Annotated in this window: 53 protein-coding genes and 1 other RNA gene (1 of these 54 cut by a window edge); 27 read left to right on the plus strand and 27 right to left on the minus strand. The window is 66.0% G+C overall.

All coding sequences use genetic code 11. From position 1 onward, the window contains the following. Positions 1 to 48 precede the first annotated feature (48 nt). Positions 49 to 792, minus strand: a complete 744-nt coding sequence (locus NA5_RS25265; RefSeq protein WP_062990296.1) for a DUF4191 domain-containing protein — start codon at positions 790 to 792, stop codon at positions 49 to 51. Positions 793 to 834: 42 nt separating this feature from the next. Beyond that, positions 835 to 1284 (minus strand): TY-Chap domain-containing protein, encoded by a 450-nt coding sequence (locus NA5_RS25270; RefSeq protein ID WP_062990299.1) that lies wholly within the window; start codon positions 1282 to 1284, stop codon positions 835 to 837. 195 nt (positions 1285 to 1479) lie between these two features. On the opposite strand from NA5_RS25270, the gene tsaA reads away from it, so the two are divergent. From tsaA to NA5_RS25290, 4 genes are read left to right on the plus strand one after another with little or no spacing between them, the layout of a single operon-like run. Next, positions 1480 to 1896 (plus strand): tRNA (N6-threonylcarbamoyladenosine(37)-N6)-methyltransferase TrmO, encoded by a 417-nt coding sequence (gene tsaA, locus NA5_RS25275; protein WP_157110620.1) that lies wholly within the window; start codon positions 1480 to 1482, stop codon positions 1894 to 1896. A gap of 57 nt (positions 1897 to 1953) precedes the next feature. After that, positions 1954 to 3609, plus strand: coding sequence for a CocE/NonD family hydrolase (locus NA5_RS25280; protein WP_245672386.1), 1656 nt, complete (start codon positions 1954 to 1956; stop codon positions 3607 to 3609). Beyond that, positions 3606 to 5015 (plus strand): M20/M25/M40 family metallo-hydrolase, encoded by a 1410-nt coding sequence (locus NA5_RS25285; protein WP_062990301.1) that lies wholly within the window; start codon positions 3606 to 3608, stop codon positions 5013 to 5015. The genes NA5_RS25280 and NA5_RS25285 overlap by 4 nt, the downstream gene beginning before the upstream one ends. Beyond that, entirely contained in the window at positions 5012 to 5887 is an 876-nt protein-coding gene (locus NA5_RS25290) for an alpha/beta hydrolase (protein WP_062990302.1), read from the plus strand. Before NA5_RS25285 ends, NA5_RS25290 begins: the two co-directional genes overlap by 4 nt. A gap of 4 nt (positions 5888 to 5891) precedes the next feature. On the opposite strand, the gene NA5_RS25295 is transcribed toward NA5_RS25290, so the two are convergent. After that, positions 5892 to 7334 carry a neutral zinc metallopeptidase gene (locus tag NA5_RS25295; protein WP_062990304.1) on the minus strand — a complete coding sequence of 481 codons (1443 nt, stop codon included), beginning with the start codon at positions 7332 to 7334 and terminating at the stop codon, positions 5892 to 5894. A gap of 138 nt (positions 7335 to 7472) precedes the next feature. Next, positions 7473 to 8417: an endonuclease/exonuclease/phosphatase family protein gene (locus tag NA5_RS25300; protein ID WP_062990306.1), complete on the minus strand. Its 945-nt coding sequence runs from the start codon at positions 8415 to 8417 to the stop codon at positions 7473 to 7475. A gap of 107 nt (positions 8418 to 8524) precedes the next feature. Here NA5_RS25300 and NA5_RS25305 point away from each other — a divergent pair, with 107 nt between their 5' ends. After that, positions 8525 to 8866 (plus strand): HPr family phosphocarrier protein, encoded by a 342-nt coding sequence (locus tag NA5_RS25305; RefSeq protein WP_062990308.1) that lies wholly within the window; start codon positions 8525 to 8527, stop codon positions 8864 to 8866. On the opposite strand, the gene NA5_RS25310 is transcribed toward NA5_RS25305, so the two are convergent. Together NA5_RS25310 and NA5_RS25315 are read right to left on the minus strand one after the other, a co-directional pair. Continuing rightward, complete coding sequence (locus NA5_RS25310) at positions 8820 to 9461, minus strand: cysteine hydrolase family protein (protein WP_062990310.1); 642 nt, start codon at positions 9459 to 9461, stop codon at positions 8820 to 8822. The genes NA5_RS25305 and NA5_RS25310 overlap by 47 nt on opposite strands. Beyond that, a complete protein-coding gene (locus tag NA5_RS25315; RefSeq protein ID WP_062990312.1) occupies positions 9461 to 9799 on the minus strand; it encodes a YciI family protein in 339 nt (112 codons plus the stop codon). The genes NA5_RS25310 and NA5_RS25315 overlap by 1 nt, the downstream gene beginning before the upstream one ends. Positions 9800 to 9920: 121 nt before the next feature. Here NA5_RS25315 and NA5_RS25320 point away from each other — a divergent pair, with 121 nt between their 5' ends. Beyond that, positions 9921 to 10253, plus strand: a complete 333-nt coding sequence (locus tag NA5_RS25320; protein WP_062990314.1) for a winged helix-turn-helix transcriptional regulator — start codon at positions 9921 to 9923, stop codon at positions 10251 to 10253. Positions 10254 to 10324: 71 nt separating this feature from the next. On the opposite strand, the gene NA5_RS25325 is transcribed toward NA5_RS25320, so the two are convergent. From NA5_RS25325 to NA5_RS25335, 3 genes are all read right to left on the minus strand, one after another. Next, a complete protein-coding gene (locus NA5_RS25325) occupies positions 10325 to 13336 on the minus strand; it encodes a bifunctional [glutamine synthetase] adenylyltransferase/[glutamine synthetase]-adenylyl-L-tyrosine phosphorylase (protein ID WP_062990316.1) in 3012 nt (1003 codons plus the stop codon). Positions 13337 to 13424: 88 nt separating this feature from the next. Then, positions 13425 to 14765, minus strand: a complete 1341-nt coding sequence (gene glnA / locus NA5_RS25330; protein WP_062990318.1) for a type I glutamate--ammonia ligase — start codon at positions 14763 to 14765, stop codon at positions 13425 to 13427. 182 nt (positions 14766 to 14947) lie between these two features. After that, entirely contained in the window at positions 14948 to 16486 is a 1539-nt protein-coding gene (locus NA5_RS25335) for an alpha/beta hydrolase (RefSeq protein ID WP_062990320.1), read from the minus strand. A 169-nt stretch (positions 16487 to 16655) separates the two neighbouring features. On the opposite strand from NA5_RS25335, the gene panB reads away from it, so the two are divergent. Both panB and NA5_RS25345 read left to right on the plus strand, forming a co-directional pair. Further along, the gene (gene panB / locus NA5_RS25340) at positions 16656 to 17513 is read left to right on the plus strand and encodes a 3-methyl-2-oxobutanoate hydroxymethyltransferase (protein ID WP_062990476.1); all 858 of its coding nucleotides are present in this window, start codon (positions 16656 to 16658) and stop codon (positions 17511 to 17513) included. Positions 17514 to 17520: 7 nt separating this feature from the next. After that, positions 17521 to 18375: a hypothetical protein gene (locus tag NA5_RS25345; RefSeq protein ID WP_157110621.1), complete on the plus strand. Its 855-nt coding sequence runs from the start codon at positions 17521 to 17523 to the stop codon at positions 18373 to 18375. Here the strand turns inward: NA5_RS25345 and NA5_RS42405 are convergent. Beyond that, complete coding sequence (locus NA5_RS42405) at positions 18362 to 18685, minus strand: hypothetical protein (RefSeq protein ID WP_245672387.1); 324 nt, start codon at positions 18683 to 18685, stop codon at positions 18362 to 18364. The two genes, NA5_RS25345 and NA5_RS42405, sit on opposite strands and share 14 nt — an antisense overlap. On the opposite strand from NA5_RS42405, the gene NA5_RS42410 reads away from it, so the two are divergent. From NA5_RS42410 to NA5_RS25360, 3 genes are read left to right on the plus strand one after another with little or no spacing between them, the layout of a single operon-like run. Next, positions 18684 to 18914: a hypothetical protein gene (locus NA5_RS42410; protein WP_245672388.1), complete on the plus strand. Its 231-nt coding sequence runs from the start codon at positions 18684 to 18686 to the stop codon at positions 18912 to 18914. The genes NA5_RS42405 and NA5_RS42410 overlap by 2 nt on opposite strands. Then, positions 18914 to 19876, plus strand: a complete 963-nt coding sequence (gene pip / locus NA5_RS25355) for a prolyl aminopeptidase (protein ID WP_062990325.1) — start codon at positions 18914 to 18916, stop codon at positions 19874 to 19876. Before NA5_RS42410 ends, pip begins: the two co-directional genes overlap by 1 nt. A gap of 2 nt (positions 19877 to 19878) precedes the next feature. Continuing rightward, a complete protein-coding gene (locus tag NA5_RS25360) occupies positions 19879 to 20838 on the plus strand; it encodes a CHAD domain-containing protein (RefSeq protein WP_062990327.1) in 960 nt (319 codons plus the stop codon). Here NA5_RS25360 and NA5_RS25365 read toward each other — a convergent pair. Together NA5_RS25365 and NA5_RS25370 are read right to left on the minus strand one after the other, a co-directional pair. Then, the gene (locus NA5_RS25365) at positions 20823 to 21689 is read right to left on the minus strand and encodes an alpha/beta fold hydrolase (RefSeq protein ID WP_062990329.1); all 867 of its coding nucleotides are present in this window, start codon (positions 21687 to 21689) and stop codon (positions 20823 to 20825) included. The two genes, NA5_RS25360 and NA5_RS25365, sit on opposite strands and share 16 nt — an antisense overlap. Before the next feature lie 194 nt (positions 21690 to 21883). Beyond that, complete coding sequence (locus NA5_RS25370) at positions 21884 to 22771, minus strand: alpha/beta hydrolase (RefSeq protein ID WP_062990331.1); 888 nt, start codon at positions 22769 to 22771, stop codon at positions 21884 to 21886. A 107-nt stretch (positions 22772 to 22878) separates the two neighbouring features. Between NA5_RS25370 and rnpB the strand changes: the two genes are divergently transcribed. Continuing rightward, positions 22879 to 23294: RNase P RNA component class A (rnpB, locus tag NA5_RS25375), an RNA gene on the plus strand. Positions 23295 to 23386: 92 nt separating this feature from the next. Continuing rightward, entirely contained in the window at positions 23387 to 24292 is a 906-nt protein-coding gene (locus NA5_RS25380; RefSeq protein ID WP_062990333.1) for a slipin family protein, read from the plus strand. 189 nt (positions 24293 to 24481) lie between these two features. On the opposite strand, the gene NA5_RS25385 is transcribed toward NA5_RS25380, so the two are convergent. Then, complete coding sequence (locus NA5_RS25385) at positions 24482 to 24865, minus strand: hypothetical protein (protein ID WP_062990335.1); 384 nt, start codon at positions 24863 to 24865, stop codon at positions 24482 to 24484. 429 nt (positions 24866 to 25294) lie between these two features. Here NA5_RS25385 and NA5_RS25390 point away from each other — a divergent pair, with 429 nt between their 5' ends. After that, positions 25295 to 25627, plus strand: coding sequence for a hypothetical protein (locus tag NA5_RS25390; protein ID WP_062990337.1), 333 nt, complete (start codon positions 25295 to 25297; stop codon positions 25625 to 25627). 13 nt (positions 25628 to 25640) lie between these two features. Continuing rightward, entirely contained in the window at positions 25641 to 27401 is a 1761-nt protein-coding gene (locus tag NA5_RS39530; protein ID WP_084484404.1) for an RNB domain-containing ribonuclease, read from the plus strand. Between the two features lie 526 nt (positions 27402 to 27927). Here the strand turns inward: NA5_RS39530 and NA5_RS25400 are convergent. Then, positions 27928 to 28167, minus strand: coding sequence for a hypothetical protein (locus NA5_RS25400; protein ID WP_062990338.1), 240 nt, complete (start codon positions 28165 to 28167; stop codon positions 27928 to 27930). 177 nt (positions 28168 to 28344) lie between these two features. Between NA5_RS25400 and NA5_RS25405 the strand changes: the two genes are divergently transcribed. The 6 genes from NA5_RS25405 (at position 28345) to NA5_RS25430 (ending at position 32400) form a co-directional block, all read left to right on the plus strand. Continuing rightward, positions 28345 to 28725 carry a hypothetical protein gene (locus NA5_RS25405; RefSeq protein ID WP_245672389.1) on the plus strand — a complete coding sequence of 127 codons (381 nt, stop codon included), beginning with the start codon at positions 28345 to 28347 and terminating at the stop codon, positions 28723 to 28725. Continuing rightward, positions 28694 to 29224, plus strand: coding sequence for a DUF6879 family protein (locus NA5_RS25410; protein WP_062990340.1), 531 nt, complete (start codon positions 28694 to 28696; stop codon positions 29222 to 29224). The genes NA5_RS25405 and NA5_RS25410 overlap by 32 nt, the downstream gene beginning before the upstream one ends. Next, entirely contained in the window at positions 29221 to 30120 is a 900-nt protein-coding gene (locus tag NA5_RS25415; RefSeq protein WP_063813572.1) for a helix-turn-helix domain-containing protein, read from the plus strand. The genes NA5_RS25410 and NA5_RS25415 overlap by 4 nt, the downstream gene beginning before the upstream one ends. A gap of 118 nt (positions 30121 to 30238) precedes the next feature. After that, complete coding sequence (locus NA5_RS25420; protein ID WP_281201754.1) at positions 30239 to 30742, plus strand: TrmH family RNA methyltransferase; 504 nt, start codon at positions 30239 to 30241, stop codon at positions 30740 to 30742. Between the two features lie 44 nt (positions 30743 to 30786). Beyond that, positions 30787 to 31770, plus strand: a complete 984-nt coding sequence (locus NA5_RS25425) for a YncE family protein (protein WP_062990344.1) — start codon at positions 30787 to 30789, stop codon at positions 31768 to 31770. 51 nt (positions 31771 to 31821) lie between these two features. Next, entirely contained in the window at positions 31822 to 32400 is a 579-nt protein-coding gene (locus NA5_RS25430; protein WP_062990346.1) for an NUDIX domain-containing protein, read from the plus strand. Positions 32401 to 32404: 4 nt separating this feature from the next. Here NA5_RS25430 and NA5_RS25435 read toward each other — a convergent pair whose 3' ends face one another. Further along, a complete protein-coding gene (locus tag NA5_RS25435) occupies positions 32405 to 32824 on the minus strand; it encodes a pyridoxamine 5'-phosphate oxidase family protein (protein WP_062990348.1) in 420 nt (139 codons plus the stop codon). Positions 32825 to 33058: 234 nt separating this feature from the next. Between NA5_RS25435 and NA5_RS25440 the strand changes: the two genes are divergently transcribed. Both NA5_RS25440 and NA5_RS25445 read left to right on the plus strand, forming a co-directional pair. Beyond that, positions 33059 to 33466, plus strand: a complete 408-nt coding sequence (locus tag NA5_RS25440; RefSeq protein ID WP_062990350.1) for a hypothetical protein — start codon at positions 33059 to 33061, stop codon at positions 33464 to 33466. A gap of 75 nt (positions 33467 to 33541) precedes the next feature. Further along, positions 33542 to 34054, plus strand: a complete 513-nt coding sequence (locus NA5_RS25445) for a GNAT family N-acetyltransferase (RefSeq protein WP_062990352.1) — start codon at positions 33542 to 33544, stop codon at positions 34052 to 34054. A 36-nt stretch (positions 34055 to 34090) separates the two neighbouring features. Here the strand turns inward: NA5_RS25445 and NA5_RS25450 are convergent, their stop codons facing one another. Next, positions 34091 to 34492: a hypothetical protein gene (locus NA5_RS25450; protein WP_062990354.1), complete on the minus strand. Its 402-nt coding sequence runs from the start codon at positions 34490 to 34492 to the stop codon at positions 34091 to 34093. 113 nt (positions 34493 to 34605) lie between these two features. Between NA5_RS25450 and NA5_RS25455 the strand changes: the two genes are divergently transcribed. Next, on the plus strand, positions 34606 to 35463 hold the full coding sequence (locus tag NA5_RS25455) for a helix-turn-helix domain-containing protein (protein ID WP_062990356.1): 858 nt from the start codon (positions 34606 to 34608) through the stop codon (positions 35461 to 35463). On the opposite strand, the gene NA5_RS25460 is transcribed toward NA5_RS25455, so the two are convergent. The 8 genes from NA5_RS25460 to cobC all read right to left on the minus strand — a co-directional run bounded on the left by NA5_RS25460 (position 35412) and on the right by cobC (position 51929). Next, positions 35412 to 36101 (minus strand): S1 family peptidase, encoded by a 690-nt coding sequence (locus NA5_RS25460; RefSeq protein ID WP_245672391.1) that lies wholly within the window; start codon positions 36099 to 36101, stop codon positions 35412 to 35414. The genes NA5_RS25455 and NA5_RS25460 overlap by 52 nt on opposite strands. A 160-nt stretch (positions 36102 to 36261) precedes the next feature. Then, positions 36262 to 43518 (minus strand): non-ribosomal peptide synthetase, encoded by a 7257-nt coding sequence (locus tag NA5_RS25465; protein ID WP_062990360.1) that lies wholly within the window; start codon positions 43516 to 43518, stop codon positions 36262 to 36264. 174 nt (positions 43519 to 43692) lie between these two features. Beyond that, positions 43693 to 46167, minus strand: coding sequence for an FAD-dependent monooxygenase (locus NA5_RS25470; RefSeq protein ID WP_062990362.1), 2475 nt, complete (start codon positions 46165 to 46167; stop codon positions 43693 to 43695). A 315-nt stretch (positions 46168 to 46482) separates the two neighbouring features. Further along, complete coding sequence (locus NA5_RS25475) at positions 46483 to 47772, minus strand: bifunctional RNase H/acid phosphatase (RefSeq protein WP_062990364.1); 1290 nt, start codon at positions 47770 to 47772, stop codon at positions 46483 to 46485. Positions 47773 to 47854: 82 nt separating this feature from the next. Beyond that, on the minus strand, positions 47855 to 48592 hold the full coding sequence (locus NA5_RS25480) for a zinc ribbon domain-containing protein (protein ID WP_062990480.1): 738 nt from the start codon (positions 48590 to 48592) through the stop codon (positions 47855 to 47857). 176 nt (positions 48593 to 48768) lie between these two features. After that, on the minus strand, positions 48769 to 49413 hold the full coding sequence (locus NA5_RS25485) for a hypothetical protein (protein WP_062990366.1): 645 nt from the start codon (positions 49411 to 49413) through the stop codon (positions 48769 to 48771). Between the two features lie 104 nt (positions 49414 to 49517). Beyond that, positions 49518 to 50636, minus strand: coding sequence for a Nif3-like dinuclear metal center hexameric protein (locus tag NA5_RS25490; protein WP_062990368.1), 1119 nt, complete (start codon positions 50634 to 50636; stop codon positions 49518 to 49520). A gap of 228 nt (positions 50637 to 50864) precedes the next feature. Continuing rightward, complete coding sequence (gene cobC / locus NA5_RS25495) at positions 50865 to 51929, minus strand: Rv2231c family histidinol phosphate aminotransferase CobC (RefSeq protein WP_062990370.1); 1065 nt, start codon at positions 51927 to 51929, stop codon at positions 50865 to 50867. A 17-nt stretch (positions 51930 to 51946) separates the two neighbouring features. Here cobC and NA5_RS25500 point away from each other — a divergent pair, with 17 nt between their 5' ends. Further along, positions 51947 to 52507 (plus strand): low molecular weight protein-tyrosine-phosphatase, encoded by a 561-nt coding sequence (locus NA5_RS25500; RefSeq protein WP_084484406.1) that lies wholly within the window; start codon positions 51947 to 51949, stop codon positions 52505 to 52507. Next, complete coding sequence (locus NA5_RS25505; RefSeq protein ID WP_062990483.1) at positions 52507 to 53367, plus strand: SURF1 family cytochrome oxidase biogenesis protein; 861 nt, start codon at positions 52507 to 52509, stop codon at positions 53365 to 53367. The genes NA5_RS25500 and NA5_RS25505 overlap by 1 nt, the downstream gene beginning before the upstream one ends. A 184-nt stretch (positions 53368 to 53551) precedes the next feature. On the opposite strand, the gene NA5_RS25510 is transcribed toward NA5_RS25505, so the two are convergent. After that, positions 53552 to 54469, minus strand: coding sequence for a cobalamin biosynthesis protein (locus NA5_RS25510; protein ID WP_062990484.1), 918 nt, complete (start codon positions 54467 to 54469; stop codon positions 53552 to 53554). Positions 54470 to 54613: 144 nt separating this feature from the next. Between NA5_RS25510 and sigJ the strand changes: the two genes are divergently transcribed. Continuing rightward, positions 54614 to 55564, plus strand: a complete 951-nt coding sequence (sigJ, locus tag NA5_RS25515; protein WP_062990372.1) for an RNA polymerase sigma factor SigJ — start codon at positions 54614 to 54616, stop codon at positions 55562 to 55564. A gap of 41 nt (positions 55565 to 55605) precedes the next feature. Here the strand turns inward: sigJ and NA5_RS25520 are convergent, their stop codons facing one another. Beyond that, a complete protein-coding gene (locus tag NA5_RS25520; protein ID WP_062990374.1) occupies positions 55606 to 57114 on the minus strand; it encodes a serine hydrolase domain-containing protein in 1509 nt (502 codons plus the stop codon). A gap of 42 nt (positions 57115 to 57156) precedes the next feature. Further along, a protein-coding gene (gene ald / locus NA5_RS25525; RefSeq protein WP_062990486.1) for an alanine dehydrogenase crosses the window boundary here: on the minus strand, positions 57157 to 57535 show its final stretch. Its footprint extends 737 nt past the window's final position; the window shows 379 of its 1116 coding nt (coding positions 738–1116); its start codon lies off the right edge, out of view — the gene reads right to left on this strand; the stop codon is at positions 57157 to 57159.

Genomic DNA, 57535 nt, shown 5'->3' on the forward strand with positions numbered 1-57535 from the left:
AGAAATGCGAAGGCCCGCATCCCATGGGATGCGGGCCTCGAAACAGGTTCAGCGCCGACGGATGGTGCGCTGCACTCCGCGCATCTTGGCGCCCGCGGGCATCGGACCCTTGGGCAGTGCGGGACCGCTGCGCGAACTCAGCGCGGACAGACGACCCTCGATCAGGTCCATGCGCTTCGTATCGATATTGCGGGGCAGCTTGGTGAGGTGCTTCTGCAGCCCCTTCAGTGGGATCTGGCCCTCGTCGTTGCCGATGATGATGTCGTAGATCGGGGTGTCGCCGATAAGCCGCGCGGTGCGCTTCTTCTCCTGGGCCAGTAGCGATTTCAACCGCTGCGGGGAACCCTCACCGATCAGGATGACGCCCGGCAGACCGATCACCCGATGCACCGCGTCCAACTGAGTGGTCGCGGCGACGCCATTGCTGACCCGCCATTTGCCCTGCAGGTTGTCCAGCACCCAGGCCGCCGCACCCGCCTGGCCCTCGGCCTTGGCATAGACATTGCGCTGCACCCGACGTCCGAAGATGATGAACGCGACGAGCACGCCGAGCAGCAGACCGAGCGGCAGCAGGTACCACTGCAGGCCGAAGATCAGGCCGACCACCAGGAATACGACCGTGATGCCGACGATGGCGCCGATCATCAGCGGCAGCAGCAGCTTGTCTTCCTTGCGCTGCATCTGGAACGCCTGCCAGAGCTGTTGGCGGCGTTCTTTCGACTGCTGCTTGCGAGCCGCCTTCGCCGCGGCCTTCGCTTCCTTGGACGGCGTGCCGCCCTTGCCTACTGCCATATTCACAGAATAGTGGCACGTCGGGCGGGTCTCCGCACCGCGTCAGTTCACGCCGCGACGCGCGATTTCGCCCAATGCGGTGAGATCCAGTTCACCCGAGCTCTCGGTCCACCCCATAGCGCGCAGCTGCGCGGGCGTGCCGACGCCGAGCGCGTCGCGCAGGCCGACCGCCACCGAGCGGGCGACTCCGAGCAAGGTATCCGAAGACAGCGGCCAGAACAGGGTCCGGGTCCAATTGTCGATCTCACGCCGTGCGACGGGTTCGCGCCAGCCGAGACCGCGCAGCGTGCGTTCTCCGGTCGGCGAGATGGGCTGCGCGAGATAGGAATTGCCCGCCAGCTCGACGGACAGTTTGATGTCGTATTGCACGAATTGGACGTATCGATTGCCGGGCGCGGCGATGATCAGCGTTGCCCGGGAAGGTAGTTCGGCAAGGCATTGTGCCAGTGACCGCACGAATGGCTCCCAATCCGTGGTCACCGGCTCACTCATATTCCCCCCGGGGACTCGCACTGGGCCGATCATACGCCGCGCTGCCTCAGACACCAGCCGAAACTTATTGCCGGAGCATGATCTTCGCCCGGTCGATAGCGAAAGCGAATAGCCTGTCGTTTCTCACGCACGGCAGGTCGAGGACACCCACGCGAATGCCTTCGGGCTCAGGCAGCCGTAAGCGAGGATTGCCCCATGACCTCCGAGACCTATGACCTGCGCCCGATCGGCCGGGTGCGCTCACCGCTGACCGATGCCGCGGATGCGCCGAAACAAGGCGACGAAGGCGCGCCGCCAGCCGAGATCGTGCTCGATTCCGCGGTCGCGGCGGGCACGGCGGGCTTGCGGCCCGGCGATGAGGTGTTGGTGTTCACCTGGTTGCACCAGGCGGATCGGGAGGTGCTTGCGGTGCATCCGCGCGGGGATCACACCCGCCCGGTCACCGGGGTGTTCGCGACGCGCGCCCCGCATCGGCCGAATCCGATCGGGCTGCATCGGGTCACGATCGTCGATATCGCTGGGACGACTCTCACCGTGCACGGTTTGGAAGCGATCGACGGCACACCGGTGCTGGATCTGAAGCCGGTCCTCGGTCCGACCGCGGAGCGCTGAGCGGCACCCCCGTTCCGGGGGCTGGACTATCGACCAGCAGGGGTCGATAGTTCTCGGGTGACTGTGGGTTCGGTGCTGTTGCGCGGGTTGGCCGGGGTTGTATTGATGCTCGGCGTACTGGCGCCGGTGACGGCCGCGGACCCGGTCGGTGTGCCGTATCAGTGGTCGCAGACCTTCATCACCGCGCCGGACGGCACCCGGCTGCACGCCGATATCTTGCGCCCCGAGGGTATTTCCGCGGACACCCGCACGCCGGTGATCATGACCGTCAGCCCGTATCGCTCGCATTCCGCGTATCTGAGCGTGCCGCGGCTCGAGGGCGGTCCGTCCACTGACGATCTGCACGTCGCGATGTTCCTGAACGCGGGCTATACCTACGTCATCGTGGATCTGCGCGGCTTCGGCGGCTCGTCCGGATGTCCGGATTTCGGTGGACCGGGCGAGCGTTCGGATGTGGCGACCGCCGTGGCGTGGGCGGCGGGGCAGCCGTGGTCGACCGGTCGAGTGGGTATGATCGGCACCTCCTACGAGGCCTGGACCGGGATGATGGCGCTGGCCGACGAACCCCATGGCCTGGCCGCCGTCGCGGCGTTCGGACCGGATGTCGACCCGTACGCGTACATGTACATGCAGGGCGTCGCCTGGAAGTTCTCCGGAAAGCCGGTCACCGAGAGCGGCATTCGCCCGGCCGAAATGACGGGTTTCGAGCATCTGCTCATCGCCTCCACGCCGGGCCGCCCCGACGACTCCCCCGAGTACCAGTCCAATGCGGTCCAGATTTCGGCCGGATGCTATGAGCAATACGCGGCGAACACCACCAACCATGACGCCACCACCCCGTTCTGGCGCGAGCGTGATCTCGTGGAGGAGTTGCGCGGCAATACCATTCCGCTGTTCGTCGGTCAGGGCTTTCTCGATTACAACACCCGGGCATATCGCATCTTCGACGTCTGGAATGCGCTCGGGCCCGGCGATCATCGCGCCTGGTTCGGCCAGTGGGGCCACAGCGATTGCGATAGCAAATGCGGTGCACCGGACTTCGATACCCAACTGCTCGCCTTCTTCGATAAGCATGTCGCCGACCGCGATATCGAGGTGCCAGGCCCGCGCGTGACGGTCGGCCAATTCGACGGCGGCTGGCGCTCCGAAACCGCATGGCCGCCCACCGACTCACGCCGGGTTCCGATCGATCTGCGCACCGGCACCTATACCGATCGCGGCCTGCTGCCCGGACCCGACCGCGAGATCTGGTCCATTTCCGAACCGCTGAGCACCACCCAGCACATCTCCGGAATTCCGACGGCAACGCTGCGCCTGTCGGGTCCGCCGACCGCGACAGTCGCGGTCGAATTGTTCGATATCGCCCCGGACGGCCGCGGCACCATCATCACCCGCGGCATCGCTCCGGTCGCCGACACCGCCGATATCAGGCTGTTGGCGCAGGACTGGCCGATCATTGCCGGGCACCGCCTCGGCGTCCGGATCACCGATGTCGTCGACGACGTCTGGTCCCATGCCGCCGCAAATGCCCAGGTCACCGTGCTCGCGGCCCGCTTGGACCTGCCACTGCTCAGCATCCCGCGCACCCCCGACCTCACCGGCGGCACCAGCGAGGCCTGGGCGAAGTGGCGGGTCCAGAAGGTGCGCACACTCGGGCCCGAGGTGTTGAACAATGCAGTGATGCCCATGAATTTGCCCAATGAGACCCGATGACAGGTAACGCCGCACAGACCGACACCACCCCGGTTGTCGTCGACTCGGCCGTCGCCGAACGACTCGCGCACGCCTTGCGCTGCGCGACGGTTTCCTATGAGCCATCCGATACCGCGGAGCCCACAGAACCCGGCGACGCCGAATTCCTCCGGCTGGGCGCGCACCTGGAACAGTCGTTCCCACTGGTCCACGCGGAACTGGAATTGGAGCGGTTCGGGCACAGCAGGCTGTATCGCTGGCCGGGCGTCGAACCGGATCGGGTGTCGGCGATTCTGCTCGCCCATCAGGATGTGGTTCCGGTCGATGATCTGCAGCGGTGGACGCATCCGCCGTTCGCGGGCGTGGTGGACGACGAATTCATTTGGGGCCGTGGCGCAATCGACGACAAGAGTCGCTTGATCGCGATTATGGAAGCGGTCGAATCCGCCATCGCCGCGGGAATTCGCCCGCGCCACACCATCTATCTGGCCTTCGGGCACGACGAGGAGGTGTTCGGCAATGACGGTGCGGTGCGAATGGCGCAGCGGCTGCGTGACTCCGGTGTGCACGCCGATCTCCTGCTCGATGAGGGCGGTGTCATTCTCGATGACGTCGCCGACGGCATAGACCGGCCGGTCGCCTCGATCATGGTTGGCGAGAAAGGCTATGCGACCGTTCGCCTTTCGGTCTCGGCGGTGGGCGGGCATTCGTCCATGCCCGGAAAACAGACCGCGGTCGGACGGATCGCCCGCGCGGTGGGCCGAATCCAGGACCATCCGATGCCTTTGCGGTTGACGCCGGTGGTGTCGGACATGGTCACCAGGCTGCGCCACGTCATGCCCGAATATCGCCGCCGCCTGCTCAGGTTCGCCGGGCTGGCCACGCCGGTGATCACCCGGGTGCTCGCGGCGCGTCCGCAAACCGAGTCACTGGTGCGCACCACGACCGCGCCGACCGTCATTCGCGGCGGCATCAAACCGAATGTGCTGCCACAGCAGGCCGAGGCCCTGGTAAATTTCCGCATCCTGCCCGGTGATTCGGTCGCGTCGGTGCTCGCACACTGCCGCAAGGTCGTGCGCGACGCGGACGTGCGGATCGAACTCGTCGGCATGACCTCCGAACCCTCCCCCGGCAAGCCGCCCGGCCCGGCATTCGACATGATCGCGCGCCTGGCCGAGTCCGTCGTCCCTGGCATCGCGGTCACCACCGGCATCGTCCCCGGCGCCACCGATTCCCGGCACTACGACGACCTCGCCGCGACCCGCTGCAACTTCGCCCCGATCCTGCTGACCAAGGCCGATGTGGAATCGATCCACGGAACCGACGAGCGCATCTCGCTGGTGAACTACGCTCGGCTCATCGAGTTCAATCGGCGGCTGATCGATCAGCTGGCGGCGCCGCCACGTACCCAAGGAGCCGATGCATGACAACCGATCCGACGACCGGCGAACCCCTGGAGCCGACACCGGGCACCGAGGGCGAATTCGACGGCATCGGTAGCCGAATCGCTTGGCGCGCATGGCTTCCCGATACCACTGCGCGCGCGGTGATCGTGCTCGTGCACGGCGTCGCCGAACATTCCGGCCGCTACACCCATGTCGGAAAGCGCCTGGCGGACAACGGTTTCGCGGTCTACGCGCTGGACCATCTGGGCCATGGCAAGTCGGCGGGCAATAACGCGAATATCGGTTCGATGGCGGCCTCGGCCGACAATGTCGCGGAGATGCTGAAGATCGCCAGCCGCGAACATCCGGATGTGCCGCGGTTCCTGCTCGCGCATTCGATGGGCAGCCTGATCACGCTGTATCTGGCGGTCCGGGCACCGATCGATGTCGACGGCATCGTATTGTCGGCGCCGCCGCTGGATATCGCCGTCGGCAATCCGCTACAACGACTGCTCGGCCCGCTGCTGTCCCGGGTCGCGCCGAATATCGGTGTGCTGAAACTGGATTCGTCGATGATCAGCCGCGATCCCGAGGTGGTCCGCGCCTACGACAACGACCCGCTGGTCTTCCGCGGCAAGCTCCCGGCCCGCACCGGTATGGAGATGCTGAACGCCACCGAGTTCGTCAAGAGCCGTCTGGACAAGCTCACCGTGCCGCTGCTGGTACTGCACGGCACCGCCGATGCCATCGCCGCGCCGTCGAGCACCGATCTGATCGAGCGGGGCGCGGGCTCCAAGGACCTCACGGTGATCCGCTACGAGGGCCTCTACCACGAGGTCTTCAATGAACCCGAACAGGACAAGGTGCTCTCCGATGTTCTGGAGTGGTTGCAGGCCCACGTAGCGGACGGGTGAGCCGCTAGCGGTAGTTCGTCAGGCAGGTCTGCTCGCCGTCGAGGACGCCGGTGCGGAACGCCTCCAACCGTTGGAAGCCGCTCGGTACCACCTTGCCGTCCACATCGCCGGCGACCAGACCGTCGGCGAGCAGTCCGGAGACCGCCTCGTCGAGGTCGTTCGCCGACAGCCGTGGATCGCTGCCCGGCTCGCTCAGCTTGGTCGTCACCACGCCGGTGAGGCATGCGGTGCGCAATCCAGCGGTCTCGGCTCCGCTGATCGAGAGCTTACGTTCCTGTTGCACCGCAAGGACATAGCGCGAAATGAACACGGCGAAGGCGTTGTAGTCACCGTCCACCACCGCCGAGAGCGGTTCGTCGTCGCCCTTCATGGCCCCGCCGCGTTCGGCGAGTTCGGGCACATCGGTGCCGATCTTGTTCGAACTCGGGCAGTACGAGACGGGTTCGGTGGCAGTCACTTTCGAGCAGTTCGCGATGATCCCGTTGTAGTCGTACTGCGGAGCCTGCCGCAGCGGGAAGATCTTCGCCAGCGCCTGGCTCAGGCTGGTCAGCGATGCCATGTCGACCGGAAGCTGGGCGTCCTGTTCGCCGTCCTCATATGTCGTCGGCAGCGTGCCCCGACGCTGCTCGATCTCCTTCTTGTTGATCTTCTTGCAGCCCTGCGCGCCGTCGGTATAACCGATCTGCACCGCGGTCACCCGCTCGAAGGCGGAACCGTGCACATTCTTCGTGTTGTCCGGATCGGTATCGCGCACGGCGATGGTGGCACCGAGGACCGCATTGAGTCCGTCGGTCATATTCAGCGTGAAATGTGCCGAATTCCCTTCCGCCACATGGCGTAGGAAGGCACCGGCCAGGCAGTCGGCCTGCTGCTCCTTCACCAGCGCACCGCTGAAGAATCCGGCGATCTTGGCCTGGCCCTGGATGGAGTGACCGTATTCGTGTGCGAGCACCATCACGATCGCCATATCGCTGTACTTCTCCTGCAGCAGCGGTAACAGCACACCACGATCCCAACCGATGGTGTGGTCCAGGCTGCAGTAGGCGGCATTGACCAGGTGATAGGTGCTGGACTTGCAGAACTTGACCGCCTGCTCCTTGGCGGCCTTGGCATCCCAGGAGATATAGCGGCTCACCGGCTTGAAGGTGCCGGGAAAATTCTTGCCGTACTCGGTCTTCCAGAAATCTTCCAGATCGGCGATGGTGTTGAGAGCGAGTTTGTCGACCGCGCCGCCGTCGCCGTTCTCCGCGGTGAGCGCCGCGTCCGGGACGCCCTTGCGCGGGCCGCTCGGACCGTTGTTGGTGACCGCGCCGGTGAGCTCCCACGGATTGTCCGCGGTCACCGCGCTCGCACCCTGCTGGGCGGTCCTGCTATCGCAGCCGACCAGCGCCGCGCCGACCAACAGCGATACCGCGACCCCCCCGAACCGCAGCCGTCTCGTCCTCATCAGGTCTTTCCTCCCCGAACTCACCGTGGGTCCGTCCTCGGCGAACCCGACCCGATGGGTGCACTCCTGCCCATCGAGCGATCACATGGTAATCGCAGAAAACCCTGCGCGCGTATACATCTGAGCGCTATCGCCGCGTCAGGCGTTCAACCGCACCTGCGCCAGTATCGCGCGATGATCCGATCCGGGAATGCTGAGCGCGCGGACGTCGGCCGCCGTGCCATCGGCGACCAGAATGTGGTCGATGCCGATCACCGGCCCCCACCGGCGGTCCGCCGGATAGGTGAGCAGCGGCCCGGCACCCGCCTGATCCGCCGCCGCGACGAACCGGCCGCGCAGCAGATCACGGAATGCCGAATGATCGCGGGTGGCATTGAAATCCGCGCCGACAATCACGGGACCCTGCTGTGCGTCGAGTATTTCGCGAATCTTGTCGAGCTCCGAACTCCACGCCGGGAAGTCGACCGAGGGTGGCACCGGATGGAATGCGAACACCGTGACCGGCCCGCGCTGTGGATGCTCCATCGTGGCGGACAGATTGTTCATCCAGAAGCCATCGTATTTCACGGTGTCCCGCAATGGATATCGGCTGTAGATTCCGGTGCCGTTGCCGCCCCCACGGGATTGTAGGAACTGATGCGGCAGTAACTCATCGATTCCGGCCGCCGCGAGTCGCTGCGCGACTTCCGGTGTCAGCTCGTCGACGGTGAGCACCTCGACCCGGTTCTCCCGCACTGCTCGAACCACCGCCGCCGCATCCGCTTTGCCGAATAACAGGTTCGACTGCATGACCGATACTTCCGGCCCACTCGCAGCCCGTCCCTGCGGCACGAACATCGGCATCTGCGTCCACAACACCGCCGCGACGATCACCCCCGCGGCCGCCGCACTCTTCCATCCCCGCGCGATCAGGAACAACACCAGCCCCAACACCGCCCCGAGCATCAAATACGACGCACCCGCCGCCAACAGCACCAACGCCTGCCGCCGCCACGTCCCGAAATGCAGCACCACCCCGAGAAGTCCCGCCATCAAGGCGCACCACCCCAGCCCGAGCACCACCCGGTCCACCCATTTACGCATGCACCGACCCTAACCGGCTGCGATGGAGACCAGGTGCGGCGATTGTGGAGATCCCGTGGGGATGCCACAGCCCCCTACACTGGCCAACAGAGAGTGAGGTGGTCGCGATGTATGTCGAGGAATTCACGGCGCCGGGGGCGCTCACTGCCGAGGCGGCCGAAGATCTTGCCGCCACCGCAGGCCGGTTCACCTCGCGGATCACCGTGACCTGCAACGGCCACACCGCGCTGACACCGGTGCTGCCGTGGTGCTGGAACGAGCTGCGGGTGCGCGCGGGAAGCACGGTATCGGTCACCGTCGAGCGGGGGTACCGCCCGCCCGAGGATGAGGACCGCATTGCGCTGCGCGAATTCGTGCGCCGGTTTCAGGTACTGACCGCGGTCGGCCCGGCGCGGCTTCCGCTCAGTGGCGGTGCATCCGCTCGACGAGCACGGCGGCGTCCGTGGTGAGCGAACCGCCCGCGAAAGCCAATGTGGCCAAGGAACGTTCGGCCGCGTCCGGATGGCCCGCACCACAGGCATCGGTCACCAGAATCGGCAGATAGCCAAGGTCCAGGCTGTGCCGGACGGTGGGTTCGATGCCGACCTCGAGCGCGATGCCCGCAATGGCGAAGGTGTCGATGCCCAAGTCGCGCAAGGCGAAATCGAGCGGCGTCGCCGCGAAGGCGGACATGGTGATCTTATCGATGACCACCTCATTCGGACCGGGCGACAGCTCGGGGACGAGCTGATATTGCGGCGAACCCTGCGGGAAGCTGGAATGCACCTCGTTCGGACTGTCGACCCGCTGCCACTCCATGGCCGTGCGCAGTTGCGAAACACCGGCCGCCGCGGGCGGCAGCGACATGTGCCTGGTGTAGAAAACGCGAAAACCGTTCTCCCGCGCGGCATCCCGCAGCTGCACGCAGGCCTGGACGATCTTGTCGCCGTCGGGCAACTGCCGCACGATGCCGACCTGCATGTCGTAGATCAGCAGCGCCATCCTGGTTGGATCGCAGGCATCGGCGAGGGTCTGCGGAATGCTCAGACCGTAGGCGTATTGCATCAGGCCGACACCGCCTTCGTCCGATCGTAGGGCTCGGCGACATCGACGGACGGATCCATCAGCGCCTCCAGCGGCAGCGGCGCCTGCACCGGAACGTAGGTCCATTCCAGGTGACCGGCCTTGGTCAGCGGGAAGTCCTCGACATAACGCTTGGCCTCCTCGACGCTGTCGACCTCGAATACGATGACTACGCCCGGCTCGTCGGCGCGCGCATAGTTCTCGCGCACGATGCCCGCCTTCCACAGCCGCCACACATTGGCGACCTCTTCGGGGAGATAAGGGGTGATGGTCTCCATCGTCACGCCGGGCTTGAAGCTGTCGAAAACGATGACTTTCATGGGTAATCGAACTCCATGTCTGCAGAATGTGGTGCGGCCGCGCCGCGGTGCGAGTTCCATGTAAGCCCGATGATTACAGTGTTACAAGAACGCACTTTTTGGTGAGTACCGGAGGCGAGCGATGCCGGATAAGCGCTATTACTGCGCGGTGGAGGTGACCGTCGATCTCATCGACGGCAAATGGAAGCCGGTCATCCTGGCCCACCTCAAGGAGGGCGTGCGCCGCTACGGCGAATTGCGCCGCCTGATGCCGAGCACCAGCGAGAAAATGCTCGTCCAGCAGCTGCGCGACCTGGAGTCCGACGGCCTCATCCGTCGCACCACCTTCGATACCGTGCCACCCCAGGTCGAATACGACCTGACCGAGGAAGGCTGGAGCCTGGTCCCGGTATTGACAGCCCTCTACGAATGGGGCCGAAAGCGCGCCGACCGCGCCGGTATCCCCCTGCCCTGAACGAACTCGCCGACGGTAGTCGACAGATCGGCCGCCATGCCCGCCGATCTGTCGACTACTGTCGGCACGGCTCAGCCACCGAAGACTCGCTCCACCACCGCTTTCGCCCGCCGGGTGATGCGCATGTAGTTGTCGAGGAACTCGCTGCCGTCATCGTTGGGCCATCCCGCAACCCGCGCGACGGCCGATAGTAGACGGCCGGGGCCGGGCAGCTGATCGGCTGGCTTGCCACGCACGAGCACCAGTGCGTTGCGCGCCCTGGTCGCCGTGATCCAGGCCTCGCGTAGCAGCGAAACATCTTCGACGGCAAGCAATTTGGTCTGCTCGATGACATCGAGGCATTCCAGCGTCGAGGTGTTGTGTAGTGCGCGCACATCGTCGGCGTAACGCAGCTGCATCAGCTGTACGGTCCATTCGATATCGGCGAGGCCACCGCGCCCGAGTTTGGTGTGGGTCGCCGGATTCGCACCGCGCGGCAGGCGTTCGGCATCGACCCTGGCCTTGATCCGGCGGATCTCCCGCACCGCCTCCGCCGATACCCCGCCCTCGGGATAGCGCACCTTATCGATGGTGCGCAGGAACCGGACACCGAGGTCCTGGTCCCCGGCCACCTGATGCGCACGCAGCAGGGCCTGCACCTCCCACGGCTGCGCCCACTGCTCGTAGTAGGCGGCATAGGCGGCCAGCGTGCGCACCAGTGCGCCGTTGCGACCCTCCGGTCGCAGTCCGGCATCGACCTGCAGCGGCGGATCGGTACTCGGCGCGCCGAGCAACCGCTGCACCTTCTCCGCGACGCCGATCGCCCATTTCACGGCCTTGGTCTCGTCCTCGCCGGGACGCGGATCGCAGACGAACAACACATCGGCATCGGAGCCGTAGCCGAGTTCCAGGCCGCCCAGTCGTCCCATGCCGATCACCGCGAAATCGGCCGGTGCGGGTGCCCCGAGTTCGACCTCACTGGCCCGAATCACCGCGCGCAGTGCGGCTTCCAGCACCGCGACCCACACCGAGGACAATGCCCGGCACACCTGCGGCACATCCAACATGCCGAGCAGATCGGCCGAGGCCACCCGCGCCAATTCGTGTCGGCGCAGCGAACGAGCTGCGGCCACAGCACGTTTCGGGTCGTCGTAGCGCGCCGCAGCGGTAAGGATTCCGCGTGCGACTTCTTCCGGCTGCGGACTGAGCAACAGCGGCCCACCCGGACCGTCGGCATACATCCGGATCGTGTCCGGTGCGTTGATCAGCAGATCCGGCAGATATTCCGAGGAGCCGAGCACGATCATCAACCGTTGCGCGATGGCGCCCTCATCGCGCAATTCGCGCAGGAACCAGATCTGATCGTCCAGTCCCTCCGAGACCCGCCGGTACGCGAGCAGCCCGGCGTCGGGATTCGGTGTGTCCCCGAGCCATTCGAGCAGGGTTGGCAAGAGCAGCGCCTGAATCCGACCCTTGCGTGATACCCCGCCGGTGAGCGCTTTCAGATGTCCCAGCGCGTTTTCCGGCGCCGCGTAGCCGAGCGCCGCCAACTGCCGGATCGCCGCGTCCGGACTGAGCCGCAGCGCGTCGGGATCCATCTTGACCACCGATTCGAGCAGCGGCCGATAGAAGAGTTTGGCGTGTAATCGTCGCACCCGCACTGAATTTCGGCGAATCTCGGTGCTCAGTACGCCAACCGCGTCCTGCCGTCCGTCCGGGCGGATATGGGCCGCGCGCGCCAGCCAGCGCATGCCCTCCTCGTCATCGGCGGCGGGCAGGGTGTGGGTGCGCTTGAGTCGCTGCAACTGCAGCCGATGCTCGAGCAGGCGCAGGAATTCGTAAGAGGCGGTGAGGTTCGCGGCATCGTCGCGGCCGATGTACCCGCCGGCGGCCAATGCCGTCAGCGCCTCGACGGTGCCCTGCACGTGCAGGGTCTCGTCCACCCGGCCGTGCACCAATTGCAGCAGCTGGACGGCGAATTCGACATCGCGCAGGCTGCCGTGGCCGAGTTTGAGTTCGCGCTCGCGCAGATCGGCGGGCACCAGATCCTCCACCCGGCGCCGCATCGCCTGCACATCGGCGACGAAGTCGGGGCGCTCGGAGGCGGTCCACACCATCGGCATCAGCGCATCGCGATACTGCTCCCCCAGCGCCAGATCACCGGTCATCGGCCGGGCCTTGAGCAGCGCCTGGAACTCCCAGGTCCTGGCCCAGCGCTTGTAGTACGCGATATGCGAGTCCAGGGTGCGCACCAGCGCACCCGCCTTACCCTCGGGCCGCAGTGCCGCGTCGACCTCGAAGAAGGCCGCGCTGCCCACGCTCATCATCTCGGCGGCCAACCGGGTCGCGGTGGCATCGGCCGGTTCGGCCACGAAGACGACATCGACATCGCTGACGTAGTTGAGTTCGCAAGCACCGCTCTTGCCCATGGCGACCACGGCCAGCCGCACCGGCACCGGCGCGTCCTTGCAGACCCGGGTCACCGCCACCGCCAGCGCCGCGGTCAATGCGGCATCGGCGAGATCGGTGAGATGGCGACCGACCACCTGATACGGCAGCACCGGCTCGTTCTCCACAGTGGCCGCCAGATCCAGTGCGGCCAGCAGCATGAGCTGATCGCGATATCGCTTGCGCAGCAGCGGAATTGCCTCCGCACCGGAGAGCTCGGCCCGGTACAGCACCGCATCCGCATGCGGACTCTCGGCCGGTACGGCCCGCACCGCGTCCAACAGGTCGGCGATCAACTCCTCGCGCGCGGGTAGCTTGTCCCGCAGCAGAATTCGCCATGCGGCCGGGTCGGCGACCAGATGATCGGCGAACGCACTCGACGATCCGATAAGCGCGAAAAGCCTACCGCGCAAGGCGGTATCGGTCCGCAGCGTCGAATCGAGCTCGGACCAGTCGTCGCCGAGGGCGGTCCGCAATCGTGTCAGGGTCAACAGCGCGAGATCGGCATCCGGCGCGCGGGACAGCGCCCACAGCACCGGAATGCTGTCGATATTGTCCCAAGCCAACTCTCGTAAGGAGGCGGCGGCGGTCGGCTCGAGTAAGCCGAGCCGACCGACACCGGGGACAGCTGAACGAGCAGACGGCGGCCGGACCATACGTCCAACTTAGTTGGCCGATCATCGCTTTCCACCCGGCCGGGGTGGAAAGAGTCGCAAACGTAGCCGACCCGCCTGGTTTAACCGGCTAGAGGCCGAGGTACTCCTTCAGCTCGTACGGGGTCACCTGGCTGCGGTAATCCGCCCATTCCCGGCGCTTATTGCGCAGGAAGAAGTCGAAAACGTGCTCACCGAGCGTCTCGGCGACCAATTCCGAGCGTTCCATCGCCTGCAGCGCCTCGTCGAGCGTGCCGGGCAACTCGCGGAAGCCCATGGCGCGCCGCTCGGCGGCGGTCAGCGACCAGACGTCGTCCTCGGCCTCCGGCGGCAGCGTGTAGCCCTTCTCGATGCCACGCAGACCGGCCGCGAGCAGCACGGCGAAGGTCAGGTACGGGTTGCAGGCCGAATCTGGGCTGCGGATCTCGACGCGGCGCGAGGAGGACTTGTTCGGCGTGTACATCGGCACTCGCACCAACGCGGAACGGTTGGACCGACCCCATGAGGCCGCCGTCGGCGCCTCGCCGCCATGGATGAGTCGCTTGTAGGAGTTCACCCACTGGTTGGTGATCGCGCTGATCTCCGGTGCGTGCTCGAGGATGCCCGCGATGAAGGCCCGTGCGGTCACCGACAGATTCTGCGGATCGTCGGCATCGTGGAAGGCGTTGGCCTCGCCCTCGAACAGGCTCATATGGGTGTGCATGGCCGAGCCCGGGTACTGGGCGAACGGCTTGGGCATGAAGGTCGCGCGCACGCCCTCGTCGATGGCCACTTCCTTGATCAGGTAGCGGAAGGTCATCACGTTGTCGGCCATGGACAGCGCGTCGGCGTAGCGCAGGTCGATCTCCTGCTGCCCCGGGGCGCCCTCGTGGTGGCTGAACTCCACCGAGATGCCCATGGACTCGAGCGCGTCGATGGCGTGGCGACGGAAGTTGGGGGCCGAATCGTGCACGGCCTGATCGAAGAAGCCGCCGGAATCGGCCGGGGTCGGCATGGAGCCGTCCTGCGGGCCGTTCTCCAGCAGAAAGAATTCGATCTCCGGGTGCACATAGCAGCTGAACCCGACGTCACCGGCCTTGTTGAGCTGACGCCGCAGCACATGCCGTGGGTCGGCCCAGGACGGCGAACCGTCCGGCATGGTGATATCGCAGAACATGCGCGCGGAGTGCTGGTGGCCCTTGCTCGTCGACCACGGCAGCACCTGGAAGGTCGAGGGATCCGGCCGCGCCACCATATCGGCCTCGGACACCCGGGCGAAGCCCTCGATGGCCGAGCCGTCGAAGCCGATGCCCTCTTCGAAGGCGCCCTCTAGCTCCGCCGGAGCGATGGCAACGGACTTCAGATAGCCCAACACATCGGTGAACCAGAGACGCACGAAGCGGATATCCCGTTCTTCGAGCGTCCGCAGCACGAATTCCTTCTGGCGATCCATGTCGCCGAGCGTAAGCACCCGGCGTTAAATCCGTGTTACATACACGCTTAGGATTGCAATCCCATCATTCGGAATCAATCGCACGGTGTGCAAGATCGCCTTGTGAGCGGGTGAACCACCAGCACAGTGCATCCCGCGCACGACGGATCCGAGCTTCGGCGCGGCGTCGGCGCGAGCGGGGGTCAGCAGGTCAGACCGGCCGCGGGGACCTTCAGATCGGTGAGGTAGGAGATCACCGCGTCGTCGAGGCATTGGTCACCGGCGACCAATGCCGCGGTGTGTCGGGTGCCCTTGTAGGTGATCAGCGCGGCGCCCAGCTGGTCGGCCAGATCGACACCGGCCTGGTACGGCGTCGCGGGATCCTCGGTGGTCGACACCACCACCGTCTTCGGCAGACCCGGCGCCGAAACCTTGTGTGGCGTGCTGGTGTTCGGCACCGGCCAGACGGCGCACAATTCCAGCGGTGCGGTCCCGGTGCCGCGGCCGTCGTCCAGGAACGGCGCCGCCTTGCGGTATTCGGTGTCCTGGCGGCCCGCCACGGCGCGATCGTTGATCGGCGGATCGTCGACGCAGCGGATGGCGTTGAAGGCCTCCTGCGTGTTGTCGTAGCTGCCGTCGTCACGGCGACCGTCGTATAGATCGGCGAGCTTCAACAGCGTGTCGCCACGCCCGTCGCGCAATTCGGACAGGCCGATGGTGAGCACCTTCCAGAAATCATCGGAGTAGAGCGCCTGCTGCACGCCGGTGATGGCGTCGCCGTAGCTGAGTCCGCGCGGATCGGTGGTCGCGGCCGGTTTGGTCTCCAGCGGATTCACCAGCGCGCGGAACCTCGCGACCGCCTGAGCCGGATCGGTGCCGAGCGGGCAGTCCGCCTGCTTGGCGCATTCCGCGGCGTAGGCCTCGAAGGCCTGCTGGAAACCGGCCGCCTGCCGCAGCGATTCCTGGATCGGATCCTGCGAGGAGTCCACCGCGCCGTCGAGCACCAGCGCGCGCACATTGTCCGGGAACTTCTCGGCGTAGGCGGAGCCGAGCTTGGTGCCGTAGGAGTAGCCGAGATAACTGAGCTTCGGATCGCCGAGGACCGCGCGGATCACGTCCATGTCCTGTACCACCTCGCGGGTGCCGACATGGGCCAGGAAGTCGGTGCCGGTGCGCTCGACGCAGTGGCCGACGAACTGACGGTTCTCGTCTTCGGCCTTGGCGATGCCGTCCGGGGTGTTGTCGGTCGGCGGTTCGGCGCGTTCGGCGTCGTTCTGCTGCGGGGTCAGGCAGGCGACGGTCGGGATCGAGGAGCCGACACCGCGTGGATCGAAACCGACCCGGTCGAAACGCTCGGCCAGCGGCGTCTTGCCCGCGATGCCCGCCATCGACAAACCCGATACACCCGGCCCACCCGGATTGAGCAGCAGTGAGCCGATCCGCTTGCCGCTGGCCGGAATTCGGGCCAGCGCGATCTGCGCGGTCGCGCCGTCGGGCTTGGCGTAGTCGACGGGCACGGTGATGCGAGTGCATTCGGTATTCGGGGCGAGGCGGTCGTCCGGTGACCCGAAATCGTCGCAGGAGCCCCAGTTCGCGGTCTGGCTGTAGAACTTCTCGAGCCCTGCGGGCGTGGTGGGCATCGCACTGCCCGCCTCGTCCCCGGACGCGCTGCATCCGGCCGCCACCAACGCCAACGCCACCGCGACCAGCACCCCACGCGCCCCGCTCCGCACCACAGACATGGGGAAGATCCTGGCATGCCTGCCCCAATCGTCGCGCTGGGGCATGCGATGTGACCAATTGCACCGCTTATGGCCTTAAACGGGCCGCGCGGGCGGTGCACACTGGATTCGTCACACAAACCCGGGGACCCGCACGGGCCTCGAGGCGACAACCACGAAAGGGACGATGATGTCCGTATCCGAATCGGAAACCCCTGCCTACGGCGCTGCCCCGGCGGCTGCCAAGCCGACCAAGCGCAAGACGCGGGTACCTCATCTGCAGCAGATGAAGACCGATGGCGAGAAGTGGTCGATGTTGACCGCCTACGACTATTCCTCCGCTCGCATCTTCGAAGAGGCCGGAATTCCGGTCCTGCTGGTGGGTGATTCCGCCGCCAACGTCGTCTACGGCTACGACACCACCGTGCCGATCACCGTCGACGAGCTCATCCCGCTGGTGCGCGGTGTGGTCCGTGGTGCACCGCATGCGCTGGTGGTGGCCGATCTGCCGTTCGGCACCTACGAATCCTCGCCGCAGCAGGGGCTGGCCACCGCGACCCGGTTCATGAAGGAGGGCGGTGCGCACGCGGTCAAGCTGGAGGGCGGTGAGCGGGTCGCCGAGCAGATCGCGCTGATCACATCGGCCGGTATCCCGGTGATGGCGCATATCGGTTTCACTCCGCAGAGCGTCAATACCCTCGGCGGTTTCCGGGTGCAGGGACGTGGCGACGGCGCCGAGCAGCTCATCGCCGACGCCATCGCGGTGCAGGAGGCCGGTGCGTTCTCCGTGGTGATGGAGATGGTGCCCGCCGAACTGGCCGGACAGGTGACCCGCAAGCTGACCATTCCGACCGTCGGCATCGGCGCGGGCGCCGAATGCGATGCGCAGGTGCTGGTTTGGCAGGATATGGCGGGCTACACCAGCGGCAAGACCGCCAAGTTCGTCAAGCGGTTCGGCCGGATCGGCGATGAATTGCGTTGCGCCGCAGCAGCTTACGCCGATGAGGTACGGCGCGGAACCTTCCCGGGCCCCGAGCACAGCTTCTGAGTTCGCGATGACGAGCCGAGCAGTGCACGCGCCAGCGGCGCTGCTCGGCCAACCTGTGCAACCGATGCTCGAATGGGCCACCGGCGTTCTCACCGATCACGGCGTGAAAATCGTTGGGACACCGGAGGAAACGCGACGGCGGGCGTGGTCGTTGATCGTGCGCATACCGACCGAGGCGGGTCCGATGTGGTTGAAGGCCAACGCCCGTGCCGGTGCGCACGAGGGTCCGCTGTTGCAGGCATTGGCCCGGTTGCGGCCCGGTAGTGTGCTCGAACCGCTTGCGGTGCAACCGGATCGGGGCTGGATACTCAGTCCCGACGGCGGTGCCACCGCGCGGGATTCCACGGCCGCGTGGACCGAATTGGTCCGCCGCTACGCCGAGCTCCAGTTCGCGATGGGCGATCACATCGATGAACTGCGCGACACCGGCACACCATATCTGCCACCACCCCAACTGATCACGGTGTATCGGCATTTCGAGCCGCGCGTGCCCGGCCTCGGCGCGGCGATCACCGAAGCCGCCGCGGCACTCACCGAATTCGGCAGGCTGAGCATCGAGCACAATGATCTGCAGCCGGGCAATGTGTTCACCGATTCGGACAGGCTGTTCGACTGGGGTGATGCCGTGATCACCCACCCGCTGCTGTCCTGGCGGGTGCTGCGTGGTCCGCACCGTGCCGAATACCTGGACCGGTGGCGGCAGGCCAGCGCCGTTACCGACGCCGAAATCGTCCTCGCCGACCGGCTGGCACCGCTGGTCGCCCTGCATCCTTGGCGCACCATCGACGCGTCGCCACCGCGGTTCGCGCGCTTCCTGCACGGCTTGCTCGACGATCTGCGCGCGGGCTTCAGCCGGGTTTGATCAGTGTCGTCCGGCAAACTGGTGCGGGCCAGGCGCGGCAAATAATGGCAGACTCGAAGCCGACAATGCCGACACGAGCAGAGGTACCGATGCCGCAACCCCGTTGGATTTCACGCAGCACGCTTGTGGTGGCGGGTATTTTCGCCGCTGTCGCGCTCACCGCCTGCGGAAGCGACTCCAGCCCGGCGCCCACCGGCAGCTCGAGCTCGACCACCGGGTCGGCGACGGCCACCAGCGCGGGCAAGACCACCAGCGCACCGACGACGACCCTGGAGATCTCCGACGCGTCGGCCACCCAGCTGTGCGACATGATCCGCCCCGAGCTGTCCAATTGGCGGGTGCAGGGTCCGACGTTGGGCCGCATCGGACTCAACGCACTGGTGCACGAATGGGCGCTGCGCAATGGCGGCATCAACGGCCATGTGCTCGCCGATAAGGCGATGATCGACCGGATCACCACCAAGAGCTGCGCCGATGTGCACCAGCAGGCGATCGAGGCGCTGGGACTTCCCGATCTGGCTTCGGGAATCGCCTTCTGATGCGAACTCTTTACCCCGCGATCGAGCCGTACGACACCGGCATGCTCGACGTCGGCGCAGGCCAAGCCGTGTACTGGGAGGTCAGCGGAAATCCGGACGGTAAGCCCGTGGTGTTCCTGCACGGCGGACCCGGTGGCGGCACCGAACCGTTCCACCGACAGTTCTTCGATCCGGCCGCCTACCGGATCGTGCTGTTGGATCAGCGCGGTTGCGGACGGTCCACCCCGCATATCGCGGACGGGGCGAGTCTGGCGACCAATACCACCGCTCACCTGATCGCCGATATCGAGGCGCTGCGCATCCATCTCGGCATCGATCGCTGGCAGGTATTCGGCGGCTCCTGGGGTTCCACGCTGGCGCTCGCCTATGCGCAACAGCATCCGGAGCGGGTCACCGAACTGGTGCTGCGCGGGATCTTCCTGTTGCGGCGCAAGGAAATCGACTGGTACTACAACGGTGCCGCGGGCTGCATCTACCCCGACGAGTGGGAGAAATTCCTGGCCCCGGTGCCCCATGACGAGCGCGACAGCGATCTGGTGCAGGCGTATCACCGGCTGCTGCACTCCCCCGACGAGCAGGTCGCCGAGGCCGCCGCCATCGCCTGGTCCACCTGGGAGGGCGCGACGAGTTCGCTACTGCCGCACCCTGATCGGGTGGAGGAGAGCGCCCAGCCGCGGTTCGCCCTGGCATTCGCCAGGATCGAGAACCACTACTTCATCAACGGCGGATTCCTCGACGAGGGACAGCTGCTGCGCGATCTCGACAAGATCGCGCATATCCCGGCCGTCATCGTGCAGGGACGCCACGATGTCGTCTGCCCGGCGACCAGCGCATGGGAACTGCATCGCGCCTGGCCCGGTTCGGTACTGCACATCGTCGACGACGCCGGTCATGCGGCGGCCGAACCCGGAATCGCCCACCATCTCGTCGAGGCGACCGATGGATTCGCGAAGGTGAGCTGATCATGGTCACGGCCGGAACCGCCGTCGTCGCGGCACTGCGCGACGACGTCGACCGGCTGCTGGCCGCCGAACCGGATGTCCGCGCCGACGCCTGGGATTCGGTGCACCAGATGCGGGTCGCGACACGCAGATTGCGCAGTGTGCTGCGCTCCTACCGTACGCTCTTCGAGGCCACGCCGATCGCCGAGATGCAGCGCGAACTGAAGTGGCTGGCCGATCTGCTCGGCGTGGCGCGCGATGCCGAAGTGCGGGCGGAGCGGTTCACGGCATTGCTGGCCACGCACGCGCCGCAGGATGAATTCGCCCGGCTCGCAATGGAATCCGCCGTGCCGAAGGCAGCGGGCAGCGCCTATGTGCCCGGCACCACCGAGTACGTGCGCACCGAACTGGTCGATGCGGAACGCGACCGATACCGGACCGCGCATGCGGAGGTTCTCGACGCGCTCAACCACCACCGCTATCACGCACTGCGCCACCGTCTTTCGGCCTGGCGCACCAATCCGCCCATCGATGCCGACAAATCGAAACAGCCCGCCGCCGAAGTCTTCGAACGCATCCTGCGCAAAGATCACAAGCGCCTACGGCGACTGGTCTACGCCGAACCCGCCGTCTCCCCCGCCGAGCGCGTCGAACTGCTGCACGATATCCGCAAGGGCGCCAAACGCCTGCGTTACTCGTGCGAGGGCGCGATCGATGTACTCGGCGATGCCGCAAAGGATCTCGGCACCGAAGCGAAGCGCCTACAAACCGTACTCGGCGACCACCGCGACGCCGTCGAATCCCGCGAAGCCATCCTGGCCCGCGCCGCCGAAACCCACGCCACCGGCGTCAACGCCACCATCTACGAATTGCTGGCCGACGCCGAGGAAGTCGCCGCGGGCGAAGCGCTGGCCAAATACCCCGCCGCGGCGGCGTTCGTGTCCGTAATCGGCCCACCTGGCGAAGATCAGAATGGCGAATAGCCGCTGAGAAAGTTCCGAATCAGAGGCACCACTTCGTCGAGGTGGGTCTCCAGCAGCCAATGGCCGCCGTCGAGAATATGCAGCTCGGCATCAGGATGATCGCGGTGGTAAGCGAGGGCGGCACCGGGGGGCATGTAGCCGTCGTGGCGGCCCCAGACGATCAGCGTCGGCGGACGGTGCTCGCGCAGATAGGCTTGTTGCTTGGAAAACGACGCCACCGTATGTCGTTGATCGGCCAGCAAATTCACCAGATTTTGGCGGCGCTGCGGCGTATCGGTTACCGCCCAAGCGAGCCGCCACAGGTCCGGGCTGACCCGCTCGACCAGGTCGTCCGGCAATTCCCCGACGAACTCGTGACGGAATCCCTCCTCGCTGACCGCTTCGGCCAGCTCGGCCTTGCCTTGCTCGGTCGGATTGTTCCAGAACCGCTTCAGTGGAGCGTATTTCGGGCCGTGCTGGTCTTCGTAGATGTCGCCGTTCTGCACAATCAGCCCGCGTACCTTTTCCGGCGCCGCCATCGCGAGCCGCAGTCCGAACTGGGAACCATAGTCGTGCAGGTAAATCGTGTACTCGGATAGATCGAGCACGTCAATGAAACGGCGCAGGAACTCCGAATAGCCGTCGAAGGTATAGGCGAAGTTCTCCGGTGCCGCGGAATATCCGAAGCCGGGCAGGTCGGGCGCGAGCGTGCGCCAGCGATCGGCCAGCGCAGGCATCAGATTTCGAAACTCGAACGAGGAGCAGGGGTATCCATGCGGTAGCAGCAGCACCGGGCCGTTGGGCGGCCCCGCCTCGCGGTAGAACGTCTCGATGCCGTCGATCGTGATCCAGCGATGCCGAACGTTGCTCATACGATGCCCTCCTGAGGTTTCGTGCCGTTGCCGGGCACTGCTCCGTCAGGAATGGCCCGACCTCATCCCTCTTGGCGATACCCCGATGGGGCGCCGATTCACATCTGAATGGAGCGAAGAAGGCGACTGCCCATGGCGAACTGCGCGCCGAGAAGGACGCTGCCGCGATAACCGCCAAACCACGGAACGTGGCACTAAGGCCGCAGCACCGACACCAGGAATTCGGTCTGGTCGTACACCGTCTGCTCGAAGATATCGTCGAAGTAGACATCGAAATGTCCTACCGGATAACGCTTTACGATCGCATGCTTGGTGCGTTCGGCCGCACGCAGTGTCGGCTTCGGTGGCGCGATGGTGTCGTTATCGGCGATCGCGTAGAAGACCGGCATCTTCAATGCCTTGGCCCGGCGGCCGGGAGAATCGAACAGCGTCGAGAATGCCACGCGGGCAGCGACTTTCGGTTCGTAGGTCTCGCTCTCGTCGGCGAGTCTGCCGTAACCCTCCGGCGCATCCGGCGCGCTCATCAGCGCCGCCGAACGCTTGCGACCGGCCAACCGGACACGAACGGGCTTGCGCCGGATCGGGCCGACGAGCAGATCGGTGGCCGCGATGGTGGCCACCTTGGTCAGGCTGGTCGGGCCCTTCGCCAGCGCCGATGCCAAGCCGCTGGTGAACGGTACCTGGGCGACGACAGCGGCGATGTAATCGTCGTCGGGCGCGACGGACAGCACATGACCGCCGCCGAAAGAGGTGCCCCACAGCGCAATTCGGGTCGCGTCGAAGCCGCGCAGGGTACGCGCGTAAGTGATGGCCGAGCGCCAGTCCTCGCGCTGCCTGGCGATATGTAGTAGCTGACGCGGCGCACCTTGACTGGCCCCGAAATGCCGGTAATCGAATACCAACACACCCATTCCGGCGGCGGCGAAGCGCCGGGCGTACCTATCCAGACCCATCTCCCGGTTTGCGCCGAGTCCATGCCCCATCACAACGAGCGGGCGGGGCTTGGGGATGCCAGCGGGGGGATACAGCCAGGCAGCGCAGTGCTCGCTACCCGAGGGAAAACTGACCTCGACACGTTCCATGGCACCTCACCGTACTGTTTCGGTCCGAACTATTGCCCCCCGACCGGTCACCAGGTCAGGCCAGTCAACAAGGTACCCCTTGATCAAAGTAGGCTAAACGCTGCGGACGAGTTGGCCGGGCGGCCGCGGTGATGGGAACGGGTACGTGCGTGCCGCCGCCCGTCGCCGAGGAAAGTCCGGACTCCACAGAGCAGGGCGGTTGCTAACGGCAACCCGGGGTGACCCGCGGGAAAGTGCCACAGAAAACAGACCGCCCACGATCCCTCGGGATCGTGCGGTGAGGGTGAAACGGTGCGGTAAGAGCGCACCAGCGCCCCGGGTGACCGGGGCGGCTAGGTAAACCCCGCCCGGAGCAAGGTCGAAGGTCGCATCGTTGGCGGTGCGGCTGCGCAGGTGTTCGAGGGTTGCTCGCCCGAGCCTGCGGGTGGACCGCTCGAGGCACCCGGCAACGGTGTGTCCAGATGGATGGCCGTCACCCGGTGTGAACCGGGGACAGGATCCGGCTTACAGGTCAACTCGTCCGCCCCTGCAATCCGGTGCTCGCCGGTGCCATGATGGAAGTGGACCGCCGAGCCGGAATTCGGCGCGGTCAGGCACTTCGCACGGGGTGTAGCCATGGATATTCTTACCGTTATCGGGGCGATTTTCGGGGTGGGGGCGATCGCGGGCGGGGTGCTCACCGCGATGAGCGCGCGCATAGTCGCCCAATACGAAAAGGGGCTGGTGTTCCGGTTCGGCCGGGTAGTCGGAACCCGAGAACCCGGACTGCGCATGCTGATTCCGTTCATCGACCGGATGCGCAAGGTCTCCACGCAGATCGTCACCATGCCGGTACCCGCGCAGGACGGCATCACCCGCGACAATGTGACGGTGCGCGTCGACGCCGTGGTCTATTTCCGGGTGATCGACCCGGTCTGCGCGGTAGTCGAGGTGCAGAACTATTTGTTCGCGGTGGGGCAGGTGGCGCAGACGTCCTTGCGTTCGATCATCGGAAAGAGTGATCTGGACAGCCTGTTGTCCAATCGTGAGGAGCTGAACAAGGGGTTGGAGATCATGATCGATAGCCCGGCGCTCAGCTGGGGCATCCATATCGATCGGGTGGAGATCAAGGATGTGTCGATACCGGATTCACTGAAGCGCTCGATGTCGCGGCAGGCCGAGGCGGAACGGGAACGGCGGGCGCGGGTGATTTCCGCCGAGGGCGAATTGCAGGCCTCGAAGAAGTTGGCGCAGGCGGGCGCGCAGATGGCGGAATCGCCCGCGTCACTGCAGCTGCGATTGCTGGAGACCGTGGTTCAGGTTGCGGCGGAAAAGAATTCGACATTGGTGCTGCCGTTCCCGGTGGAGTTGCTGCGGTTCCTGGAACGCGGTACGCCGTCCGGGACGACCAGCACCGACACCGCGGCCGAGCCCACCCCGACCGCATCCGAATCCACACCGGAGATCAGCTCGCCCGAGCCGACACCCACGCTGGGTCAGAGCAACACGCCCGTAGCCGAACAAGATGGAATGCGCCCGTAACACGACGGGCGTATACCGATACGGGTACGGCAGTGATTGCGCCGCACGACCGCATCGGAACAACGTAAGGAAGCCGGGCCGATGTCCATACTGATTCCCGTGATCGCGATCATCATCATGATCACCGTGGGGTATGTATTGAAATACCTGCCCAATTACTTACCGTGGCTGAAGGATTGAAATTTCTGCTCAGCAGAGCATCTTCGCCATCTGATAGATCGCCTGGGCCTCTTCCTTGGAGGCCTCGGTGGTGGCGCCCTTCGTGCGCTTGATTACGTTCTGGACGACCTCGTCCTCGCCCTTGCCGTCCTTGATGTCCTTGCAGGTCTCGACCAGGATGTCGCGGATCTTGGTGTCGTCTTTGCCCTCGGCGAGCTTGGGGAAGGCGCTGCGGTAGCTGACGACGAACGTCCCCGCCTTGACGTTGTCCAACGTCTCGCCGCCCGCGGACTTGGCCGCCGAGGTCGTCGCGGAAGCTGGCGCGGCGGAAGAGTCTTTGTCATCGCCGCAACCGGCAAGGAGCAGGGCTAATACAGCGGAGCTCGCCGCGATTGCGGCAGTAGTTCTGGTCACGCAGCGGGATGCTAGCGGCACTTGGGAAACGTCGCCTCCCGTGTGGTTAACGGAAGGCGACGAAGACCGCATCGTTGACGGTGAGGTCAGAGCGGGTTGACCATGAAAACCTGAGCCCAATACGCCGCCTGCTCAGGACCGAGCAGCGGCATCAGGTAATCGAAAAGAATCGTTGACATCAGTGGATAACTCCCAATTGTCGACGTACGGGTCACTTGCGAATGTGCGGGAAAAGCTCGATCCCGCCACGCCGGGGAACCCTAGCAGCCGGGCTGTGACGCCGCCGGGTTCGGCGTGTCCGGCATGGCGATTCGGGTGGAGCTGGCCTAGAACGTGAGCGACGTCATAGAGTAGGCGCCGTTGGTAAGACCCGATGCCGGTCCGCCACGAAACTCACATTCTTCGATCACGGAAGCAGGTCACAACTCTATGCGGATTGTTCGTTCACTGGTCGCCGGTGCGCTGATCGCCGGGGCCGCATCGGTTTTCGCCATGCTGGGAACCGGGTCCGCCTCGGCGGTCGCGGTCACCCCACTGGCGGGTGGAGTCCAGGTCGATCTCAACTCGGCCGACACCGCCTGGGTGCACCAGAACCACATCGGGCAGACCATCGCCGGTCTGCCGCATCCGTCGGCGGCTTCATTCGGCCAGGCGCTGGACGCCGCGGCGGACGTTTCCGCCAGCGTCCCGGGTGGACGCGTGACCTTTACCGTGTACGGCCCGCTCAATGAATTGAACGGCACCATGCTGGCACTGCAGTAGCGACTGCGACAGCGTGGAACTCCACCAGCGGATCGTGTCGGCGCCGGTCGATTTCGGCGCCATTCGATCCGAATTCGGATTGGCCTCGGCGTATCCCGCCGAGGCCACCGCGGCGGCCCGCGACGCGATCGACGCGTTCGCGGGCGCTCGCGCCGATCGCACCGATATTCCATTCGTCACCATCGACCCGCCCGGCGCCATGGATCTGGACCAGGCGGTGCATATCGAACACACCTCTTCCGGTTTCACCGTCCATTACGCGATCGCCGATGTCGGCGCCGTAATAGATCCCGCGGGCCCGCTGGCCCGGGAAGCGGGCGTGCGCGGCCAGACCTTCTATCTCCCCGACGGCACCGTGCCGCTGCACCCGCCGATCCTTTCGGAGAATTCCGCGAGCCTGCTGCCCGACCAGAACAGGCCCGCCGCCCTGTGGACCATCGAATGCGATGAGAACGCCGAACCGCAGCGGTTCTCGGTGATCCGAGCGACCGTGCGTTCGCGGGCTCGACTCGACTACGCGAGCGTCCAGGCCGACGCCGACGCGAACCGCCTGCATCCCTCGATCGCGGCCCTGCCGGAATTCGGCAAGCGGCGCATCGAGGCCGGGCTGGCCCGCGGCGCGATCGGGCTGCGCCTGCCCGCCCAGAGCGTTATCCGTGACGACAAGGCCGTCGGCCACTGGCGTCTGGTAGTGGAACCGCGCACCGCCGCCGATGACTGGAACGAACAGATTTCCCTGCTGACCGGCATGTGTGCGGCGCGAATCATGTTGAACGGCAGTGCATCCGACAGTGCGCCCAGTGTCGGTGAGCGGATCGCATTGCTGCGGACCATGCCGCCGCCCGCTGAATCGGCGATCGATTCGATGCGCAGGACTGCTGCGGCGCTGGGCGTCGACTGGCCTGCGGATCAATCCGTTGGGCGGATGTTGGCCGGGCTCGATCCGAATGCGCCTGCGACGTTGGTGTTGATGTCCGAGGCGACCGGGTTGCTGCGTGGTGCCGGATATACCGTGCTCGATGGGGCTGTCGCAGGGGCGAATGGGTCTGGGGCGGGTCGTTCGGCGGGTGCGCCATCGGCAGGCGGTGTGCGGTCGGCGGTCGGTGCGGAGCTGGAGGGGGATTCGCGGTCGGCAGGCGATTCCCAGTCACTGGGTGGCGTGGGCTCGCCGGGCGGCGCGGACTGGCCGGACAGGGCCGGTTCTGTCGGCGGCGTCGCCACGTCAGGCGGCCCGGGCGCGGTCGACCGCAAGGGCTCGGCAGGCACTAGAGGTGGGGTGGTTAGCGCGGGGCCGGGTGGTGGGCGAACCGGTGCCAAGCCAACGAGTAACCCGCAAACCGTGAACAACCTGCAGCACAGCGCGATCGGCGCACCCTACGCACACGTCACCGCACCGCTGCGCCGCCTCGCCGACCGTTTCGCCACCGAGATCTGCCTCGCCCGATGCGCCGGAACCGAAGTCCCGCAATGGGTCCGCGATGGTCTGGTCCCCACCGCCGAGTCGATGAAGCGCAGCGACAGCCTCGCAGGCAAGGTGGAACGCGCCTGCATCGACCTCACCGAATCAACCCTGCTCGCCGAACGCAACGGCGCGATCTTCGAAGCCGTAGTAGTACGCGAAGCCAACGGCACCCGCCCCGCCGAGGTCTTCATCGCCGACCCACCGGTAGTCGGCCCCTGCATCGGCGCACCCCCGGAAGGCGAACAAGTCCAGGTCCGCCTAGTCGCCGCCGACCCCACCACCCGCAAGATCAGCTTCGGATACCCCATCTGACGCTTCTCCTCGACGCACCATCCACGTCCACGAAACGCATTGCCGCCCAATGGGTAGGTCTCCACAAGCGGCACCTTGATCACGTCGCCCACCTGTACCAACTGCTCGAGCACCTCGCCGCCGAGCGGCAGTCCGGCCGCCCCCACACCGGCAGCAAGCCCCGGCGAAGACCAAGGCCAATTCAGATCACGGCCACATGGCCGTACGACTTTGGTTCGTCAGATTCCGAGAGACGCGTCCATCTGCTGCCTGCGCCGAAAATCAGCATCGCGCCAAGCGCTGCGATGATGACGCTTGGCCGAGAAAGTTGTACCGCAACCCTTTCCCTTTCCGAATAACCCTGACCAGCGGGGAGCCGATCAGTACTCCCGTGAGGCGTCGGGCTTCATCCCGCCCGTGTCCTCATGTTCGATCCGTTCGCGGATTCTCCTGACGGTGCGGTCCTTCGGTATCCGTTCCGGCCACACGATCGCTCCGACCGTTACCGCCAGCGGCAATCCGATCGCGACGACCCAACCGAACGCGATCACGGCAGGGCTCGGAGCAGTCGCAGCACCGTGGCGCACGTCTCGGCACCGGCTGGCTCGAATGGTCCACTCGACGGGGCTATCTCCGCAGCACCCGGAACCCGTTGCGGTAGCACACGATCGGCGGGAGACCACAACTCCAGGTACACCCCCGGACCGTCGTCCCCGTCCCCGGCGCCGTAGTCGGCGACCTCCAACAACCCGCCTGGGAACACGAACAGTCGTGTACGCCTGTCCATCTCGACTCCTGTAGTCGCGGTATTAGTAGGCACCCGTGACCGGTTGGCGTCACATGCCACGGGGGCCACGTCCGAAGCTACGAACTGGAAGCCCTTGCAAGCCATGAACTTGCCACTATTTGCCAGGATTGGTCAGAATTATCTCGAAACATGCCGACTCGAGGGAACATACAAGCAGTGCCCGCCAAACGCGGCACCCAGCAAGAGAGGATCGCGACCATGTCCTTACGGTTCCTCGGCAAAGGCGGCTCGGATAGGAACGGATGCCCGTCGCTGTTCGCCAAAGACAACTCATACGTGGTAGCGGGATGGCGAACCGGCCGACCTGAAACAGTCGAAATCCCCCATCTGCTAACCGGTTTCGCTGAACCGGACACGTTCATCGGAGCGATGATGACCGATACCGGGCGTGGAACGTTCACTCTCACGGGTCGGCCGATCACCGATTCGGAGACGCTCGTCGAGCTGGACCTGGCCGACGATGAGACCGCTATCGAAACTCCGAAGTCAGAAAGGACGTTCTACGGTGCTACTGCGGCAAGGCGACCCTTGGCCTGACCTGTTCCGTCAATGCCAGCGCGAAGCGTTCCACCTCGAGCTCAAGGACGTATACGCGGAGCCGCACGAGTCCGAACCCCTGCGCCGTTTCTTGGACGGCAAGCCCGATACATCCGATCCGTCGCCGGAGTGGCGGGCGCTCGTGCGGGAGACAACCGGGCGGGGCGTCGCGATGAGTCGTATTCGCGTGGTCACGGTCCCGCTGACCGACTACCAACGGTGGCTGTTGTCGGTAACCAAGTACAACGTCGACGCTGGTGACGACATTCGGTATATACCTCGGCATCTGGTCGAGTCCGACGAAATGCCCACCGACGATTGGTGGCTGTTCGACGGCCGACTGGTCGTGTTCAATGTGTCGGATGAAGACGGCAAGCCCAGAGAACCGGTCAGTACCATTGATCCGGGTATCGCGGGATACTGTCGAGCGGTGAAACTGCGGCTTTGGGAATTGGCAACACCGTATTCGGAGTTCAGAAGCGTGCATGCCGACCAGTGACCGATAGCGTCCACGAAGCACGTGAGTCACTCGGTCGACGACTTCGTGAAATCCGCCGACATGCTGGACTGACCGCGCGCCAGCTCGCCTCGATGGCGGGCTGGCACGAGTCGAAGGTCTCGCGATTCGAGCGTGGCGTACGGAGCCCTTCAGAGGCAGATCTCAGGGTCTACTGCCAGCATGCGGGCGCGACCGATCAACTGGCCGATCTCATTGCCACCCTGAACGCGGTTGACATTGCGTACGTCGAATGGCGGCGTCTACTGAGTTCGGGAACCAAACAGCGGCAACAGGTCTCGGTGAAGCTTGCCCAGAAGGCCACGCTGACACGGATATATCAGCCGACCATCGTTCCCGGCATCCTGCAAACAGCAGAGTATGCCGAAGCGATCCTGCGGGATGTCGTCGAGTTCGAGCGAATACCCGATGACGTCGAGGCGGGCGTAGCACAGCGACTGGAGCGGCAGCAGTTTCTTTACAAGGGGCAACGGAAGTTCCGGATCGTCATCGCTGAGCAAGTCCTCGCAACGACGGTGGGCGACGACCAAGTGATGGCGGGCCAGTTGGACCGGCTACTTGCGGTCACGGGATTGCCGCGGGTGGCGTTCGGAATTATTCCGGCTCATGCCATGCCGCCGCTGACGGCCCCGAACTTCATTATGTTCGATGACCGCGTCGTCATGGTCGAGGGCATCAGTGCCGAGCAAACCATCACTCAACCGCGTGAGGTTGCGGTATACGCCCGAGCGTTCGACAGACTTGCCCGGCAATCCGTCACAGGGGGGTCGGCTCGGGCACTGATCACGAACGCGCTCGAAAAGCGCACGAGCAATCTGGACGCGGCACAAGATCCCGGGACCGGTACGCTGGGGCGATACGGTCGGTTGTCAGGATGACCGCCCACGTCGATGGCTCGGATGCGCCGCGAAGCATCTCCGTGATGGAATTCGTTGTCTGCCAAGACTTCCGCCCCCTCGGGAAGGGTATTCCCGCGCGCCGGTGACGGCGGCGCGGGTGCGTACCCGCCCCGAGATCCGCCGCCAGCGCCGTCCGCGTTCGCACGGCTGTTGGAATCATCTACTCGCGGCACCGCTTTGGCCCAAGCACGGTGTCAACCTCGGCACTTTGCTCCGCACGTGTGATGCGGTCGGTGCGTGTATGGCGGTGCCGCGGCGGCCGTGGGTGCCGGATGCGCTCAACCAAGGCAACACGCTGCGGCACCGTCAGTGCGTGCATTGGATCGACGGGCGGGTCGATCGGTGGCTGCAGCGTCAGCGCGATGGGGGTTCGGCGATAGTGGGCGTCGAGCTGACCGACGAGTCCATTCGGCTCGCGGATCTGCCCGTCGCCCGCAAACGCACCGTCGTCGTGCTCGGCCACGAGTCCACCGGTATCCCACCCGAAGGGCTGGAACTGCTGGATATGGCCGTCGAGATCCCGATGGTCGGCACCGGACACAGCCTCAATGTGGCCGTCGCCGGATCCCTGGTGCTCTACAAACTCGCGGGTCTGTGCTGAGTTGACTAGCGTGAAACCCACGATCACCTCCACGGGAGGCTCGGATGTGGCGAATGGTCCTTGCCTGCGCGGTTGTCATGGTGGCGACCGGGTGCGGTACCTCCGCGCCGTCCGACGCACTGCCGCTGCGTCAGGTCGGACAGCTCGATTTGCCCGGTACGGCAGTGCGATTCGACTATACGAGCCTCGATGCCGGATCCGGCCTGCTGTGGGTGGCGCATATGGGTGCGGGCGCGGTTGTCGAGGTCGATATTCGAGCGCATCGGGTGGTGCGCACCATTTCGGACTTGCCGGACGTGCACGGTGTGCTGGCGGTACCACAGCGGCGGCGCACCTACGCGACCGCGACGGGACGCAACCAGCTCGCGGCCATCGATGCGGAGACCGGCACGATCCTGTGGACCACACCGACCGGCGAATATCCGGACGGACTCGCCTACGATCCGCTACGCGGTGCGGTGTGGACCACCGATCAGCGCGCCGGTACCGAGACGGTCGTCGATGCGGATACCGGAACCATCCGTGGCACGGTGTCATTGGGCGGGGAGGTCGGCAATGTGGTCTACGACGCCGATGCCGATCGCATGGTTGTCGCCGTGCAGGGCAAGGGCGATCTCGCGGTCATTGATCCGGAGACGTTCGCGGTGACCGATCGGATTCCGGTGCCGGGCTGCGCTGGACCACACGGCCAGGCACTGGACACCGCTGATCGGCTGATGTTCGTGGGGTGTGAGGACAATGCCCGTCTGGTCACGGTCGATCTCACCCAGCGGAAGGTGGTCGACGAGAACCGCGTCGGCGAAACTCCCGATGTGCTGGTCTATGACGGCTCGGCTCAGCGGCTGTATGTGGCCGCCGAGAGCGGTTGGGTGAATCTGTTCGAGCAGCGTACTGGGCATACGACCGCGCTCGGGTCGAGTCATCTCGCCGACGGCGCGCACACGGTTGCCGTCGACCCGGAAACTCATCACAGTTTCTTCCCGCTTCCGCGGGGACCAGTGCTGCTGGAGTTCGAACCGTCGCGGTAATAGTCCGCGCTGCGCGAAACCTGTCGGTGCCCGCGACTACAGTCGCCTGCCATGAACCGCGCGACCGCGACCGTCGCCGATATCGTCGACGCGATCACGCCGCTCGATGCGCTCGAGCGGCAGCATATCGAGGACACCAGGGCCTGGCTGGCCTCGACCGACGATGTGTTCCGTCGCGTGAAACCCGATACTCCCGCACGTCATCTGGTCTCGTATGTGGTGCTCGTGGACCCGCGAGCGCGCAGCGTCCTGCTCGGCCGCCATCTCCTGGCCGGACTGTGGCTGCCGACCGGCGGTCATATCTCGCCGGGAGAACATCCGCTGGCCGCCGCCGGGCGCGAGGCCGCGGAGGAATTGGGCATCGATCCCGAATTCACCGTCATCGGAACCGAACCGCTGTTCCTCACCGTCACCACGACGGTCGGTACGCACAGCGGACACCAGGATGTCAGCCTCTGGTACGTCATCCGCGGCGACCGCACCCGCGAATACACCTTGGACCCGGGCGAATTCGGTGCGGCACGCTGGTGGGATATCGAAACCTTCGACCGCGTCGACGCCGATCCACATTTCGCGCGCTTCTTGACGAAACTCGAACCGCTACTCCCCGAAAGGATTCCGAATCTGTGAACGACTACCCATCGACTGCTTCCGGCCGAACGTACTCGATTCCGGTGACGATATCGGGCAGGATTCTGGTCACCCGATCACCGGCACCGACAGTGCGAGGAGGCAAGAACTGTTGGTAGTGCACGATTTCGTGTTGGTCGCGCACGGTGTCGGCGATGCCGGTGACGATCACACACCAGCCGAGGGAGGTTTGGTGGTCGATCGCGTCCACCTCGTAGGCCACGACTTGACGATCGAGCGAACCGGTCGTCGCGGCGTCGGCGTAGATGACCAGATGATCCTCGACCATCGCGTGGCTGACCGGGCGAATCGCGGGTAAGGCGTAGCGCGAGAACGCGACACGCCCGAATCCGATCGTGCCGAGCAGGTGCAGTGCGGTATCGACCGACAGTTCGCGTGACTCCCGCACACCGTCTACTGCCATACCCCATTGTCCACCACTTCGCGGCCCGAAGCAGCCCCTATCGATCACCTCACTTCCGGACAGGCGGTGATCATGTTGCCTACCAAGCTATTACACGGTACGAAGGATAAACAGGTATCGGTTTTCCGAAGGAGCCGTTCGTACCGCCGAAATCGGGCGCAGTAGAATGGCCACGTCTCCGGGGTCCCGAAACGTGGCCAACCAATACGAATCAACGACTCAGGAGGACTTTCGATGCCCGACGATGTGCGGTCGAGCTCCCGGACCGGCGCCCGCGGCAGCAGCCGAAGCACGTGGCGTAGTAGGCCGCGACGATCATTCGGCCCCACCAAGGAGCTATCCGGAAACGCCACCGCGTTCGCCGATTCCAGCGATCGGCTGGTGCGCCGCCTCTTCGACACCGGGCTGCGGCTGCACAAGCTCCGCATGGTTTTCGATCGGCCGGATCCGAGTGCCGCCGAGTTACGAACGGCCAGCGATGCGATCGCCGCGATGCTCGACGACCTGGACGGACTGATCCGCGAAACCGGACTCGCCATGCTGGATATCGCCCACGAACACGACACCGAGACAACCGAATCACTGCACAACCAACCGATACACGACGGACGACTGACGAACCGTCGCGGCCGACTACGCTGACAGCGAGTCTGAATCCCCTGTAGGTGTTGCAGGCACCGGTTTGCGCGAGGTAGCGGAGCGGTGCACCATCGCCGGATGAGAGTGCGGCAGTTGGGCGGGGACGAGTGGACGGTCGCCCGAGAGATCCGGCTCGACGCGCTGGCGGGATCGCCACCGGGAACATTCGCCTCGACGTTCGAGGTGGCGGCGCGGTGGGATGAACCGCGGTGGCGGCAGTGGATGGGTACGCGGCTGCTGTTCGTCGCCGAGCGCGATGGCGGGGTCGTCGGCTCGGCGGGCATCGTCACAAAATCCGATGACAGTCCGCCGATCGTGGTGTCGGTCTGGGTGAATCTGCGCGCACGCGGCACCGGGGCATCGGATCTCCTGCTGGCCGCCACCTTGGACTGGGCCAGGACATATGGTCACAGCGAACTTCGGCTCTGGGTTGTCGAGGGCAACATGCCCGCCGAGGCGCTGTATCTGCGAACAGGTTTCGTCTTCACCGGCCGCCGACAGCGCTGTGGCGAGGATGATCCGCGGCTGGAGAAGGAGATGTTCATCGCGGTGCCGTCGGCTCGGCCTCTCGACGAACGCCAGCCGTCATGAGATCCGCACTTGCCACACCGCACCGAAGTCCGGTCTTCACAACCCGGCCCGCCGCACCCCGCTGACCTCCAGCGCCGCGAACACCGCAACCCAGAGCGCGCCGATCAGCAGGAACGCGACGCCGAGCCCGGTCAAGTCGAGCAGACCCGAGAACGCCAACAGCACTAAAGCCAGCGCCGAGACCACATTGACCCCGATGGCGGCGACCGCATGGCTCGGCACGAGTTCCGGGTACCCGGCGATGAGCAGTAGCGCTAGTCCGCCGCCGATCATCGCGACGCCGAAGGGAATGGACCAGGTGGTCGGCAGTCCCAACGGTCCGCTCAACGATGCCGCCCCGGCCAGCATGATGACACCGAATACCCCGGTACCCCAGCCGTCCAGGCGCAACACGGCGCGCAGAAAACCGGAGTCGGTGCGCGCGTCAAGTGTGCTCATGCTCTTCCTCTCATCGATCGGCTCACGACACCGACCATGCCGATCTGAGGTCAAGCTCTCAATAACCTCTGAGGTCATGGCCGAGCGGACACGGCGCTGATTAACCTGCCCAGGTGGCGGTAAATCGGACACAATCGCGGGTCGGCGCACTGCTGCGCGACTGGCGGCAGCGGCGCAGACTCAGCCAACTCGATCTGGCGCTGGCCGCGAACAGCTCCTCCCGCCACATCTCCTATATGGAGACCGGCCGGGCCAAACCCAGCCGTGCCATGATCCTGCGGCTCTGCGAGGCGCTGGAGGTGCCGCTGCGCGAGCGCAACACCCTGCTGCTGGCCGCCGACTACGCACCCGCCTACCGGGAGAGCGGTCTCGACGACGCGAGCCTGGCCTCGGTCCGTTCCGCACTCGACATCATGCTGACCGCGCACGAGCCCTATCCGGCGGTCGTGGTGGACCGACTGTGGAATGTGGTCACCGGCAATAACGCCATGGGTCTGTTCATGGCCGATATCCCCGAAGCGCTGATGCTGCCGCAACCGAATGTCTACCGGCTGGTGCTGCACCCCGACGGCCTCGCCGCCCGCCTCGCCAACCTGACCCAGGTGCGAGAGTTGTTCTTGGAGCGGCTGTCTCGCCAGGTGAACGCCAGCGGCGACACGGAGCTCCGGACACTCTACGACGAAGTCGCCGCATATCCCCCACCGCCGGATTTCACCGATATGCCCGATGACGATGCGGCACAACCCAATCCGTTCGAGGTCCCGCTGCGCATCCGAACTCCGTTCGGCGAACTTCGCATGTTCAGCACCATGGCCACCTTCGGCGCACCCGCGGATGTCACGCTGTCCGAACTCGCGATCGAATTGTTCTATCCACTCGATGAATTCACCACCGCGGCACTGCGCGGACTCGCGGCAACTCAGATGAGTCGGAATCCGCTACCGACCCCGCCGGTGGCGTCCACGGCCTGAAGTATCTGATCGATGGGCGCGAAGAATGCCGGTGAGTGAATGGGTATCGCCGGGAAGATACACGGAATATTGAATCCGACGCCGTTGATTCCGGTCAGCCGCCCCTGATTCATGCCGACCAGTCGATCACCGACGGTGACCGGACCACCGGAATCGCCTGGCTTGGAACAGGACTGGTTGATGGTGGTGCCCTCCAGCGAACCCCAGACCACACCGCAGTCGAATCGGCTGCTGCGCCCGCTCGTGCACACCGGTTCGCCGGGCGCGGGCGCCGTACCGAATCCGGCGATGGTGGTCGGGCCGACATCGCGCACGGGCGTGACCTTGGCCGAATCGAATTGCAGCACCGCGAAATCGAGGCCTTCGCCGTCATCGGAGTAGGCGACCGTGCCGATCACACCGGCACCGAGGAAGCGCTCGGCACCGAATCGCGCGCCGGTCGGGGCGCAGTGCCCCGCGGTCAGTCCGACCAGTCGTCCGGCGCTGTCATAGCCGATCGCGGTCAGCGAGCACGCGGCGTTGTTATCGAAGACCAGGCCCGAACTGCCGCCGACCACGGCATTTTCGGCCGCCTGCGCGGTTCCGGCCCCAACGAGTCCCACAGCGGCCGAGCACAACGCGATCATTCCCAACTTCACGGCACTACTCTCCTTCTCGAAAAGCGCTGGCCGACATCGGAATCGACACAGGCGCCGGCCAATCGCCCACACACGACGGAGAGCCGCCCCCGACAGCTGCGGCCACTCCGGAACTCTAGTTCACGGTTCGTGGTAACCGCTCCCGTCGGGGGCAAACCGATCAGGCGTCGAGCATTTCGGCGCCGAGCTCCCGGTCCGGATCCGGATCGGCCGCCGCGAGCGCCGAGTCCAATTGCACCGCTACCTCGCGAACGTGCGGTTCGGTCATCATGTGCAGGTGGTCACCGGGCACCGGGACCAATGTGAAGCGCCGGGCCGCGTACTGCCGCCACCCGTTGTCCGCGCTGTCGAACATGCTGCCGACGGCCTGGTGCGCGAGATCCACACCCGGCGGGAGGCCCTCCTGGGCGCGCAGCAGGGTGAAATCGCGGTCATACGGTTCGAGCTGGTAGTCGAGCAACGCCGTGTAGTTGGCGTAGAACACCTCGTAGAGCCGCCGGATCGCCTGCGGTGAACTGTCGGCGGGCAGGATGCCGGATCGGATCGACTCGGCGAGCATCGCGTCGAAGAGCTCCTCGGATCGGTGCACGTCGGGCTCGAAATCGACGAGCGCGGCCTTGTTTCCGCGGGCGTACCACAGCAATTCGAGGAAAAACCAGCGAATGAGCTGCTCCTCGGCGATGGGTTCGCGGGCCTGCAGACGCAATGCCATGGTGTCCAGCAGCGTCACACTGGCCACCTCCCGCTCGGGCAGTTGCCGCGCCATCTCGAGCGCGACATTGCCCCCGAAGGACCACCCGGCCAGGTGGTAGGGACCCTCCGGATACACGCGACGCACCGCCGCCAGATACGACTCGGCCATCCCGACGATCGTCTTCTCCGGCGTACTGCCCGCATCCGCACCGGCGGCCTGCAGCCCGTAGATGGCGCGATCGGGATCGAGATAGCGGGCAAGCGCCAAGTAGCACAGCACATTTCCGCCGATCGGATGTACAAGGAACAGCGGCGGCTTATGCCCGCCGACGGTGATCGGCACCAATGGATCGAAGGTGCGCCGGGTATTTCCGGACCGGATCAGCGCCGCGAGCTGGGCAGCCGTCGGCGCGCCGATGAACGAATCCAAGGGCACTTCGGTGCCGAAGCGCCGGGACAACCCCATCACCACGCGCATAGCGCCGATGGAGGTGCCGCCCGCGGCGAAGAAGTCGTCGTCGAGACCGATCGAGCGCAGTCCGGCGTATTCGGCGAGCAGTTCGACCGCGGAATGCTCGAAATCGTCGGCCGGTTCACGTTGTGCGCCAATCGATTCCGGTGCCGACTCGACGATCGAGCGAAGTGCGCCGTCGTCGCGCTTGCCGCTGGGTGTGCGGGGCAGTTCGTCGAGGAAGACAAATCGGGACGGCACCATGTGCGTGGGCAGTACGCCGCGTAGATCGTGGCGCAGCGCGGTCAGATCGGTCTGCTCGGCATCGCCGACCAGGAAGGCGATCAGCGCACCATCGATACCGCCGAATCCGCGTGCCACCACGGCCGCCTCGGTGATGGTCGGATACTTCTCGACCAGGCCGAGGATGCACAGCTCCACCTCGGCGGGCTCGACCCGGAAGCCGCGGATCTTGACCTGACTGTCACTGCGGCCGAGGCATACCAGATCGCCGGAGGCCAGCCGCACGCCGAGATCACCCGTGCGGTAAAGAATTCCGCCGCCGTGCGCAGCCACGAAGCGCTGTGCGGTCAGCGCCGCCCGGTCCTGGTAGCCGCGAGCGAGGGAACGGCCGCCGAGGTAGATCTCACCGATCACACCGTCGGCCACCGGACGCAGAGCGCTGTCGAGCAATTCGACGGTATCGCCGTCGACCGGGCGGCCGATGGGCGGCAGAGCCGGGTAGTCGTCGGGTGCGCCCGCGAGGGTGAATACGGTCGCGACGTGCGATTCCGTTGGGCCGTACTGATTTTCCAGCAAGAGCCCCGGCACCACTTTGCACAGTGTGCGGATCTCGTCGGTGATGCGCAATTGCTCACCGGAGGACGCGAGAACTTTGAGGTCGACCGGGAACTTCCGCCGCGCGACCACGGCCTCCGCGAAGGCCTGCAGTGCGACATAGGGCAGGAACAGTCGCTCTATGCCTTCTGCGATAACGATATTCAGCAGATCATCGACATTCGAGCGCAAATCCGCCGAACTCACCCGCAGCGTGGCACCCGCGGCCAGGGTCGTGAAGATCTCCTGGAACGACACATCGAAGCTCAATGGCGCCAACTGCAATGTACTGGCCAGGTTCATACCCGATGGGCTGCGGTTCTGCCAGTCCACCAGCGTGCTCAGGCCGCGGTGTGGCATGGCAACGCCCTTCGGCTCGCCGGTGGAGCCGGAGGTGAACAGCACATAGGCCAGCGCGTCGGGCGAAATGTAGTCCGGGACAGCGAAATCCACGTCACTGTCAGCGGTCGGATCGAATACCTCCGCCGTATCCAGCACCAGTCGAACATTGTCGACGATCTCGGCATAGGCGGCGTCGGCGATCACCCGGTGCGGGCGGGCGCGGTCGATCATGAGATTCAGCCGGGCCCGCGGATAGCTGACATCGAGCGGCACGCAGGCCGCACCCATTCGCATGAGCGCCAGCACCAGCAGCACCAATTCCGGGCGACGGCTCATCAGGATGCCGATCCGGTCGCCGGATCCGATCCCCAAACCATGAAGCCACCAGGCGAGTCGTTCGCTGCGCTCGATCAGTTCGTCGTAGGTGATGCTGGATTCGTCGCCCTGGACAGCGATGGTGTGTGGATTGAGCGCGGCCGCGTCGGCGACCAGTGTGCCGACATCGCGCGCGGTCGCCGGACCGGTGCCGCGATCGATCGCCGCCTCCGGATCCGCGACGATCGCCGCCAATATGCGCAGCTGCGTCACCGCGACGGTCTCGCATTGATCCTTGGTCAGTGTGTGATCGCCGTTGACCCGCAACCACATTCGGCCGTCGCGTGGATCATGGGCCACGGTGACCAAGAGCTGGAAGTTGGTGTCCTCGCGAACGTCGAAGTCGCGCAGGGTGACTCGGTCCGCACCGAGGATCGGCGCGAACAGGTGGTAGTTGATGAAGTTGAATGCCGTCTCGAAGGTGGGCCCACCATCGGCCAGGATCGACCGCAGTGGATAGCGCCGATTCGGGTAGGCGTCGCGATCCCGGCGCGCTATCTGCTCGACGGCCGCGCGCCAGGTGGTGGCGGTGTCGTCCAGCCGTATCGGCAGCGTGTTCAGGAACAGACCCGCGATATTTTCGGCCCCCGCCCGATCCGGTCGGCCGTGGCTGACCACGCCGGTGGTGATATCGGCGCGGCCGGTCACCGTGCGCAGCGTCAGGCAGTGCGCCGCCAGGTAGACCGCCTTCTCGGGGACCTGGTGTCGGGCGGCGAATGCGGTGACCCGATCGGCCAGCCGACGCGGCACCGCGGCGGCGGCCCGCGGTTCCTCCGCACCCGCACCCTCGTGGACGCCGAGGGCGGTCAGCGCGGTCGGGTCGGCTCCGGCCAACGCCTCGCGCCAGTACTCGCGGGCCGAATCATCGTGCATTGCGGCGATTTCGGACTGGGCGTACTCGGCGAGGACGGTGGCCGCCCGCGGCGTGTCATCGACACCGGTTTCGATGACTCCCAGCTTGTTCAGGTAGTCGACCAGCAGTTCGAGCACCGAGGTCGCGACACTCCATCCGTCGAGGATCGCGTGGTGGAAGCTGAACACCAGATCGACAGTCTGCAGGGCGCTTTCGGACGGCCGCAGGAATACCCGGACGGCATGTAGCGGGGCGCGTGCGAGATCGTACCGGGCGCGCCTGCGCTCCCGCGTGTAGTCCTCGACCTCCTGATCGGCCAGCACCGGATCGAGATCGGAGACATCGACGACCTCCAGCTCGCACTCGATCGCCCGGTGCACCACCTGCAGCGGGACCGAATACCTGCTCAGCTCGAACGAGGACCGCAGTGCGGGCTGTCGGCGAACCAGCCGCTCGAAGGCGGCGTGGAATTGGGCGGAGTCCCAGGGCATTTCGAACCGATAGCGGAATACGTCCTTGTAGGTCACCGAATCGGCGCGCTCGATGCTGTGGAACAGCATGCCGAGCTGCAGTGCGGTGGCCGGGAAGGCATCCTCGGCCTGATGCAGTGCGGCGCGGTCGATCAGCGGGACCGTAGCCAGTGGATCGGCGATGCGAATCCGGTTGCGGTCCGGGCCATCCGAGACGATGCGAGCCAATTCGGCAATGGTCGGATGCGCATAGAAGGCATCCACGTCGAAGAACAGTCCGGCGCGTTCGGCGGCGGTGCGCACAGATAGCGCGAGTATGGAATCGCCGCCGTGGGTAAAGAAGTTGTCGTGTACACCGATGGAGTCGATACCGAGCACGGTCCGCCAGACCTGTGCCAGTTCGGCCTCGACCGGCGTCCGCGCCGCAGGCGCGGCCATCGAACCCAGCCGCGGTTCGACCGGCACGCCGACGACATCCGCATGCTCCGAAACAGCCGCCGCCCGTGCCAGTGCCTTGCGATCGGTCTTGCCGTTGGGAGTCAACGGAATACGATCGACGCGCAGCATGCGGGTCGGAAGCATGTAGCGCGGCAGGCGAATCGCGATCTGTTCGGCGATCTCGTCACCGGTCACGTCATCGCCGACGAAATATCCGACCAGATGCGGTCCCTGCGTCTCGGATTGCTCGTCGACAACGACCGCCGCGCGCACACCCGCGCAACCGAGGATCGCGTTCTGCACCTCGCCGAGGGTGATCCGGTTGCCGCGGATCTTGACCTGATCATCGAAGCGGCCCAGGTATTCCAGGGTGCCGTCGGCCAGCCAGCGCGCCAGGTCGCCGGTGCGGTAGCGACGACGGCCCGGCACGGTCAGATCGTCGACGAACGCGGCCGCGGTCAGCTCCGGTCGGCCGCGGTAGCCGCGGGCGAGGCCGACTCCGGCGATATTGAGTTCACCGGGTACACCGATGGGCATGCGGCGTCCGGATTCATCGAGCACCAGCAGATCGATATTGTCGATCGGACGGCCGATGGGCACCAGATCGATCGAATCTTCGTGCGGGCAGTCGAAATACGAGACATCGACGGTGGCCTCGGTCGGACCGTAGAGGTTCACCAACTGCGGCGCTCGCCGCGCGACCGCGGCGAAGGCAGCGTGGAAGCGCCGGACCAGTACGGGCGGCAGCGCCTCACCGCTGCAGAACACCCGACGCAGGGCGGCAATGCGCGGCACGATTGTGCGATCGGCCTCCAGTTCGTCCACGAAGGCCGCCAGCATGGACGGCACGAAGTGGATGACGGTCACCGCATGCGCCTCGACGGCCTCGACAATGCGGCGCGGATCGCGCTCACCGCCGACCTCGAGCAGCGCCACCTTGGCTCCGGTGATCGCCCACCAGAACAGCTCCCACACCGAAACATCGAAGGTGACGGGCGTCTTCTGCAGGATGACATCATCGGCGAGCAGCGGGTAGCGGCGCTGCATCCAGGTCAGCCGGTTGACTACCGAACGATGCTCGACCATCACGCCCTTGGGCACGCCGGTCGAGCCCGACGTGTAGATGAGATAGCTCAAATCGTGTGGGTGCGAGACATTTTCGACGGCGCCGGGCACGGTGTCGGCAACCTCGATACGGGTGACGCCGAGGTCCTGGTAGACGCGCGCATGTTCACTTCCGGCGACCACGAACCGCGCTTCGCAGTCCGCGAGAACCGTATCGATGCGCGCCGCCGGATAATCCGGATCGAGTGGCACGTAGGCGCATCCGGCACGCAGGATGCCGAGCACCGCGATGAGCATGTCGGTCGAACGCGGCAGAACCACCGGAACGCACTCGTTGCCGGTGACGCCGAGCCCGTGCAGACGCGCCGCGAATCCGTCCACCAGAGCGGACAATCGGGCGTAGCTCAGTTCGGCCGAGTCGGCGGACACCACCGCCACCCGGTCCGGATGATCGGCGGCCGTTTCGGTGAAGAGCCGATCAATGGTGGTGTACGGGAATTCGATGCGCGGCCCCGCCTCGAAAGCCGTCACTTCGGCACTGGCCCGCTCCGAGAGCAGCGGCAGCGCACCCACCGGGGTCTGCGGCTGGTCCAGCGATGCGGTCAGCATTTCGCCGACGCTGCGCAGTGCCGATTCGATCGGAAAGCTCGCGTCGAAAATGTCTGTGTCGTAGAACAACTGGAGACTGATCGAGCCGTCTCGACCGTTTTCCGCAGTGACAATGGTGAGTGCGTTGGTCACCGAACCCGGATTGTGCACCGTCCATTTCGAAAGCAGTTCGTGGACGTAATCGGCATCGGGCAGCTTGGTGTGGGAGAAAGCGACGTCGTAGAGCGGCGGCGCGGCCGGGTCCGGATTCAGTGCGCGGGTCAGCTCGCCGTACGGGAAGCGCTGATGCTTCTTGAGCTTTCTGATCTGCTGGGTCACCTGCTCCGCGATCTGCCTGAGCGGCACGTCGCGATCGACGCGGACCGGCAGCGGGACGACATTGGCGCGATGGCCCTGGGTGCGATAGGTCTGCGCGGAGTGCCGGTTCAGCATCGGGACACCGATCACCACCTCATCGGTGCGGTGGATCGTCGCGAGATAGGTTGCCACCGCGGCGGTCAGATACGCGAAGACGGTCACACCGGTGGCACGGACACGATCGAGGTACTCCCCCGAGATCATCGTGTTGTAGTGGCCGCGGGCGATTCTCGGCGAGCTGGTCCGGTTGGGGAACAGGGCGGGCTCGACACCGTCGAGCGCGGCGAGCAGACCGGCTCGATCGGCCGTGTACTGGTCGGAGGCCCGGTACGCCTCGTCGTCCTCGACGATCCGCCGATAGGTGGCCACGGAACGATCGGTGTGCTCGTCGGCGGGCTCGGGTACCGCAAGCCGTTCGAGCGGAACGTCTTTCATCTTGTAGCTGGTATCGAGCGTGGCGATGACCGGATTCATGCCGTAGCCGTCGGCCAGCGCGTGATGGAACGAGATGAACAGGAAGAACCGGTCCGGCCGATCCACCACCGCGGCCAGCCGCGCGGGCCGATCCGGACGCTCGGGCGCGCCGACCTCACGCCACAGCCATTCCTGGGTGGCGGCCTCCGGATCAGGTGCGCCGGTCAGGTCGATGACCTCGACCGGTGGAATCTCATTCGAAATCCATTGGCGGAATTCGCCGTTCTCGAAGCCGAAGCGCAATCGCAATGCGTCATCGCTCAGCAGCGCTCGCTGCCAGCACGCGCGCAGCCGCTCGATATCCAGCGGCTCATCGATGCGCAGACTGTAGGTCTGCTGAGCAACGGGTTCCGGCGCCAGCCGGAATGCCAAGCCGAGTACGTCGCGCTGATATGCGCTGACCGGCCATGCCTCGATGGGTCTTTCGGGATTTGCGCTGGTTTCCGACGTCACAGTCACTCCTATCGCGACAGTCGCGGCACAGGCCGTGCGCAAACTGTCCAGGACCCACCCCTGATGACGCCGAAACGCAAAGCTGTTACCACTTGTATCCAGTTTTCAGATAGCGCGAATTACCGGCATCGACATCGATGCCGGGATTCGCGCTCGTTTATGGGTGCGAGCCGGTCAGATCACCGACAGCAACGCGCGCACACTCTCATCGGCAAGACGCTCGGCGCGCTCGCGCGACACCGCTGGCTCGACATAGCCCAGGTTGAACGACAATTCGCCGTGCGTGGCATTGGCGGTGGCCATGATGAAGCCGCTCACCGACATGCCCGAGACGAATTGCGCGCCCGAGAGCTGCCACGCGCCGATCTTGTCCGGGAACGCGTAGCGCCCCAGATAGGTCATACACAGGTGACCTGGACCGCGAGTGTCCATCAGCTTGACCGTGGATGCACTGGCGGCCACCGACTTCGGCGCGGCGACCTTCAGCAGGCTCAATGCCGCGAGATGGTCGCGACGGTCCATCCGTGCGCCGTACTCGCGCTCGATCTCGTCGGCGATCTGCCACAGCGACGACCACGGCGCGTACTTCGCCGGGGTCGCGATCATACCCTGGTAGGTGCCTACCTCGGTATCGGCGACCGCGCCACCGAGGTGGCCGCGGAAGTTCACCGAACTGCCTACGGTGTACCAGGATTCGGTATAGGTGCCCGACTCGCGGGCCGCCGCGATGAGCAGCGCCGCCGAGAGCGCGGCCTGCAGGCCGACGCCGCTGCGCGCACAACCCGCGGTCAATGCGTCGAGTTGATCGGCGTCCAGACCGCGGTGCACGACCCGGCTGCGTCGCCGCGACGGCGGGGCGAGTTCGGTCGGCTCGACTCGGCGCGGCCGCTTCAACTGCGACTTCTGGTCGCGCAGCAGCGATCCGAGCGTGCGGCCGAAACCCTTGGCGCCCTGGAACTTTGCTGGAAACAGCTGCTCCGGGCCGGGCCGAACCGGGGCGGGCTCGAGATCGAGGCCATCGCCCGCGGCGACCTGGAGCACCTGTTTGGCCACCGACATCGCGCTCTCGCCGTCGGCGATCGCATAGTGCAGGGTGACGATCAAATCGCTGGACGCACCGGTCGCATCCGTGATGAGCACCGCGCGCGCGAGCGGACCGGAGTGCCAGTCGAAGGGTTCGCGCAATTCGACATCGTCGACCTCGGTGAGCCAGGCGTCCGGATCGGCGGATTCGACAACGCGCAGCGGAATCGGCGTCGGCACCGGTACGAAACGCGGTGCGGTACCGTCTGGTTCGGCTGCCACCGCGACACCGAGCAGCGGATGTCGATGCTGCACTTCGTCGAGACCGGTGCGCACCTGCTCCGCGGTAATCGAGCCGTGCACCCGCACCCGGGCCAGAATATGCAGCGGCGCGAGCTGATCGGCGATCCAGTGCCAGCGCTCCACCGGGGACAGCTCGCGCGGCAGCCGCGCGGTCGGTCCCGCCAGCGGCGGGAACGACATCGGCTTACCCAATTCGCGCAGGAAGAATTCGGTGGGAGCGTGCCGGAAGTAGGTGTCGCGCACCTTGACCAGCTTGGGATCGGTCGTCTGTTCGATCTTGCCGAGGGACCACGAGCCGTTGACGAACATGGCCGTCCGCTCGGCGCGGACCTGCTCGTAACGACGCAGTCCCGCAACGGGATCCAGCGAGGTCTTCAGCGTGTGGGCGAGTACGGCCGCGTCCTCGATGGCGGAGTTGGCACCCTGGCCGAGGCTGGGCAGCATGGGATGGGCGGCATCACCGAGCAGGGTCACCCGCCCGCGACCCCAGCCGTCCAGCGGCGGCCGGTCCTGGCAGGGCACGGCGAGCACATCGGCCCAATCGGTCTGATCGATGCAGGCACGCACCTCCGGCGCCCAATCGGCATAGAGCCGCCGCAGATCTTCCTTGCTGCCACGCCAATCGGCGGCCTCCTCGCCCGGCATGGTCATGGTGCCCCACCAGTACACCCGGCCGTGGCCGATGTCGTGGATGCCGAAACGCATTCCGGTGCCCCAATAGTGCGCGGAGTAGCCGCGCGGCACGGCGGGATGTTCGAACGGGATGCAGGCCAGCCAGGCGACGAAATTGCCGGGGCGCGGTTCGGCGCGGCCATGCAATTGGGCACGCACCACGGAGTGGATGCCGTCGGCGCCGACCAGCAGATCACCCTCGGCGATGCGGCCGTCGGCGAATTCGACGCGCACGTGCTCACCGTCATCGATGAACCGAGTCGCTTGTGCGCCAACATGAGTCGGGGTGTCGCCGATAGCGCGCAGCAGGACCGCGTGCAGATCCTTGCGGTGCAGCGCGACACTCGGTGCGCCGAACCGCTCGTCCTGGCGGTGCACCGGAAGCACTCGGATCGGCGTGCCGTCCGGGTTGTTGAAGCGGAAGGTCTCGACCTTGCCGCCGCGCTCGAACAGCTCCTCCTCGATGCCGAGGCCGATAGCGCGCAGTGCCTTGATTCCGTTGGCCTGCACCGAAAGTCCGAATCCCTGGCCACGCAGCTCGGGTGCGGCTTCATAGAGTTCGACCGCGAAGCCCGCCTGTCGCAATGCGGCGGCGGTGGTGAGCCCTCCGATCCCCGCACCGAGCACGACAACCTTGATCGGACTACTCATTCGAACCTGCGCTTCCATCGAATCACTCGACCGCACAGGACACTTCATCGTTCGAAGCGACCATCGAGCAACGCTGCCCACCGGTTCTCATCCCCCCGAGCAGCACTGTTCGAAGACCTTCGTTATCCCCGACCAGACAGGCGGGGCGGGATGCCTGTGCCTGACCGATCCGAAGCCTACCGCTATAACCGTGTCTGAAACGTTACCGTGTGAGATTCAACCCAAAGGGGCCGTTTCGGCAAGCCGAACCCGTTGCGATGGGCCATAATTCACGGTTCGCGCAAACCTGTTGGTTTGGTCCGATGCCCAAATCCCTCAGAGGTAGGACGTATCGTTGACCAACCGAACCGACGAACCGCCGTCCGGATAGAACTCCGCGATCGACAGCGACGCCAGGTCCAGGTGCAGGCGATACAGCAGCGACGGGCCGACGCCGAGCGCCAGTTGCAGCAGGGTCTTGATAGGCGTCACATGGCTGACCACCACGATGTTCTGGCCCGGATACCGCGCGACCAGATCGCGGCGGACCGCCTCGACCCGTTCGCGGACCTGATCGAAGCTCTCACCGTTCGGAGCGGGCAGCGAGGGATCGCCGAGCCAGCGGGCGTGCAGCTGCGGATCTTGTTGCGCCGCTTCCAGGAAGGTGAGACCCTCCCATGCGCCGAAGTCGGTTTCGGTGAGGCCATCGACGACATGCATCGGCACGTCGAGTGCGGTGGCGGCGGCTTCGGCGGTCTCGCGGGCTCGGCCGAGCGGGGAGGTGACCACGGCGGCGATACCGCCCTTCGCGGCGAGCATTTTCGCGGCGCGGGCGGCTTGTTCACGGCCGAGATCGGTAAGCGGCGGGTTGCCGCGACCGGAGTAGCGGCGCTCGATCGAGAGCGTGGTCTGGCCGTGGCGCAGCAGCAGGAAGCGGGTCGGGCGCCCGGTCGCGCCGGTCCAGCCGGGCGCCCTCTCGGCGGCGGTCGGCGTCGGGCCTGCGGCGGCTCGGGAATCGGTCGCGCTCGACTGTGCGTCCCTGGCTTCATCGATCCAGCTCGGCAGCTCAGCCTCGGCGCCGCGCACGGACGCGGGGGGTTCGTCGGTCCAACCGAGCAGCTGTTCTTCGGCCTCGCGCACCTCCTCCGCCAGGGTTGCGGCGGCCGCGCCCGCATCGAGTAACTGCCGCTCGGCGGCATGCACCTCGCCGATCAACGTTGCGTCGTCCATCGCCTCGTTCGCCAGCCGATCGGCGTGGGAGTTCTCCGCGCGCGGTATCCAGGTGAACGTCACGGCGTCGAATCCGGTGACCAGCCTGCGGGCGCGGTCGGCCAGCGGAATCATGGACGCGTGTTTGACCTTCCAGCGTCCGGACATCTGCTCGACGACCAGCTTGGAATCCATGCGCACCGACACCACGCGCGCGCCCAACTCCGCCGCCGCCTCCAAACCCGCGATGAGCCCGCGGTATTCGGCGACATTATTGGTGGTGATGCCGAGGTATTCCCTGCGTTCGGCGAGGATTCGGATGTGATCGGCAGCGAAGACGACCGCGCCGTAACCGGCCGGGCCCGGATTGCCCCGGGAACCGCCATCGGCCTCGACGATCACCTCGCGCTCGGTCATTGTTCCCCTCGTCCTGTTCGACAGCCGACCATCCGTCGCTGGGAGCGGACCGACGCGAGTACTGGTACCCGCACCGGAAACCTCACAAACCCGACTCCTTGGTGCGCACCAGGATCGCACCGCATTCCGGACACCGGACGATCACATCCGGCGCGGTCTTGGCGATCCGCGCGATCTCACCGCGATCCAATTCGATCCGGCACGCACCGCACCGGCGGGCCTGCAGCAGCGCGGCGCCGGTGCCGTGCTGGGTGCGCTGCCGGTCATAGATGCTCAGCAGTTCGTCCGGGAACAGCGCGACCAGACCCTTGCGGTCGGAATCGCAACGTCCCTGTGCCACATCGAGATCCGCGAGCGCCTCGTCGCGCAGGCGCTGCGCATCGGCCAGCTCCTGTTCGGTCTTGCTGAGCCGTGCACCCGCGTGATCGTGATCGGATGCCGAGGCCTCGCGGCGCTCCATCACCTCGAGCAGCTCGTCCTCGAGCACCGAACGGCGCCGCTCCAGGCTGCCCAGTTCATGCTGAATTTCCGAGAGCTGTTTGGCGCCCACCGACCCAGCGGTCAACATGGCGCGGTCGCGCTCCTCGCGCTTGCGCACCGCGTCGACCTCACCCTCCAGCTTGCGGATATCGCGGTCCAGATCGTCGAGCGAGATTTCGACCGCCACCGCCGCGTCCTTGTGCGCATTCCGCTCGGCCTCCAGCCGCGCCACCTCCTGCTGCTCGGGCAACACGGTGCGCCGATGCGCGATCCGCGTCAGTTCGGCGTCGACGGCGGCGAGCTGAAGCAGCTTGGCCTGGACAGGTGGTTCGACATTCAACGCGGACAAACTCCTGGACGCTGTGGACGGATGAGGGGCACGCGAGCCACGGGAGGTGACGATGCCAGTCTTCAACCGTACCCCGGTTGGCCGGTGATTCGGTCCGAGGGGAGTGCTCGGTGCGTCATCGACCGCGCAAGCAGCGCGGTGTGGCGCCCGTCTTGTCCGGCCTGTGGTCAGCTGCCGGGTGCGCGGGTTTTGATGGCGTCGCGGGAGATGAAGACGTCGTAGGTGCCGGGAGTGGCGATGACGGCGTTGCCGTAGGCGGAGCGGACGAAGGGGTCGGTCCACCATTTGTGGTTGCGCATATCGTTGAAGAAGTCCTGGTCGTCGCCGTTGACGAAGATCTGGTTCTGGGTGGTGGCGACGCCGTCGAGGCGTTGGCCGTAGAGGCGGGTGACCTTGTAGCCGGAATGGAAGCCGAGGGCATTCACCCAGGGCTCCAACTCGACGATATTGGCCTGCAACACCCATAGGTCACCCTCGACCTGATATTTCTCGTGCTTGTCGGGATGGTGCTCGTCACCGTAGAGGGTGAGGTCGACCTCGAGCCGGTGATCTTGGCCCGCAACCTGATTCACCACCACGTGCGCCGCCTTGACCTCCCCGCTCAGTCCTAGGAAGGTCTGTACGAGCGTGATCACCCACAGCAGTAGCACCGCGACGACCAACAGCGCTAGTCCGCCCGCGCCGCGCCCGAGCAAAACCCGCAATCCGACCTTGCGCACCATGACGAGCGCCGATATCAGCAACGCGACCGCGACCAGGATGATCAGCATCAGGCCGATCTGCACGATCCCGAAGTCCACCGGGAAATTCATGCGGTAGTTGTACCCCGAGCGGGCGCGTCAACTCACCTGAACCAGATACCAAGTCGGCCAACACGCCCGAACACGCCGTCGCACTGGGTGGTTCGGGATCGGGGTTACGGGGCTGCGATCGTCCACGGGTCGGTGCGCAGCGTGGAAATACGGGTTTCGAGGTCGGGCAGCGCGATTCGGACAGCTGTCTGCGCCTGTGCGCACCAAGGGAATTCGGTTGCCCAGTGGGCGGCATCGATCACCGCGGGGCCACCGCGGCGCAGGTGTTCGTCGACCGGGTGGTGGCGCAGATCGGAGGTGACGTAGGCGTCGACGCCGAGGCGCGCCGCCGCATTCAGATAGGAGTCGCCAGCGCCGCCGCATACCGCGACGGTCCGGATCATCCGGTCCGGGTCACCGGCCGCACGGACACCCCAGGTGGTCGCGGGCAACGCGGCGGCGACCCGAGAGGTGAACTCCCGCAACGACTCCGGTTCCGCAAGGGTGCCGACCCGACCGATGCCGAGCCCGGACGGCAGCGCCGCGCGCTCGGTGACGTGATAGGCGGGATCTTCGTAGGGATGGGCCGACCGCAGCGCCGCCAGCACGGCCATGCGCGCCGATGGCGGTGCGATCACCTCGATGCGGTCCTCGTCGACCTGCCGCAATTCCCCGATGGCGCCGATCGTCGGATTGGCCCCCGCCACCGGACGAAACTGTCCGACTCCCGACACCCGCAAGGCGCAGTCACGATAGTTTTCGCTGCCACCGGCACCGGCCGCGAACAGTGCCGCCAGCACCGCATCGGCATGCGAACGCGGCACTTGTACCACCCAATTGTCCATGGCGGCTTGTGGTTTCGAGTCCAAAGGCCCGGTGACCGTGAGTCCGAGCGCGTCGGCCAGCGCATCGGAAACGCCCGGATCAGCGGAATCCGCATTGGTATGCGCCGCGAACAAGGCACATCCGGACCGGATGAGCCGGTGCAGCAGAGCGCCTTTGGGCGTATCGGCCGCGACGGTGTCGACCCCACGCAGCAGCAGCGGATGATGCACCACCAGAGCCTGTGCGCGCCAATCGATCGCCTCATCCACCACGGCGGCAGTGGCATCCACCGCGAACAGCACCCGAGCGACCTCATCCCCCGGATCACCGCACACCAACCCCACCGAATCCCACGACTCCGCCAACTTCGGCGGATAAGCCGCGTCCAGCACCCCGATGAGATCCGCCAGCGTTGTCATCCGCCTACCTCCGTTTCCCGACCACTTCCGACCACACCGAGATCACCGGCCGAGACCCGGCGGCCGGGGACGAGCGCCGTCACACCACACCGTCCGAATTCCAGCACCAGTGACGGGCAGATACTTCCATGCGGCCGGGATTGCCGTCGCATCCGAATCTGGCACGCCATGGCTGGCGCCGCACCGCACGAACGGACGAAGCACAACGACAATCCGTCTGGGCCGACATCACACCCCTGCCGCCTGGATTCCGGCAATCAACCGATCGACCTCGGCGCGAGCGCGGACGGCGACACGCAGGTAATCCGGTCCGAGGCCCGGGAAGGTGTCTGCGCGGCGGACCGCAATTCCCTGGTCCGACAGGTGTTTTCGCAAGAGTTCACCATCTGGTGCGCGCAGCAAGAGGAATGGTCCGTCGGCGGGGGTGTGGACGTGTATGCCAAGCGCGGTCAGCCGTTCGATCATCGAGTCGCGTTCGGCGGCGATCGTGTGTGCTCGCCGTTGTGCCGCGGCGACCACATCCGGCGCGGCGGTCGCGGTGATCGCTTCGAGTTGCAGTGTGCCGAGCGGCCAGTGCGCGCGGCCGTGACTCAGGCGTGCCAGCAGCTCGGGGGCACCGAGGAAGTAGCCGCAACGCAGGCCCGCCAGCGCCCAGGTTTTGGTGAGGCTGCGCAGGACGAGGATGTCCGGTGCGGGCGAAGCGGCCAGTGTCTGCGGTTCGCCGGGAATCGCATCGGCGAAGGCCTCGTCGACCACGATGATGCGGCCCGGTCGACGTAGCGCGCGGATGGTGTCGGCAGGGTGCAGGACCGAGGTGGGGTTGGTCGGGTTGCCGAGCACCACCAGGTCGGCGGCGGTTGGGACGAACGCCGGGTCGAGGGTGTAGGGCGGTTCGAGGACGACTCGGGTCACCGGGATATCAGCGTCGCGCAGCGCCAGTTCGGGTTCGGTGAACGAGGGGTGCAGCACCGCGGCCAGTCGCGGTGCGAGACGGGGCAGCATTGCGAAGCCCTCGGCCGCGCCCGCCAGCAGCAGCACTTCGTCGGCGGTGCGGCCGTGCCGGGCCGCGACCGCGGTACGTGCGGCGAGTTCGTCGGCCGCGCTCGGATATCTGCCGAGGTCGTCCAGTCGCGCGGCCAGACGGTTGCGCAGCCAGTCCGGCGGCGCACTGCCCTGCACATTCACCGCGAAATCGAGCATGCCGGGCCGCGCGTCGACGTCACCGTGGTGACGCAGTTCCGCGTGCTCGACTCGCTCGGCTGACACGGGAAAACACCCTACGTGGCGGTCCATCGGGACGACCGGCCAGAATGGCTGTCGTGGGTGAGTTGCACGTGTCGTTCGTCTGTACCGGCAACATTTGTCGATCGCCGATGGCGGAGAAGATGTTCGCGGTACACCTGTCCCGCGCGGGACTCGCCGACCGCGTGCGGGTCAGCAGCGCGGGCACCGACGGCTGGCACGCCGGAGATGACGCCGACGCCCGCACGAACGCCACCCTGCGCCGCCACGGCTACCCGACCGGCCATATCGCCGCGAAATTCGGCAACCGACACCGCGACGCCGACCTGCTGATCGCCCTCGACTCCGGCCACGAACGCCGCCTCGCCACGCTCGGCATCCCGTCGGAGCGCCGCCGCCTGCTCCGCAGCTTCGACCCCGCCGCCGACACCCTCGACGTCCCCGACCCGTACTACGGCGACACCACCGACTTCGACCTGGTCCACGACCAGATCGCAGCCGCTATCCCGGGACTGTTGGACTGGGTCCGCACCGCCCTCGCCGCACGCACCGGCGATATCGGTAACGCCGTCGAGTCCGGCGGAAAATCGGACCAATCAGTCTCTCACGTCTCCGACGGACGCCCGTGATGCGCCGACTGACCTTCCTGCTGCGCCCGAGTTGGCTGATCCTGGCCGTACTCGTGGCGGCCTTCGCCTACCTCTGCTTCACCGTGCTCGCACCCTGGCAGCTCGGCAAGAACACCACTACCTCGCACCGCAACCAGCTGATCGCCGATTCGGTGGACGCGGCCCCGATCGATATCGCCACGGTCCTGGACGACCAGAGCACCGATTCGCACGCCGAATGGCGACGTGTCACGGCGACGGGCAGCTATATGCCCAATTCGACCGTGCTGGTCCGTCTGCGCCACCTCGACGGTGCGCCGGGCTACTCGGTGCTGTCCACCTTCAAACTCGATGACGGCCGCATCCTGCTCATCGATCGCGGCCTCGTCGCGGCCGTCGACGGCTCCCGCCCACCGCAGATTCCGGACCCACCCACCGGACCGCAGAAGATCGAGGCGCGCATCCGGATGTCCGAGGGCGTCACGCCGGGTAAGGACCCGACCGTCCAGGACGGCTACCGCCAGGTGTATTCGGTGGACACCACCCAGGAGATGACCGTTCTGCAGCAGCCCCTCACCGTCATCCCGACCGGCGAACGCGGCGGCTACCTGCAGCTGAGCGAAAACCAGCCCGGTGCCTTCACCCCGACTCCCCTCCCGCAACTCGATGCGGGTCCCTATCTCTCCTACGGCCTGCAATGGCTGGCCTTCGGCATCATGGCTCCCCTCGGTCTCGGCTACTTCATCTACGCCGAGATCCGCGAGCGCCGCAAGGAAAAAGCCACGGCCACCCCGGAACCGACCCCATCCGAAACCCCAACCCCCGCATCGGCATCCACCAACCAGCAGCGCCTTGCCGACCGCTACGGCGGCACTCGCTGATCCGCATCGGCTGAGATCAGCTCCAGCGAGCGGATCCTCGGACGGCTCGACGAAGGACCTGGCCACCACAGCGGGACCATCGATACGGATTCTGTTCACCGGCCCCGAACCGGGGTCCGCACATGCGATTTCAGAGCCGATCAAGTGATTGCCGCCAAGCGAAAGCACACGCCACTTACCAAGGTCAGCGACGCAGAATCGACCAGAGCGCCGCGGTCACGACCGCGCCGACCTGGATCGCTTCCGACATGCGTACAGCACGCCGGAGATCCGCGACCTGCGGTGCGGGACCGTCCCCCAGGGTTGGACGCAGTTCGGTGCCGTACCGGTATCGAGTCCGCCCGCCGAGCCGGACACCTAGCGCACCTGCCATCGCGGCCTCGACGACCCCGGCATTGGGGCTGGGATGTTTGCCCGCGTCTCGGCGCCACGCGTGCAGCACGTCCGCCGGATGACCGCCCACCGCAGGGGCGAACGCGGCGGTGAGCATGCCGGTGATGCGTGCGGGCAGCAGATTGGCCAGATCGTCCACGCGCGCGGCGGCCCAGCCGAAGCGCAGGTACCGCTCATTGCGGTAGCCGATCATCGCGTCGAGTGTGTTGATCGCGCGATACCCGAGCAGTCCGGGCGTCCCGGCGACAGCACCCCACAGCAGCGGCGCGACCGTGGCATCCGAGGTGTTCTCGGCAATGGATTCCAATGCGGCACGCGCCAATCCGTCCGCATCGAGCACCTCCGGATCCCGCCCGCACAGCGCAGGCAGCAGCGCCCGCGCACCGTCCACATCACCGGACTCGAGCCGGTCGGCCATTTCCCGCCCGACGCGCACGAGGCTGCGCCCGCCGAGCACCGTCCATGTCGCCAGCGCGGTCGCGACCAGTCCACTACGCCGCAGCCCGAAGCCGAACGCCGTTGTCGCACCGACCAACACCAGTTCGTGCACGATCCCCGCCGAACGCCGATCGGTATAGGTCACCTGCTCCAGCGCACTTGCCGCCGTACCGAATCCGGCCACCGGGTGCCATCGGCGCGGATCACCGAACGCGCGGTCGAGTGCGAATCCGAGCACCAGCCCGGCCGCCCTGGAAGTCCCCGTCTGCACCCGGCGAGGGTAGCCGGTCGCCGCGAGCAACCCGCCAGCGCGCCGTGCGAGCCGAGATGTCACACTCGCTAGCCCTGCGTCGTCATCACCATGACGACACATAAGCTGCCCCTGACGGGGCCGTACGACCGAACGGCGAGACCAGTGACCGCAGACCAGCCTTCCTCCGAACCCATCGACCAGGCCGAGTTGGCTCGGCGTTTCGAGGAGCACCGGCCGTATCTGCGCAGGCTCGCCTACAGCACGCTCGGCAGTCTCACCGATGCCGACGATGTAGTGCAGGACGCGTGGCTGCGGCTGCAACGCCAGTACGAGGCCGGTACCGCGGGCGCGATCGAGAATCTGCGGGCCTGGCTGTCCACCGTCACCGGGCGGCTGGCCCTCGACCAGCTCGGTTCGGCCCGCGCCCGGCGCGAGCAGTATGTCGGTGAATGGCTGCCGGAGCCCGAGGTCACCAGCTGGGACGATCCGGCCGATCGGATCACCCAGGACGAGCGCGTCACCACGGCGCTGCTGGTCGTGTTGGAATCCCTCTCGCCCGCCGAGCGCACCGCATTCGTATTGCAGGATGTCTTCGGGATGAGCGGTCCCGAGGTCGCCGAGGTCGTCGGGCGCACCCCGGCGGCGGTGCGACAGCTCGCCTCGCGGGCACGCAAGCGCGTAGAGGACGGCACGCCCCGCTTCCCCGCCTCACCCGACGAACAGGAGAAGGTCGTCTCGGCCTTCGCGGTGGCCTGGCGCTCCGGTGATCTGAGCGCGCTGCTCGGCGTGCTCGACGCGAATGTCAGCCTCACCGCCGACGGCGGCGGCAAGGTCCCGGCCATCCGTCAGCCCGTGCGCGGCGCCGAACTCATCGCGAAGATGCTGCTCGGCTGGTACCACGCACCGTCCGCGGTGGGCGCGTGGGGCCGTGCGGTCCTGGTCAACGGTGCGCCCGGTCTGGTGGTCTTCGACGGCAACCACACCGGCGTCTTCTCCTTCACCATCGATAATGGCCGCATCGTCGCCATCAATGTGGTCCGCAACCCGGACAAGCTGCACGACCTCCCCACCGAGGGCGCCCCTGACTGGTACCTCGGTCCGAACGCCGAATAATCCAGGCGGCCCGCACATCTCGATCTGCGGGCTGCTGTCGGTTATGCGGGCGCTCGAGACGTCGGCGCTTCGTGATCGACATCGGTCCCGGATCGCTTACGCAACACAATGAGCCAGACAGCGCGGGCAATGAGAACGCACACGCCCGCGATCGCGGCAATACCGAGAAACACCACGAGAGCAGGCCAAACGTAAGTCACCTGGAGAAAGGTTCCGGCTCGGCCACGGAAGACCAGACCCGCGAGCTGCGGCAACGCGATCAGGATCGGTATCGCGGCGAGATAGGGCAACTGGCGCAGGGCGATCAGCCAGCTGGGCCGGGCGGTCTGCCGGTCGGCCCAACGCCGCGATCGCACCAGGCAGAGCACCGCGACAACAATCGTCGCGAGCGTCAGCAGCGCCATCCCCCAGTCGGCGTAGACGCTCCATGGGCGGTGCACATCCGGTGCGTCGCCGCGGGTGAGATCGACCAGGCCCTGCGCGATGATCCTGGGATCGTCCTCGAGTGCCAAGCCGGTATCGGCGATGACGGCGATCCCGTATCCGGTGTCGGGCACCAGGACCTGCGCGGCGGTATAGGTGAACCAGTCACCGTAGTGCACGATCTGATCGGATTGCGTACGCTGCCAACCCATTCCGTAGTCATCGTCGCCGACTCCCGATGGTGTGTGCATCTCGGTAACCGCCGCCGCCGACACCACCCGGTGCCCGTCGGGTGCCACGCCGCCGTTGTTCTGGGTGATCAGCCACGCGGCCAGATCGGCGGCCGTGGTGATCACACCGTGGCTACCGCCGACGAACCAGTCCGGTTCGGCAACCGGTATCGCGAAGCCATATGCCCGAATGTATCCGTGCGTCACGTCCTCGGCGTCGTGCGCCGAATTCACCGTCGTACTCTCGCGCATCCCGATGGGGCCGAAGACATTTCGCCGCATATAGTCCGCGAACGGTTCCCCGCTGACCACCTCGACCAACCGAGCAGCCACCTGATAATTCGGGTTGTGATAGTGGAATTCCGTCCCAGGATCGGCGGCCAATTTCGCCGCATGTAGTCGCTCGACCGCCCCGGCCAGCGAATCGGCCTGCGGCCGCCGCAGATCGGGAAATGCGGTATCCGACATTCCTGACGTCTGATTCAACAACTCCCGCACCGTGATCCGATCACCGCGCGAATCGGCCAACCGAAAGTCGGTGACATAGTCCCGCACGGGTGCGTCGAGACGCACCTTGCCCGCATCGACCAACTGCAGCACGGCCAACGCCGTCATGGACTTGCTCACCGAGGCGATCGGCATGCGCGTGGTCGCGCTGATCGCCGCACCGCTCGAATCGTGACCGTATCCCGCGACGTACACCACCTGATTCCCGTGGGTAATGGCGATCGAGGCCCCCGGCAACCGCGTCCGGGAAAGGTATTCGGACATATACCGATCAACGGCCGCCGGATCGACGCCCTCGGCCGCCGGTGCCGCAACCGCCGCACCGACCGACGGAAACAGCACCAGGAACAAGGCAATAACCACTGCCCGCCGCAGATATCCCGCAGTCACGCTTTCGCCCTTCTCATTGCGCGGCCGCGCAATCGCACCACGTCAGCCAGCCAACCCAACCGGTTCGGGTATCGAATATCCGTGCGCCGCCGCAACCTCCGCCGACAGCAACCGTCCTTTATCCGCGGTGACCCCGTGTGCCAGATCGGGATGCGACCGGCACGCCTCCCGCCACCCGTGATCGGCGATCGCCCGCACATACGGCAGGGTGGCATTGGTGAGCGCCACGGTCGCGGTGTGCGGCACCGCGCCCGGCATATTCGCCACACAGTAATAGAGCGAATCAGCCACGCGGAAAGTGGGATTCGCATGCGTCGTCGGATGCGAACCGGCGAAACAGCCGCCCTGATCGATGGCGATATCCACCAGCACCGAGCCGGGCCGCATACCGTGAACCAGTTCCTCGGACACCAACTTCGGC

Source organism: Nocardia anaemiae NBRC 100462, from assembly GCF_001612725.1.
In the GTDB taxonomy this organism is placed as follows: Bacteria; Actinomycetota; Actinomycetes; order Mycobacteriales; family Mycobacteriaceae; genus Nocardia; species Nocardia anaemiae.

Bases quoted from the DNA above. Each gene is read 5' to 3' on its own strand.
- NA5_RS25265 (WP_062990296.1), bottom strand. From the start codon at position 792: ATGGCAGTAGGCAAGGGCGGCACGCCGTCCAAGGAAGCGAAGGCCGCG.
- NA5_RS25270 (WP_062990299.1), bottom strand. From the start codon at position 1,284: ATGAGTGAGCCGGTGACCACGGATTGGGAGCCATTCGTGCGGTCACTG.
- tsaA (WP_157110620.1), top strand. From the start codon at position 1,480: ATGACCTCCGAGACCTATGACCTGCGCCCGATCGGCCGGGTGCGCTCA.
- NA5_RS25285 (WP_062990301.1), top strand. From the start codon at position 3,606: ATGACAGGTAACGCCGCACAGACCGACACCACCCCGGTTGTCGTCGAC.
- NA5_RS25290 (WP_062990302.1), top strand. From the start codon at position 5,012: ATGACAACCGATCCGACGACCGGCGAACCCCTGGAGCCGACACCGGGC.
- NA5_RS25295 (WP_062990304.1), bottom strand. From the start codon at position 7,334: ATGAGGACGAGACGGCTGCGGTTCGGGGGGGTCGCGGTATCGCTGTTG.
- NA5_RS25300 (WP_062990306.1), bottom strand. From the start codon at position 8,417: ATGCGTAAATGGGTGGACCGGGTGGTGCTCGGGCTGGGGTGGTGCGCC.
- NA5_RS25305 (WP_062990308.1), top strand. From the start codon at position 8,525: ATGTATGTCGAGGAATTCACGGCGCCGGGGGCGCTCACTGCCGAGGCG.
- NA5_RS25310 (WP_062990310.1), bottom strand. From the start codon at position 9,461: ATGCAATACGCCTACGGTCTGAGCATTCCGCAGACCCTCGCCGATGCC.
- NA5_RS25315 (WP_062990312.1), bottom strand. From the start codon at position 9,799: ATGAAAGTCATCGTTTTCGACAGCTTCAAGCCCGGCGTGACGATGGAG.
- NA5_RS25320 (WP_062990314.1), top strand. From the start codon at position 9,921: ATGCCGGATAAGCGCTATTACTGCGCGGTGGAGGTGACCGTCGATCTC.
- NA5_RS25325 (WP_062990316.1), bottom strand. From the start codon at position 13,336: ATGGTCCGGCCGCCGTCTGCTCGTTCAGCTGTCCCCGGTGTCGGTCGG.
- glnA (WP_062990318.1), bottom strand. From the start codon at position 14,765: ATGGATCGCCAGAAGGAATTCGTGCTGCGGACGCTCGAAGAACGGGAT.
- NA5_RS25335 (WP_062990320.1), bottom strand. From the start codon at position 16,486: ATGTCTGTGGTGCGGAGCGGGGCGCGTGGGGTGCTGGTCGCGGTGGCG.
- panB (WP_062990476.1), top strand. From the start codon at position 16,656: ATGTCCGTATCCGAATCGGAAACCCCTGCCTACGGCGCTGCCCCGGCG.
- NA5_RS25345 (WP_157110621.1), top strand. From the start codon at position 17,521: ATGACGAGCCGAGCAGTGCACGCGCCAGCGGCGCTGCTCGGCCAACCT.
- NA5_RS42410 (WP_245672388.1), top strand. From the start codon at position 18,684: ATGATCCGCCCCGAGCTGTCCAATTGGCGGGTGCAGGGTCCGACGTTG.
- NA5_RS42405 (WP_245672387.1), bottom strand. From the start codon at position 18,685: ATGTCGCACAGCTGGGTGGCCGACGCGTCGGAGATCTCCAGGGTCGTC.
- pip (WP_062990325.1), top strand. From the start codon at position 18,914: ATGCGAACTCTTTACCCCGCGATCGAGCCGTACGACACCGGCATGCTC.
- NA5_RS25360 (WP_062990327.1), top strand. From the start codon at position 19,879: ATGGTCACGGCCGGAACCGCCGTCGTCGCGGCACTGCGCGACGACGTC.
- NA5_RS25365 (WP_062990329.1), bottom strand. From the start codon at position 21,689: ATGAGCAACGTTCGGCATCGCTGGATCACGATCGACGGCATCGAGACG.
- NA5_RS25370 (WP_062990331.1), bottom strand. From the start codon at position 22,771: ATGGAACGTGTCGAGGTCAGTTTTCCCTCGGGTAGCGAGCACTGCGCT.
- NA5_RS25380 (WP_062990333.1), top strand. From the start codon at position 23,387: ATGGATATTCTTACCGTTATCGGGGCGATTTTCGGGGTGGGGGCGATC.
- NA5_RS25390 (WP_062990337.1), top strand. From the start codon at position 25,295: ATGCGGATTGTTCGTTCACTGGTCGCCGGTGCGCTGATCGCCGGGGCC.
- NA5_RS25400 (WP_062990338.1), bottom strand. From the start codon at position 28,167: ATGGACAGGCGTACACGACTGTTCGTGTTCCCAGGCGGGTTGTTGGAG.
- NA5_RS25425 (WP_062990344.1), top strand. From the start codon at position 30,787: ATGTGGCGAATGGTCCTTGCCTGCGCGGTTGTCATGGTGGCGACCGGG.
- NA5_RS25430 (WP_062990346.1), top strand. From the start codon at position 31,822: ATGAACCGCGCGACCGCGACCGTCGCCGATATCGTCGACGCGATCACG.
- NA5_RS25435 (WP_062990348.1), bottom strand. From the start codon at position 32,824: ATGGCAGTAGACGGTGTGCGGGAGTCACGCGAACTGTCGGTCGATACC.
- NA5_RS25440 (WP_062990350.1), top strand. From the start codon at position 33,059: ATGCCCGACGATGTGCGGTCGAGCTCCCGGACCGGCGCCCGCGGCAGC.
- NA5_RS25445 (WP_062990352.1), top strand. From the start codon at position 33,542: ATGAGAGTGCGGCAGTTGGGCGGGGACGAGTGGACGGTCGCCCGAGAG.
- NA5_RS25450 (WP_062990354.1), bottom strand. From the start codon at position 34,492: ATGAGCACACTTGACGCGCGCACCGACTCCGGTTTTCTGCGCGCCGTG.
- NA5_RS25470 (WP_062990362.1), bottom strand. From the start codon at position 46,167: ATGAGTAGTCCGATCAAGGTTGTCGTGCTCGGTGCGGGGATCGGAGGG.
- NA5_RS25475 (WP_062990364.1), bottom strand. From the start codon at position 47,772: ATGACCGAGCGCGAGGTGATCGTCGAGGCCGATGGCGGTTCCCGGGGC.
- NA5_RS25485 (WP_062990366.1), bottom strand. From the start codon at position 49,413: ATGAATTTCCCGGTGGACTTCGGGATCGTGCAGATCGGCCTGATGCTG.
- NA5_RS25490 (WP_062990368.1), bottom strand. From the start codon at position 50,636: ATGACAACGCTGGCGGATCTCATCGGGGTGCTGGACGCGGCTTATCCG.
- cobC (WP_062990370.1), bottom strand. From the start codon at position 51,929: ATGGACCGCCACGTAGGGTGTTTTCCCGTGTCAGCCGAGCGAGTCGAG.
- NA5_RS25500 (WP_084484406.1), top strand. From the start codon at position 51,947: ATGGCTGTCGTGGGTGAGTTGCACGTGTCGTTCGTCTGTACCGGCAAC.
- NA5_RS25505 (WP_062990483.1), top strand. From the start codon at position 52,507: ATGCGCCGACTGACCTTCCTGCTGCGCCCGAGTTGGCTGATCCTGGCC.